Origin of the sequence: Rhizobium sp. BK529, from assembly GCF_014194105.1 — a bacterium.
GTDB lineage: Bacteria > Pseudomonadota > Alphaproteobacteria > Rhizobiales > Rhizobiaceae > Rhizobium.
Genome location: NZ_JACIAU010000005.1, coordinates 341,218 through 398,888, shown reverse-complemented (window position 1 = coordinate 398,888; position 57,671 = coordinate 341,218). Strand labels below are relative to the sequence as shown.

Sequence of the window (57,671 nt, the reverse complement as noted above, 5' to 3'; positions counted from 1 at the left end):
AAACTTGCCCCAGAAATGCAGCAAGTACTTTCCGAGTTGCACAGGCTTGGAGCACTTCCGCTCCCGCAGTTATCGGTACAGCGTGCGAGGGCTCAGCCCGGGCCGGCGGACGCGGCAAACTCTCTTGAGATTGCGTCTGGCATCAACCGGTCACCTGAGCTTTCGCTGCGCAGTCACGATGTGTTCGTTCCAGTTTCTGGCGACCGAATTCCCCTCCGAATATATAGCCCCGCAAACGGTGTAGGTCCCTACCCGGTCGTCCTCTATTTCCATAGCGGTGGATTTGTGATCGGGAGCATCGACGTCTACGACATGACTGCCCGCCGATTAGCGCTTCACGGAGAGGTTCTGGTGGTCGCCGTGGACTATCGCAAAGCTCCCGAATACCCGTTCCCTGCCGCCCATGAGGACGCATGGCATGCATACTTGTGGCTTATTGATCGCGCCAGCGGATTTGGTGGTGATCCCAGACGGATTATCCTGATGGGCGAAAGCGCGGGAGGAAATCTTGCGGCAAATGTTGCGCTTCGTGCGGCAGCCGAGAAGGCCTCTATGCCCGTCTCCCAAATCCTGGTCTACCCGCTTGCCGGTGGAAGCCTCGATACCCCATCTTATCATGCCAACGCAGAGAGCGTACCGCTGGGAAAGGCGACAATGGAGTGGTTCTTCCGGCATGCTTTTGCCGATCCGTCGGCAATGCGCGATCCGCGCATCAACCTGGTCGAATATCCACTGCAGGATCTCAGCCATATCCCGCCCGCCCTCATTATTACCGCCGATCTCGATCCGCTCCGCAGCGAGGGACAGATGTATCGTGAGCATCTCCGCAAAGCAGGTGTACCGGTCAACGCGCTCAACATTGAGGGCCTCGCACATGAGTTCTTCTGCATGAACGCGCTCGTTCCCGGCGCCAGGTTTGCAATGCAATCCGTTGTCGCAGCGATCAGACAGCAGCTGCAGGCGATCACTTCGAAATAAGAATCCGGAGTTGTCTCGACACCAAACCCGAAAATCAAAGCTAATTACCGTTGCCGGCTTCGCCGCGGCCGATTTGAGTATCGCTAGAAATGTCAGCGGGCTGAGGAGCGATCAGAGATCGGAGCGGGTCGCTTCCTACCTTCCGTGATCGGCGCAATCAACGAATTGGCTTCTCGGGAGCTTGCATAAATCTGCAAACACATGCGCCGTATTCCTGGTTTGTCGCCGGCTTGTTAACCTGATATCGCTCACCGAAAGGTACCGCCCAGGATGGCTCGTTGAGCGCGGGCAGTCGGCCTTCCGGTCTCAGAGAAAGCGCCCTGGTATATTGGTTCTTCGTAGAATAATGCTGACGACCGCGGCTACTAGGGTGCAGGCCCCTATTACGAAAAACGCATCAGCAAAAGCCATCACATACGCCTCGCGCTGCACAGTGCGAGCCAGCACTAAACTGGAGCGGACCAAACCATCATCGGTCGCCGCTCGAACCTGTAGGAGTGATGAAAGCTGATCAAGGCGTGTCTCCAGTCGCAGGTCACCGGCTTGGATGTGCTGGCCCACCAGATTTGAATGAAGCTGTTCACGGACGCGAACAAGCGTTCCGACGAAAGCCAGAGCAACCGCGGTACCGACGGTGCGCGTAATGTGGACCCATGACGCTGCCCATGGGATCTGCGCAAATTCTATGTCTTCTGTAAGGATGATCATCACCGGCACCGCGAGGCAAGAGCCGCCGATTGTCTGCAGCGCAAGTGGAAGCAGGAACTGTTCTGCGGTCCAGTTGCTCGTGACATTGACGCATAGAAATGTTCCAAAGCCGAAGGTTAAGGCGCCCGCGCAGACGAGGTTGCGCGGGTCGGTCCGATAGCTTACCCAAGCAATTGCCGGCGTCAAAAGAATCTGGAGAAGCGCTGCCGTCAGGAATAATGCGCCGCTTTCGAGAGCTCGATACCCTTGGACGCGAATGAGAAATTGTGGGATTGCGAAACTTGCCGACGTTAAAGCAAGACGCGTCAATAGCATGACGACGATGCCTAAACCGAAATTGTGATGGCGCAAGAGCTGTGGGCCGACCATGGGGGAAACTCGCGATATCGAGCTCATCACGAAAGCTGCCAGCAAGAGAGAGGCCGCGCCCAACAGGCCGACGATCAGCCCGGAATTGAACCAATCCAGTCGATTGCCTTGGTCGCATGCGGCAACGAGCGCCGCGATCCCGAGCGATAGCGTAAGCAGTCCGAAGAAATCGGGCCTGCGGAGCCGCATGTACCTGACGGGCTCCGGCTTGAGCCCGTACGCAGCGGCAAAAACCGTGATAGCAGCGGGCAGGACATTCAGCCAAAACAAATAGCGCCATGACAGGTAGTTGACGATCACGGCCTCAAGGTAGACGGAAAAGCTCGGCGTCACTCCTGACACCATCGCGTAAAGCGCCAGCCAGATGAGCCTCCATTGCTGCGGGACATAGCGCATGATGACGCCGTAGGTCATCGGTATGAGGATACCGGCGCTGAAACCCCTTAGCGCTTGAACGATGACCAATATCGACAGCGACGGGCTGAACGGTGCTATTAGCGAAAGCAGTGAAAACAGACCTGCTCCGAACATGATACAGCGTACCGGCGAAAGCAGCTGGCGCATCCAGATCGTTGCCGGCACCGCAGTCGCCTCTGCAACAACATACGCTGTGGTGATCCAAGAGGCCTCATCGAAGCTGATGCCGAGACTGCCCCTCAGGTCGGCAAGGCCAATATCGGTCAGGCGCGAATTTACAACCCCGGTAAAAGTTCCAATCAGCACCGAGGTGACGGCAACGAATGCCTTCGTGTCCGACAGCCCGAGGACAGCCGGCGTCCGGGGCGATCCGATGTTGGCGGAATTACCTGCCAAGGACTTGCCTCTCAATTCGCTAGCGAGACTTTTTCATCGGTGTGAATGGTTGGAACCACGGACATGCCGGGGCGTAGCAAATTGCCAAGCCCATCCGCATGATCGATTTCAATCCTCACCGCGATTCGCTGAGCCACTTTCGTGAAATTGCCCGTCGCGTTGTCTGGCGGCAGCAGGGCGAACTCCGAACCACTTGCCGGCGACAAGTCGACAACATGTCCCGTAAGCATGTGTCCTGGAAATGCATCGATGGTCAGCGTCGCCGTCTGTCCCGGCCGTATCCGTGACAACTGTGTTTCCTTGTAGTTCGCAAGTACATAAAGGTAAGGAAGGGGTACGACATCGATGACCCGGGTGCCTGCCGATACAAACTGGCCGATGCGCACTCGGCTGGCGCTTGCAAAGCCATTGATAGGCGACACTATCCTCGTTCGAGCCAAGTTGATGCGCGCGATTTCCAGATCGGCCTTTCGGCTGGCGAGCTCGGCTTCGGCTTGCTGCTTTTGCGTTTGAAGCACATCGATCTTGTGTCGCTGAGCATCGACGTCAGCCTGTTTCTCAATTAGCTGGGCTTCAAAGCGACGAAGGTCTGCAACGGCGTTTTCACGCTTCTGCGCTGTAGTCCATCCTTCACTCGACGCTGCTTGTTGACGATCGTATTCGGCTCTTGCCCGGTCCCGGTCGGCGACGACCTCGCCTACGACCGCTTCCGATTGCGCGATGATCTTTTGCTGCAGCACGATCTGGCTGTCGGCGTTTTGAATTTTGGCCTCGGCACTGCCAATGGCTGCCTTCGCCCGTGCGAGTTGCGCGGCATAGTCGCTATCATCGATCTGGACGAGCTCGTCGCCGGCCTTGACGGGTTCAAAATCGCCGACCAGAACTGCCTTCACCTGACCGCTGATCTGTGAGCTGATAGGCGAGGTGTCAGCCTTGAGATAGGCGTCGTCAGTCCGCTGATCTATTCTGCCGGCAACCCATTCACCCCACCCCATCGGTATGACCACTGCACAACATATTGCGACGAGGATAACAGCGACCCTGATGAGAGCGAGAGCGCCTCGCCTGATCGCTGGCCTTGACGCCGGAACAGCGGGTTTGACGAACGAAGTGGTTTGTGGCCCGGACTCTCCAGTTTTCCGGTCATCGGCCTGCGCCCTGGCCAAAGACTGGTTTGCTACCTCAGCTGCCGCCATCGCAATTATCCCTCGTAGGCTCAGCCCGACACAGGTACGGCAAGCAGCTTAATGCTGATGCCGTAGCGACCGTGTCGAAGCTGGGCGGAATACAAGTCTTCCATCTGCGACCCGTTTAAGGGTGGGCATAAGAGGGAAGCCAGCAGCATTTTTGCGAAACTAATCGTGCATCTTTGCCCCTCGGCGCTGTTGGTTCCGAGTGCCGCTATGAGCGGAAGCCAGCGAGTGGCTTTGACCCCTCCTCCCGCAGGTTCGCACTCGCGGCATGGATAATCTGACGAAGCCACGTATGGGCGGGATCTCGGTTTTGGCCGACATGCCATAATGAACTTACGTCCAGAACGGCCGTGGGAAACGGCATTTCATGCATTTCGGCCTGAGCGCTGCTCTTTAGAAACTGACCCAACTGACGGGGGACAATCGCTGCATAACCGTCAACGGCCAAAAGCGCTGGAAGTGCGAGGAAATGTGGCAAGACAAGACCCACCCTCGGAGCTTGGCCGAGGGAGGCGTAGGCTTTAGCGAGCGCAGCTTTGTCGAACATATCTGAGCGGCGGGCGAGACCTCGTTCTGACAAGTACCCGTCTTCCCCTTCTTCGCCGCTCCCAAAGGACACGACGCATAGCGTCATTCGCTGCAACTGGTCCAAGGTCATTGGAGCGCACACGCCTGCTGCCGTTATCAAAACGTCATCGTACGAGAAAAGCGGTTCCGACCTGAAGCGGCTGGCAGTCGTAGCAAACGTTCCGATCGCAACGTCGATCTTGCCAAGGTCGATCTGTTCGGCCAGATCGATCCGTGTCACGGGTCGAATGACAAGATCTATGTGGGGCGCCTGCTCCTTGAGCGATCGGAGGATCAGGGGCATGAGAACCATCGTCGTCAGATCATTTGCCGCAACCGTGAACGTGCGGCGGGTGGTTGCCGGATCGAATGAGCCTGCTTCGATTGCCACCTCGAGTGAGTAAAGCGAGTTTCGGACGATCGGCGCCAATTCGAGCGCGCGCTCCGTTGGCCGCATCCTGGAGCCCACACGAACGAAAATTTCATCCTCAAGCAGGTTCCGCAGACGAGCCAAGGAATGACTGACCGCCGATTGCGTAAGGTTGAGCTTGCGGCTGGCCTGCAGCACGCTCTCTTCTTCCATTAGCGTGTTGAAGACACGGAGCAGGTTGAGATCGAGGCGTTTAAACTTTTCGCTCATATGGCGCTCCGATGAGATTTGTGCAGCATCCATCTACACTATGAATTTCGCTCATATCACACCTGATGGAATTTCACTTCCACGCGGCGTCGTTGGACGTATGTTCGTCACACGTTCAATGCGGCCGGGATTGCCGGCTCTCGCAATGGAGCAACGTCGATGGGGAATAGAGACGAACTGATCGGCCTCCTGAAGATCGTAAAGGATATGCCCCCCGGTGCGGAGCTAGAACGCTGGCTTAACGAAACTTATGGTCCGTCCACGCCTCCCTACCAAGACCTCGCCGCGTGGCTGGACCGCCCCTGATTCCGGCAGCAAGCACTATCCGGAGGTCAAGGGGGGTGCGCTCATCGCCCTCTTCTATCTGCCTGCTGGCCGTATCTCCTATGACTTCGAACCACCTGCGGCAGCTTAATAGACGTTGGCTTAATCGTGATCCGCAATGATGTTCTCAATGGCTTGTCCTGGGACGACTTTCGCATCGTGAAGGCGATCGGCGATGCGGGAAGCTTAGCGTCTGCGGCCGCGATGATCAGCGTCAATACGTCGACCATTTCAAGGCGGCTCACGCAGATCGAAACCATCCTCGGGGCGGCCTTGTTTGAGCGGCGCAGAACGGGGTACGCTGCCACCGAACCCGGACGCGAGGTGATTGCCCTTGCCAAGCGCTTGGAACTCGATATCGTTAGTGTCTCGCATCGTATAAGCGGTCAACTTCAGCAATACACTGGTCGCGTAAAGGTAGCGACGAGTGATTCCCTGGCTTTTCACGTCCTGACGCCTGTCATTGCGGAATTCAGGAAATCTCATCCGGCAATCACGGTCGAGCTTCTCATTGGGAACGCCTCTCTCAATTTGGCCCGTGGTGAAGCTGACATCGCATTACGCGCTACCGATTCGCCGCCTGAAAGCCTGATCGGCAAGAAGATTTCTACAATCGGCTGGGCCTTATATGGCTGCAAGCGCATCTGGAGAGAGCGGAGGCTGCCTATCCATCAATGCCAGCCGGTCGACTGGATCGGCTTCGGTGGGGCGCTGTCTAGCCTAAAAGCGAACACATATGTTGACAGCCACGCGCCGCAGACAAAGGGAGCTTTTCGAGTTGATTCAATCGAAGCGGCCGCTGCGGCGATTTCGGCGAACATCGGCGTTGGTTACCTGCCGTGCATGTTAGGCGACCTCCATCCGGGTCTGACGCGTATTGGGGCCATTGAGCCATCGCTATCGTCAAATCTTTGGCTGCTGACACACCCAGATATCCGACGGACACCGCGCGTGAATGCGTTTATGACCCTGTGTGCTCGCTTCCTTGCAAAGCAGCGTGACTTGATCCAGGGAAAAGATCTTGATGAAAGTCGCCTCCCAGCCTCATCGGGGGCGGCTCGGTTCCAAGCTCGGAACGACCGATATGACTTGAATTGCGATACGCGGGACGAACAGGTTCGCGCCGAGCAATAAGCGTGAGGCGTGGGTAGGGTTAAGCCTGATTGGCGACTTGTCCAAGTAGCCGAATGTCGCTCATATTTCACGGGTCGGCTCCGCTCTCAAGGGTAACACCGCGATTACTTCCAATCGCCTCCTGGTGAACGCGGAGCCGGCACGAATGATGTTGGAGCGGTGGGTTGCGAATTGCTGCTCGAGCGCGCCCGAGAAATCCTCGAGCGCGTCGACCACACCGAACGCGAAGTCATGCGCATCGGGCAAGGCGTCGCCGGAAGACTTCAGATCGCGTTCGTCGCACGGCGACCTATGGGCTGCTGCCGAAGATCATCAGGGGTTTCGCGCCGCCAATCCCGATATCGAGCCCGCGGCGATGAACAATGCCGAGCTGAAAGCGCCCTGATCCGGCGCGAAATCGACATAGCGATCGCCAAACCGCGGGTCGAGGACGACGAACTGAAGTCCGAAATCCTGGTCAAGGAACCCCTGATACTGGCAGTGCCCGACACATTCCGCGAGCGCGAGTTGCGGTTGGCGGATCTCGAGGTCGAGACCTTCATCCTGTCTCCAGGCGGCCTCAGCCGAGTTTTGCCTTTTTCGTGCTGGACGTCTGCAGGATGAACGGCTTCATCCGACATCGCAGATCATGGTACAGGACTATCTGACGGCCATCAGTCTTGTCTCCGTCTGGGTCGTAATCTGTCTCGTCCCGCACTCGGTCTCACATACCCACAGGCCGGGCGTCGGATATAGCGACTATATTGGCAGCATCCGGGAACAGTGCTGTCGCTCAATTATCGGCGCGACAACCGCTCACCCCATGTTTTCTGCTTCGTGGGGCTGACGAGAAAGATGGGCAGGATGGGCTGGCCTGCCACCGCTGGCGCACGCAGCACCTGCCTATGCTGCCATACCGCTGATTTCCAGCATCGAAGAAGCTCGATGATGACGACGATCATCATAAAGATGAACAGCCAGCTCGACGACCTGTTGCCTTGGGCCTACGTCCACAAGCCAGAAACCAAATCAGTGGTCTGAGACACCGCTTACACATAACGGCGCGGTAGGCAGATGCAAATTCTATCGGGGAATCAGCCAAGAAGGCATCCATTTCGCAACCCGGTACATCGATCACTGGCTCATGCCGCACCTGTCGCAGTCCAAAAAGACGAAATTGGCAATATGACAACATATGCTTGGGAACATCCGTGGCGCTCCCGAGTTCCCGCGTGCATGGTCACCGACATAAAAGAGCTGATAAATCAACTGCGTGATCCTGCGCGGGTTTATCTTGTCCCTGGCGACGCCACGGCCGCGGAGAAGATTGCGGCACTTTTGGCGAATGCTGCCATTGTCGGAAAGGCACCCCTGAGCACCGTTGACGTTCTTAAGGACACGGCAACCAAATTGGTCGACAGATCTCAGCTTCTGAGCTGATACCATCGCCCATCATCATGTGGTTGAGCACAAGCCGATCGCCTTCGGTAGCTTTAGCCGGGGCAAAGCTACCAAACCGCCGCCGCTTTAGAGGGCGTGATCAGTGAACGCGACTCTTCGGTGTTATGCCTTGCACCGCTTCTCGATGCCGGCCAGGGAAATTTATAACGTTCGGCTGCATACCCGGCCTATCGAAGTTCCGGTAGAGAGCGTCAGCAAGTTGAGCCGGCTGCCGCAGGCCTTGGCGGAAGAGCCTGATTATAAGCTTGGCGGCAACATTGAGTTCACCCTTCGGGTTCCCCGAGATAGTGCCTGTATAGCCGCAGGCCGCGAGAACGCCGTCGAGCATTTTGAGGTCTTTGGCTTTCAGATTAGTCGTATCAATAGTGGAAGACATGTCAGTCCTCCTTTCGGTGAGGGCGAAGCGCATAGGCCTCAATCGGCAGCGCCCGTTAAATGAACTACCGAGAACTTCAACCTGCGCTCAATCGTGGATCATAGCAAGTGAATTCAAGGAGGATCAATCTCGTCCTCTCTCGAAAAGTGTGCGGGTCCGCCCCACAAAAAGCCATATGTATAACTCTGCCCATCATCAAATGCCGCCTACCAAGGAGCCTCTCCTTGGTCGGAGAGGCAGCGCCATGTCAGCGCCTGCCCGCGTTCCCAGTGCTTAATTTTTTGCAGGCCATGATTTCCGGTCATCAGGCCCTATATCTTCAATACCGGCGCAGACCACCGCACACCGGGCGCCCTCCCGGAAATGATGTCGCAATGGCATATGAAGCAGACATGGTGATAGTGTGGGATCAGGTCTCACGAGGAATAGCGGTGGTCTTTCGGGGCAAGCCGCACTATCTCGACGGGCCTTTCCCGGACAAAAAGACCGCGATCCATGCTGCAGAACGGTACTGCTTCCACTTGGGATGGCGTGACGCAATCGTCAAATAATTTTCCGGCATCTGTCCCGTCATCATTGGAGCGAGAACGAATACGCGCACGGTCTGCTCGCTTGCCAGGCGGAACGAGTCTGAGAAAAAGAGAAAATATAAACGTCACCGACCGAAGCCTTATCCGAAAATTCGATCGGTACCTTTCCGGGATGGGGCTGGATGTCTCTGACTGCTCCCTTCTGGAGCGTATAGTGACAGGAGGGGTCGATTGTTACCGAAAATAGCACTGTTCTCGATGCGCTTGTGGTGACCTTGTAGAAGCGACTGGTTCCCAATGCCTGACCGGCCACATCGATGCGGTCTTTGAGTTGAAAGGTTTCGAGCGGTTCGGCACGCGCGCTGATCGGCTGGGCGGCGACCAGCGCAAACAGCAGTGTTCGAATTGATTTCGACATGATGTCTCCCGAAAAGGCACCCTGCGCACACATTCAAACCAATAGCGAGGGACCCCAGCTCCAGCGCCATGGAGGTAGATCCGATGAGCTCCCTAGCGACAAGCCTTAACGCGCAACAGGTAATCCATAGCGCGACGTCTGCTGTCATAAATCCTCGCGAGGAGCGCGTTATCCGGTTCCGCTAGAAAACAGTTGACCCGATACGCCTCGACAATCGCCGTCTGACTGACGAGCTGCCGAGTTACTTTGTCGACCCTGTTTTCCGCGAACTTTAGATTTTTCTTTTGGGAACGATGATTTTTCATCTGCTTGATTGGCGAGAAAGCCATCTGGCTTCGGTCATTCATCTGAAAGACCTCCTCTTTTGTTTTTAAGGGTGTGAACTGGCGGTCAAGACGCTCAAGACGGACTGGGCACCATGTTCGGCAATATTGGCGAACGAACTCGGCTGATCCCTAAAGCCACCACGATCAGCACCGGCGTTAGCGGAGTTGCGAGATCCCGAGTTTGATGACCTTGATCAAATCCGCCATCCGCTGACCGCGGCTATTCTGGTATTCTTCCAAGGTAGGGGTGCTGAGGGTGGCATCGGCGAGCGCAGAAATCTGATTGTCTTGCACTGCCCTGGCGCCCAAAGCCCAGATCCGGTCAAAGAGGAGCCGGTCTAATTCTTGATCTAGCATATGATCCACTGGCTTGGTCATGAAGAGGGAATTTAATTTTCATCGAAGGCTCGGTCAAATCATAGGGATCGTCACCACAAGGATGCCGATTAGCGCAGCTGTAAGCACTGATGTTTCGATCAAAAAGATTGTGATTTGCCGTCCTGTCAGCCCGGGAAAAAACTGCTGCATAATTTTTGCCTCGTATTAAAAATTTATTCTACAATGGTACCGTATCATTGTTTTGCGCAAAATATTTTATTATTTTCGTAAATACTAAAGTTTTTAATGTGGTGTCTGCCTTACAGCTGCGCTCGGCTTCAGCCTTGATCATCTGAATAAACTCGGAGTTGGCCATGATCCGTCCCGAAAAGAGACGTGTTCGCTAATGGACATAACCGCCATCGGGAATAATCGATCTGCACTGATAACGCAGTCGACTTTCCCACATAAGTCTCTCATTGCAGTAGCCAAACGTAGCGATCCGTAGCCCCGACCGCTCCCTTGTTTGTCAATCACCCTTCGCGCCTCGTTGGTGATCAGATTCCTGAATCGTGACTGTCCCTCACAGTGTGAACGACGCCGTTCGCGTGGATGAAAATTAGCAGCCAATGCGTGCTGTCGAGCTGCAGAGTGGAACCAATTCATGGGCTGCCCCCTGGTCCCAACAGAAAAACAGGGTCCCGGCGGAAGGTCTAACCCTCAAATGTAAGGGGAAAAAGGAGCCCGCCGAAGCGGGCGAGTTCGGGCAGTTAGGACGGGTCGCCCGACTGCTGTGAAGGCTGGTGAGCTGAACTAACCTTCGTCGTGCGACCCAAGTGTCATACCTCGCGGCGTTACGAAAGTTCCCGGTGCCACCATTATTTTTGGCTGAAGGCAGAGGCCCGGTCCCTCGTGCTGACCGGGCCTCCCCTTTGCCACCTCGTCAGGGTGAGCGTGGCGGCGCCCAGTATCTCGAACGTCGTTGAACGTCAATCACCGGCCGCTCATCATTTGCGCGGCCTTCTGCATGCGGGATCGAATGCGCGCCGCCTTAAACTCTCGGATACTGAGAGAGCCCGCGATGCCGTTGAATTGTGGCGGGAGAGGTCCAGCTGGCGGTTGATGGGATTGGAATCGATAGTCAGGAAAATCGGCAGCTGCAAATATGTCCCGATAATCAGCTTTAGTTGACCTGGTGCGTGGTAAACGCTCATGGGGCTGCGTCGGTGCATCGAGCCGGGCAAGGTATTCAGCATGGATTTCCGGGCTTACCGTGAAGATAGTACGGTCGAGCAGCACCTCCCTCGGCTCGGCGCTCGGAAGCCGCCAACATGAAATCCGCTGGCTTTGCCCTCTTGTCCTAGGTGGCAAAGCTTACCAGCGTAAGGACAATCTGACCAAGCACTCGAGCCACGACCTCAAGGCTACGGGGCAGGATATGCCTCGAAGACTTCATTACGATCAGCTCGACAACCTGACGGCCAACCGTGGACTTTGATGGAATGCGCCGTCGCATTGGCAAACAACGGCGAGCGCTATTTATAAATCTAATGGTTCGACTAATGGGGAAACAAACTATCTGGGCGCTTTCAGCGTCGCGGCCTGCCGAATATATAGCAAAGCGGAAAATCTCAGTCATACGATCGTGCAGGGCTGCGGTACCTTATGGGATCCGTGTCTGTCAGAGCGATCTTGTCGTGGCCAGGGGCAAGGTCATATAAGGCGCGATGACGTATGATTCAAAGATTTTCGTCGGCCTCAAACCGACCCGAAAAAAGCCGGTTGAACATCGCGATTCAATTGGCCCGGGATGCCAATGGGATGGATGCGACAAACGAGGCGACCATCGCGCCCCAGTGGGAGCGGACGCTGAGGGGCTATACCTGCTTTTTTGTCGTAACCACGCCAAAGAATATAGCGAAGGCTACAATTACGTGACGAAACTGTCGAACCCTGTGACGGCCCGCTATCAGCGGGAAGCGGCAAGTGGCAGCCGCCCCAGTTGGGGCGTCAGAGTCAATCACACTTTTGAAACTCCCCTCCCCTCCTCAGGTCGCTCCGGAACCGCGAAGACTATTAATGCGCGAAAAAGCACTGCACAAAACCAAGCAGCTAAAGCGGCCCTTCAATCTCGCAAACTCAAAGTATTGGAAGCAAAAGCATTTGAAACGCTCGGCCTTTCGCCGAACGCTACGCCGGATGAAATCAGAAGCCGTTACAAGCAGAGGCTCAAGATGCACCACCCCGACGCAAACGACGGAGACCGTTCGGCCGAGGAGGCTCTTCGGGCGACGATCGACGCCCATAAAATCCTGAAGCTTAACGGCTTCTGTTAGGCGCGATACCCCTGGATGCTCTTGAAGGGATCTGAACCAGCGTCCCGAAGAAACGGCTTATGATCCGTGTTTGAAATCCTCTTCGCGGCAACAACCGCCTCCCGCTGCTCATCCATGAACTGATCATAGCCACGGCCGGCGACGTCCATGCCCGCTCCCACCTGCAGCAGCGAGATCTCCGGGCGCATGAGCTCCGGTATCCCGGGCGTCGTATGTGGATCAACCGCGTTCGCGACGAGGTCAGTACCGGCCTTGGTGATGCCCTGTCCCAGCAGAAAATCGCGCGCGGCATTCGCGCGTATATCGAGGCAATAGGCGCAATTGCTAATCTGCGAGGCGCGCACGTAGAAAAGGTCGACAAGCTCGCCCGGCAAGTCGCTTTGTATAATGGTACGCGTAGACGTCACCGAGAGCCTTGGCGCCATTTGGTGCGACCCGGTTAACCCAGCCTATTGGCCAGAGTCCTCATTTTAACGGGGTTGTAAGCGGCTTGTCAGCGGAATCGACGACGAAAACGGCAAGCAGTTTCGCCGGCGCGCTGTTGCTCGCATTGCGGCTGATCGAATGCACGGCGCCAGGAGCCTCCGACCAACTCTCGCCTGCCTTGAAGATGCGGGTTTCGCCGTCATCGACCTTCGACTGGATTTCGCCGGACAGCACATAGGCGTAGATGAAGGCCGACTTCGCGTGCGTGTGTATGGGCGAAGCTGCGCCAGGCGCATAATCAACTTCTACAGCTATGAGCGACTTGCCCGGCATGTTCGGGATCGACTGGCTGAACCTGGGCGTAACCGTTTCGGCTTGACCGGCGTGCGCGGACGCTGTGCCGGCAACGGAAGCCAGCGCGATCCAGGTCGCCGAGAGCATGGTGTGGATCTTCATAAGGGTTCTCCTTTTTGAGAACCTGAAGATGGTGGTTTTCTGGCTTATAGAAAAGGAGCAAGAACGCACAGAAATTGTGTACCATGGCGCGATGAAAAAGCCTCTGAATCTCGATATCGACCGGTCGGCTAAAACCTCGCTGTCGGACCAGATCCGCAAGGCAATGGCAAAGGCCATTGAAGGCGGCGTGCTGGAGTCCGGCGCCCGGCTGCCCTCATGGCAGGACCTTGCCGCCCAGCTCGCTTGTCGCGTGGAACGGTCCGGACAGCATATGAAAAACTTGCTGCGGCCCAGATGATCGAGGCTTCCCGATCGATGGGCACTCGGGTTGCGCCACGGCCTCGCGCCGTCACGCAGAAGGAAATGTTGCCAGACGCAGGCTCTTTCCTGGAGACCTACCTTGAAATGGTGAAAGGGCCGGCGTTCTTCCAAATGGGCGTGCCCGCGACCGAGACGTTTCCTGCAACCTTGCTCGCGCGAATTCGCGCGAATGCCACCCGTGCCGAAGCAAGCGCCCCGCCTCTTTATCCTGACCCACGTGGCGAGCTTGAACTGAGACGGGAGATCGCCGCCTATCTTGCGGTGGCAAGGGGGATAAACTGCTCTCCTTCTCAGGTCATCATCACCCGTGGATTTGGCGCAGGGCTCGGCCTGACACTTAACGTGCTTGGTTTAGGTGGGCATAAGGCTTGGGTTGAAAACCCATCCTTCCCATGGTCAACCAAGGGGCTCGAACTGGCGGGGCTTGCTGTTGCCCCGATCCCTGTCGACGCAGCGGGGATGGATGTCAATCATGGATTGCGTGACCATCCCGGCGCCAAGCTCGTCCTCGTCACTCCCGGGCAACAGGCGCCACTCGGGGCTACGCTGTCGCTCGAACGGCGCCTTCGCCTGCTTGATTGGGCTTCGTCGGAAAAAGTCTGGGTCATCGAGGATGATTACTTAAGCGAACTGCAGCTGGCGGGACGAGCAGCGCCGGCCCTCGCCTCGCTTGATCGTGCCGGGCGAGTGATCCACATCGGCTCATTCAGCAAGACGATCAGCCCGACCCTGCGGCTGGGCTTTGTCGTGGCGCCGGCTGCGCTCGCCTCCAGGTTCGCAGAGGTCGCAGCGTGTCTCATGCCGGCGCCCGGGCCGTCAGTACAACTCGCGACTGCTGAGTTCATGCATGAGGGCCACTATCTGCGCCATCTCCGGCGCACCAAACGCGCCTATGCAGCCAAACGACAGGCTCTGTTGGATTGTCTAGTGCCCCATGTCGGCGCGGACCGCCTTGCGGCGCCGGGATTAGCCGTGCTGCTCAAGTTGCCGAACGGAATACGGGACCTGTCCGTGGCGCGCCAAGCCATGATGTACGGCATGTCTCCGTCGCCGTTGTCCGCGTGGTACTTACCGCCCGGGAGGGCGGAGTCCGGGCTTCTGCTGGGTGTCGCAACGGCTCCGACCAAAAGCCTCCCTCGGGTGTGCGAACGGCTCTTGGAGATAATCCGACGAGCGGGTTGATCAATTGCCGGCAAGGGAGGGCGAGACTCGCCGAGCCGGCAGGACATGTTTCGTGCTCAACCGCTTTCCACGCTCAGAACGATCTTACCTATCGGGGCCTTCAGTTCTCCCTCAAGCATCTGATGAGCCTCGCGTGCATTCGCAAGAGAGAGTGTTGCCCCTACCCTTGTCCTCAGCGCGCCACTGTCAATCAGGCGGGTGATCTCTGCCAGATAGGGCGTTGTGACGTTCACGAGAAAGAACTGCGCTTCAACCTCGCGCCTTTTGGCAAGCTCTTGATCGGGATTGGACACAGCAGAAATCAGTTTACCGCCGGGCTTCAGGACCTCAAAGGAGCGCGTCTGCGCCTCGCCGCCGACCAGGTCTAGAACCACATCCACATCCCGAGCCGCGTCCTCGAAGCGCTCGGTACGGTAGTCGACCGATAGGTCGGCCCCGAGATCCCGCAGATACGCAAAATCTTGGCTGGCGGCCGTGACAACGGTCCGGATTCCTGCCCGTCGTGCCAGTTGCACGGCGTAGGCTCCCACATTGCCGGCCGCCCCATGAATGAGCACCGTCTGACCGGCTTCAAGCCGTGCCTGATCGAACAATCCCTGCCAGGCCGTCACGGCGATAACTGGAACCGAGGCGGCCTCAATATAGCTGAGGGAGGTTGGCTTGGCCGCCATCATTGCTGCAGATGCCAGAGCATACTCGGCATAGGCTCCGATGAACCTTGGATTCGTAACCCCGAAAACTTAGTCTCCTACGGAAAATCCCGACACATCTGTTCCGACAGCCTCGATTTCGCCTGACAGGTCGGAGCCAGGCGTTAGTGGAAGTGGTTGTGGCAAGGCACTCTTGCCTGCTCTGATCCACCCATCCCATGGGCCCACCCCGGCGGCGCGAACCTTGACGAGGACCTCTCCCGGGCCCGGCGTGGGCTTTGGCACTCGTTCGAGGCTCATCGTTTCCGGGGGCCCGAACTGGTGGACACGCCACGCCATCATCGAAAGACCCCTTTGATCAGGCTCGGCAGAAACCCTGTCGTTGGTCATGTGAATCTCCTTGCTAGACGCTCATGCGGCACGCCGCCGTCAGACTGTCGCGTGCGCTTCGATTATTTCGCTGTTTCCCAATGCGAATTCCGCATCAGCTTGCTGAAGTCCCTGCGAAGAAATTGCGGATCTTTATAGGCCATGACATTGGCCAGTCCTGTACCTGCGTCGTTTCTGGGCGGTGTTTGAGGCTGTCGTAAAGCGTTTGCATGAAATCTTCCGCAAACCGCCGCGGATGCGGATGAGCTATCTCGACCGCGTTGCGCTCCGCAGCAGTAAATTCGTCGTAGCCGGCACCGACAATGTCCATATTCGCACCCTCGGCGAGGAGTGCGGCCATCGGAAACAGGTTCGCGGAAATGCCATTTGTTGTGTGGAGTGCGATCGCAAGCCATACTTTCTCGCTATCGGCTTTCTGAAACGCCGTGGCCGCGCAAGAACTCGCGTGCGGCGTTTGCCCCGTCCACTTCGAAGCGCCGATGGCTCTCTCCATAGCCTTTGGTCAGCCCAAAATCATGGAACATGGCGGCTACGTAGAGAAGTTCGGGGTCGAAGGTGAGGCCTTCGCGCTTGCCCGTCATGACAGCCCAGTAATAAACGCGGGTGGAGTGTTGAAAAGAAATTCACCCTCCATATCGTGAACACGTTGAGCCGCGTCGTCGGGAATTTCCGTGCCCAAAATAGCCCCTCCAGCGTTTGGAACCGGCTGGACCGGAAGTGTCTCGGCGTGTCCGTTTGGAGCCAGGGCGAATACGCCAATCCCCAAGGCAATGGCAGCGTAAGTGGCAGTCAGGATCAGGTGCACCTTCATGGTCGTTCTCCGACGTTACTCGATGCGAATATGAAGACTTGAAAGGGCTCGAAGAAGTGCCAAAAACGAGTGGAAATCGTGCACCACGATGGCTAGAAGCGAAGTCCCTCCGTTCTGGTGTCGACGCTGCTGCGAGCAGGTACTGTTGGGACTACCACCTATTTGGGCCGGCGCTGCAACACTTAGCGTGAGGGTATAGCATTGGGCACGAGGCTCGGCATCGTTGGCGGGCGCTGACAACTCGAGCGTCGCGTGGAAATCGACCCTAAAGACACATGACGCCATTGTTCGCGAACTTAGACGTTGAGAGCTGACGGGCGATCGTCGCTTTCCGCCCGCGAAAAGAGCGACCAGGAGAGGCAGTTCGGACCAGTCCCCAATCTGCGTTTAGCTTTATAAACATTTATCGATACATCGATGCGGCCGTTATCGGATTCAACCGAATCAGGCACCTCCGTCGTTGGCGGTATCTGTCGGAGAATTCTAGGGTAGATCGATATGAAAGCCGAAATCTCAACATTTCCGCGTGCGGCCTGACGAACTGGCTCCTTCTCGTTGTGCGGTCCAGGTCGGGTGACATTGAAGTCTCGATCCGATTCTATGTTTAATGCGCTTCTGGCTGCGTCGAACCATCCGTCGACGCTTCAGAAATGGGTAACGTGAAGATGAAAACCGCACCATGCGGCTCGTTTTTCTCCACCCACAAACGGCCGCCGTGCGAGGTTACGATAGACCTGCATATCGCGAGGCCCATTCCCATCCCTTGCCCCTTCGTCGTATAAAAAGGATCGAATATCTTAGAGGGGTTTTCCACGCCTGGACCCGAGTCGCTGATGGCCACTTGAACAGCAGCACCTACATGCTTGACCCGAATGCCGAGCGTTTTGATATCGGAATTCGGGCCGATCGCCTCTATGCCGTTCCTCATGAGGTTAATCATCGCCTGCTGGATCTGAATCCGATCGAGCCGGAGGATTGGGATTGCTGGATCGATTTCAATTTCCAGCCGTACGCCGTGCCGCATGAGTTCTTCCGTAAGCAACTCGCGAGCTTCGAAAACAATCCGGCTGATGTCGCTCGGTTCGCGCACATCGGCTGACTGAGCAAACAGGGCTCGAATGCGACTGACAATACCGGTCGCCGCGTTTCCGCTTCGGATGATCCGCTGCAAGGCCTGCTGCGCTCGATCCAGGTTGGGAGGGTCGAGCGAAAGCCATCGTTGGCAGGCATCGGAGCTCGACAGCAACGCGGCCAGCGGCTGAGCAACTTCATGCGCGATCGAAGCCGATAACTCGGCGAGATTTGCCGCTTGGGTCGCTTTGGCTAGATCCTCGTGTGCGAGACGCAGTTCTTCCTGCGCGACAACCTGATCGTTGACGTCAAGTGACACAGCGTACCATTCGACGATGGTTCCGCTTACGTCTCGTATTGGCTCCGCGCGACTGTCCATCCATCGAAAAATGCCGTCGGCGCCGCGCACCCGATACCGTACGGCAATCCGATCCCCCCGTTCCACGCCGCTACGAAGAGCAGAGGTCACCCTCAAGGCATCATCGGGATGTATGGCACTTTGCATGGCTGCTAACGTCTCATCGGAATGGTCCGCGTATCGATCATCAAGCGCAAAATAATCGAGCGTGGCTTTGCTAAGGAACGTCGGTTTCCCGGCACCACTAAGCCGAATGATATGCACGGGGACCATATTAATGAGGTGGGAAAGCTCTTGTTCGCGGACACGCAAGGCGGCTTCCGTTTGTTTGTAGACGGTGATGTCAATCGACATTCCGTACCAGCCTGTGATTCGTCCAACTCGATCCCGCGTCGGCCTCATCGCAACCCGGTGCCAGCCAAATTCGCCGGTGGAAACTCTTCTCAGTCGATATTCGTTGTTCCAGTGCTCTCCAGCTTTAAGACTGTGGCGAAGGGATGCCGCTACTCGTTCGTACTCGTCCGGATGGAATATTTCCTTCCAACCGAGGTCTCCGCCGTCAAGAAAGTCGAGCTCGGTGAGCTGTTTGTTCATCTCCTCGAGGGTTTGACCAATTGTCGTCTGCGCATTGGGAGTCGCGTAAGTAAAACGACCTGTCGTGTCCATCGCCCATCCTGTTCCAAATATCGTTTCAAGAACAAGTGCGATTCTTGCGGCCTCTGCCGTCTCGCCGAGCGCGTCGGTTGTCGACCAAGGTAGTTCTTGGGCGGATATTTTGGCAGGTCTGTCGTCGGCGATCGTATAACCGGGCTCCGCCCTGAACTCGGTCCAGCTGTAACTGCCGTCGGATTGAAGCAGCCTGTATCTCACAATCTGCGGGAATCCGCTCCAAAAAGCACGGGATGATGCGTGGCTTGCGAGGTCTCTATCATCGGGATGAACCAAGCTCAGGAACTCTGGGGTGAGCACAGGCGGATGCCGGCCGCCGATAGCAGGCTCGATGGCGGCGACAGGCGTCGGGCGGCTCACGACGACAATGACGACGCATCCCAAGGCCACCGCAAAAAATGTCGCCCACGAGAATAAGACAACGCCCATCTCATCAGGGATGGCCCATGAAACGGCAATCGTACCGGCTAGCGCCAACACCAGCACCCCGCATGTCGCGAACAGAATCGTCCGATCGCAGCGATGCGCCACCGCGACGATCGGCAACAGCAGTCCCATCTGGCTCGCTGTTAACCAGCATAGGAGGCCGCCTGTCAGGAAAGACGCGACCAAGATGGCCATACGTGGGAAGGCAATTTTATCTGTCATCGCCGCGCCGTCGGTCTCGATTTCTCGATTTTGTCCATACAAGTGTCGACGGTCTTGCCGATGAAAGACCGGTCGTTCAGGGGTGGGATTGTTCAGTTTGTTATCGAAAATCGTCCAATGTGACCACTAGGGGGTGGACGAAATTCTAATATTGACTTGTCAGGAGGCGAGGGCTCGCGGGTCCCGCGATACGAACGTGAGGAGAAAAATGATCATAATCATCGCCAGCGAACCCCAAATTGGCGCGTCGCGATCAGCTTGATAAAGTACCGTTCCGAGTACCGGGCCTAGCGCAGAGCCCAATCCCCGCGCCGCCATATTGATCCCTCCAATCTTGCCCTGCGCCCCACGTCCGCTCAGAACACTCATGGCTCCTAAAACTGCGGGTGCCAAGAATCCGACAGCGAAGCCTATAACCGCCATCGACAAGCACATTCCCAGAATGTCGCGCGCAAAAAGAAGCGCAATCAACCCGATGAAAATGCCTGCGCTCCCAGCGCCTAGCATTCCGCGAGGACGCTTGAAATGCCACGAGGCAATCCAGACCTGTGCAATACAGACTGCCAATACGCCGACTGTAAGAACGAGGCCGGTTTGCACTGCCGCGGTGCCGCCGTCCATTCCATACTTATCCACAAGCCGGAGGGCGAAAATCGGCGGAACAGTTGTGTAGCATGTGAATCCCACCAAAGTTATCGCCAGATACTGCCAGATATCGGCGAGCGGCAGAGCGGTTTCCTCGCGTGGAAGCGCGGTCCGGGGGATCACGTCCTGTGGTAGGTATGCCAGCCCCATCAGGGACGCGAATAGGCCGAACACCGAGATTATGGCAAATCCTGCGGCAACTCCGAGGTGGCCTGTGAGCCACAGTAACACGGAGCCGCTGAGGGTTCCGAAGCTGATGGCGGCACTCAGGGCACCCATTCCGCGGAGACGTTGCGAAGGTTCAGTGAAATCCGCCATGTAGCCTTGTGCAACCGGTATCAGAGCTGCACCGAAGATTGCTTGCAACAAACGAGCGGCCCCGAGCACAATCCCCGAGATGGCTGCAGACAAAAGAATGAACCGTTCCATGACGACAGCCATCACTGCTGGTCCTAACGCAACCATCGGGACCGCCCAGAGCATCAGCTTGCGCCTGCTCCATATTTCAGCGGCGTAGCCCCAAGCGGGCGCGGCAACAACTCCAATCAAAGCTCCCAGGCCGAGGATCAGCCCGATCTCGACCTCGGTCAAACCGAGTTGCCGCCCCGCGACCCCGAGGCCTCCGGTCATGAAGCCGTTGGCAGAGGTGTATGTCATTACGCCGGACAACGCCGCCGCCAACTCAAGTTTGGATCGAGTCTGGGTTGGTACCGGTTTGGAGCATTCTGTAGTGGTCATGACTTTCGGATCAAAGTTGCAATAAGCGTTAATGCTGTCCGTACCGGAAGGCGTCTCCGCCATGAAGATTCGACAGGCGTGGCGACCCACGCGTAGGTGACGTTTGAGCAAATGCGGCTAAATTCGCTGATGCGCACCAAGCCTATAGCCTTGGATGCGCTCGGGGCGAATGCAGTTAGGCGCTAGTCAGAACATCACATTTGCGGCGGAGTCATTTGTGATTGCATGGAACCATCCCGCAAACGAGAGGGCAAGACATATTGCTTCTGGTGACTCTCGATTCATTCAGCCTGCAGCGAACCGCACCGCAAAACGATTTGCGATAATCGAATAAACCTAAAGGCTACCGCGCTATCGTTCGGCCCGGATCGACACGTCAAGCGACTGCAAGGCGCGGATGAGATCCGCCTGTCGAATCAGTTCCACGGCTGGAGAAGCGGCCAGCTTCAATCCGGCAGCGCGATCATAAACTGCAACGCATGCCGCCGCCGTGAGGCGGGAAGAGTAAAGCAAGCCGTCGACGGCGAAAGAGCCATAGACGACTTCGCTCAGCTTCCGTCCCTCGCGATGCTCCTTCGCCCGAGCCGCATCCGTGCTGACTCCCAACTTCAGCAGCCCGGTCGTGCGCAGGTCGAGAACAACAAGCGGATCGGTCGCCGTCACCTCGGCTACCGCCCAGTCTTCGATTTCGCTCTCGTCCAATACACGTTCCTGCGTCCCCTCAAAGCGGTCACGAACAATGGTCTCGGCGATGGCAGTGGCCAAATCACTCGCAATGTAGAGGAGCTTGAACGCCTGGCTCGGGCTGGAAAACCTGGTATTCCCGAAACCCATGCCAAGCGGCGTCGCCTTGTGCGCGACCGGCATGACACGGAGATATGACTGCGGCCGAAACGCGAGCGCGAGATCGGCAACGGTGCTGGAATCTAGCTTCACGGTTCAGCCGAAATCCCGCGCAGCGGCATCCACAACCTCGTCAAGATGGCCTTTCTTGAGCCTGTCGAGCGGCGTTCCTCCGATGCTTGGCTTCGTCTGGATCAACCACTGCCAGGCAACGCGCGGATTGGAAATGATCTTCGTGATCCGCGACATGCCCTCGACAGGTCGACCATCAACAAACTGGGCCAGGGGGAAGACATGTTTCCGCTCGCCCTTGAGCAGACCGATCACCGCCCCGCGTTTCTGCCAATCGTGTAGTGTCGACCGCTTCGTGCCAAACATCTTCTCTATGTCGCCGGGACCCGCAACAGGTCCCGCCCAGTCCTCAATCCGAGCCGGTGTTGCAAACTCGGCAAGGCGGCGACGCCCCTCTTCGATGTTCAAGGATTGTCCGAGGCCCTGCCCGGTGCTGACCTCCAAGGGCTCTCCGACCGGCACCTCCTCGAGATTGCGACCGGATTTTTCGGCCAAGCTAGCCACAACCGCCTCCACAGCCTGGGCCAGTTCCTTTTCGTCGGCGGCAATCCGTCGCTGCTGCTCAGCGGACAGCCGCGCGGTTGCGGCCGAGATCGCCGCCACGACCTTGCCTGTTGCTGCAAGGGCTGTTTTGGAGAGGCGGGGATTGTGCCGCGCTAAGACCTTAAGGACGTCGGCGACGACAGCCTTGTCGACCTCAATCCCACCGTTGTGCTGCGACTTTCGAGCGGTAGCGACCATGTTCGCCTCCTTCATCTATGCCGCAAAGATAGTAGATATTGTCCAGTTTGTCCAGATTGTCGGTCACATCCAATGGGGGAAGGGATATGAACCCCCGACGAGGTGTGCCGCCAAACATTACGACACTTCCGCCACACTGAGCGATGACCAGATCCGGGACCTGGTGCGGATCGGCACTTCAGCGCCCACCTCCTTCCACCTGCAGAACTGGCGCTTTATCGCAGTCCGGACGCCAGAGGAAAAGGCCCGCCTGCGTCCGATCGCCTGGAACCAGCCGGCGATTACCGAAGCCGCCGTCACCGCGCTACGGCACGGTTGGAGGCGCGGATATGGCCATGTATGAGGCGAATGCAGAAAGACATCGACGCTTCTTCGCGACGATTCCTTCTCCAGTGGTCAAATCCGATGCAGGTCGGCCCGCAAAAGTCAGAGCGGTGGCTGGCTGAGAACCGCCACCAACGCATTTGCCCATTGCCCTTGGTCGCTACGCTGCGCGTACCCTATCGCGCCCGCTCATCTTGGCTTCATAAAGTGCCTGATCGGCCCGTCGATAAAGATCTGATGCGCTGTCGGTTGGCACACAAGCGGTAATTCCGGCCGAACACGTGTAGCTGAAGTCCGGCGATTCCGGCAGCGGCCGGGAAAACCGGATAACGCTGAGCATGCGCTCGACAATAGCAATGGCGTCCTCTGCGCAGGTTCCCGGCATAACCAGGATGAACTCCTCTCCGCCGACCCGGCCAAAACAATCGCTGCGGCGAACGCTCTGATGGATGCGATGCGCAAAGTCGCGCAGAACCAGATCTCCGGCGTGGTGACCGAGCCGATCATTGATGTATTTGAAATTATCGATGTCGAAAACGGCAAGACAACCGTCGCTTCCCCCTTGGCTGGCGATCAGCATGTCCTCGATGCGTGCCATCACGAAGCGGCGGTTGGCGACGCCGGTCAATTCATCGGTCTGAGATGCCTTGATCGCCTGATCCCGATCTTGCCGGACATTCCTGCCTTTGGCTCGCAAACTCGTGATGTCACTGGCGATGCACAACATCCAACCGTTCGTCTGCACCGCCTCCGTCATCCAGAACCACCGTCCGTCGACAAGGTCCGTCTCGAAAGCCCGATAGCCGATCTTGCCGCGGCGCGACTGCGTCGATCGCAGCCATTCGTCGAAATTTGTGCCGCGGATGACCGTGCCCCGCCGAAGATCAAAATTGCGCCGCATGAGGTCCGGCCAAAGTGGGGCCTCATCGGGTTCGATGAAGTAGGCTGAGCGAAACGCGCCGTTGGCGTACCGCAGCCGGTCATCGGCATCGTAAATTGCCATGAGCGTCGAGGTGATCGCAGTAAGCTGCAGAAGCTGCTCGACTGTCTCGTCCATATCGAACCTCGCTTGGTTTGCCTCGGCACTACATGGCGCCCGAAGTCTATGAGGAAAGGGCAAGCGCCATCAGGCAGCGCCCCCATGGTGCTTACGGATCATCAACTGATGATGCGATCACACCCTGCTGCAACAACCGAGGCACACGTTGCTACTTGTTCCGCCGCAATCAGCATCCCGACGAGCAATCATCCGGGGATTACATCAGCAAATTCTAAAGAAATAGTATTTCAGGTCGGAAGCGTGATAGCATCGGTAAACTTCACCTTACCGGGTGCATTTTCCTCCTGTGTGACGACCTCCAATTGCCCCGCTTCGGCGGGGCCTTTGTCGTCGATCGGCCGCCCGCCTTCGTCTCATCCATGTCGTCGGGCAGGATGTGCATCTTCGATGCATGGGCTGCCTCGACGAAGGCTTTCCGAGCGATTTCCGGATCGAGATAAAGCTGCATGGCCTCCATGGCGGTCGCCAATGCGCGGTGAAATGTTCGAGTATCATTTTCCAGATGCGGCCATCGCTCACTTAGAAGGAAACCGGCAAGGTCCTCGACGCTGTAGGCCTGCCGATACTTCACCATGCCGTCGATCTCGACGTGAAGCGGGCGGATCGGTGTTGAGCTCTGAAGATCGTCCATGACGCGGTCCCTCTCGATATCTCGACAGAGTCACATGGGTCACCGGTCGAACGAGTCGAGTCGGAGATTGCGGAATCGGCAGAAGACGCAATCGGTCGGCTAGCTTCCCGTCCGAAATGGATCGTCAGGAAACACGGGGCGGCTGTCGAACCTTCAGGATTGCGTCCGTCAGACGGAAATGCAGGTGACCGCGCTCTGCGCCCTCGCCTGCCAGCTGCCTGGCGTAGACGTCACAGTCACGGGCTTTGCTTGCCTGCCATCAACGGTCGGTCTATGAGTCGCTCCTGAAAATCCAAACCGTGGAGAGTTTCGTGGCGAACGGCACAGTGAAGTTTTTCAATCAGGACAAGGGTTTCGGCTTCATCGCCCCGGATAATGGCGGCCCTGATGTCTTCGTTCATATCTCCGCAGTCCAAGGCGGCGGCTCGCTGCGCGATGGCCAGGCCGTCAGCTATGACCTGGGTCAGGATCGCAAGACTGGAAAATCCAGGGCCGAGAATGTCCGGCCTACCTGATTACCCGGACGAGGGCGACGTGTAAGCGAACGGCTCGCGCGCCTCTAGGGATGCTCCACCTTGAATTCGCGCCATCCGACCATGGAGGACCCGGCGAAGGCTCGTAATGGCTCGGATTCCGGCGTCGACCGCCGGGAAAACTAACTCAACTTTTTTGCTTGGCTGTGCCCACGACCACATTCGCACTGGTCGATCGGACCCGCTCGTCACTAGCCCTCATCTCAATCCTTCGCTCGTTCGGTGTTGCAATTCCGCACTCGACACTTGTCATTCCCGGTGGTTCAATTTTCACTGCTGGGAGAGGGAAGGCCGCGATGATGTACGAGTGGAACGAGGCGAAGGCCCGCAGGCAGTACCTGATCAAGTTTGCGACCATTTGGGTGGCTGCTGTTGCGCTGGCAAGTCTGCCGGTTTGGTGGTTGGTCCAGAAGACCACGTTCTAAGTTTCCAACCGCAATGATAGGAGCCAGGGCAACGGCGCTTACGCGCCGTCTCCTGAAGCCTGCCAGACCGGGATGCCGAGCCGCCGGGCCTTCTCCGTGAGATTGTCGGTGATGCCGTTGCCAGGAAAGACGATCAATCCTGCCGGCATGACGGAGAGCATGTCGTCGTTGCGGCGGAAGGGCGCCGCCTTGGCGTGTTTGTTCCAGTTCGGCTTGAAGGCGATCTGCGTCACCTTGCGCGCTTGCGCCCAGCAGGCGGCGATGCGTTCTGCCCCTTTCGGCGCGCCACCGTGCAACAGCACCATGTCGGCATATTTGGAGTGAGCCTGATCGAGCTTTTTCCAGATGCGATCATGATCGTTGTAGTCCATGCCGCCGGCAAAGGCGATCTTGGTGCCTTGCGGGATCATGACTTCGGTCTCGGCATGGCGGCGTGCAGCCAGGAAGTCTTTCGAGTCGATCATTGCCGCAGTCATGTTGGCGTGACTGACCTTCGATCCGGAGCGTGGCCGCCAGGCTGAACCCGTCTCAGTCTCGAAGAGATCGGCTGCGTAATCGCGCATGAACTCGAAACTGTTGCGGCGTTCGAGAAGCGTGATCCCCTCGGCAACGAGCCGCTCGAGCTCGACGCTCTTGACCTCCGAGCCATCCTGCTCGCGCTGGCCGTTGCGCTGCGCCTCCTCGTTGCGATCGAGCTCGCGCTGGATGCGCTCGGCGCTCCGGTGAAAGAGGTTGACGGTCGACCAGAGGAGGTCTTCGAGATCGGGCTCCAGCCTGGTGTCACCGAGCATGTCGGAGAGGGCATCGAAGATCGTGGTAAGCGAGGCTCGTACGATATGCTCTTCGGGCAAGGGGCGAGGATCGGGTTCGTCCTCGAAGGGCCTGTAGCCATGAAGCTGCATCTCATAGATAACGCGATCCGTCGGCGAGGATGGGTGGTGTTCTGCGGTGCCGTGAAGGGAGGACAAGCAGGTCATGGTGATCTCCGTGGTTGAAGCCGCGCCTCTCGCGGCCTGACGGCGATCCCTTCGCATGCCGGTTCCGGCCGGAACCGCGGCGCGACGTGCCGCGGCCAAGCGAAGCGCCGGGCGGCTGAGGGCAGGTTTCTTGATCCGCGAGGAGCGCGGGAACCGCGCGGGGAAGAAACCTGACCGACCCGCTGAAGGCCGCGACCGGCATGGTACGGGTCGCCTCCCGGCAGGCCCGCAGGCGCGGTCTTTACGGAGATCATCATGACCCGCTGACACCGCCGGCATCACCGCAGCGCCTCGGCGCCTTGCTCCTCACCGGCGGGTGACGATATCGGACAAGAAGGTGGCCGCATCATCCGCGAAAAGTTGCTGACGCAGGTTGTCCGCCATGCGCGAAGCGCCGAGGCGACGCAGATCCTCGTTGAAATCGCCGAGCTCCGGAGAGAGCACCAGCGGCAGCACGCCGAGGGCCTTGGCCGTCCGGCTCAACCCTTCGAGCCCATGGCGCCCCGCCGCATCGCCGTCGGCAGCGATATAGAGGCGCTGGCACGTCGCGGGCAAACGGAAGGCGGCGAGATGGTGGGCAGAGAGTGCCGCGACCATCGGCATGCCGCGAAGAATGCATGACAGGGACAGCACGGTCTCGATGCCCTCGCCTGCTACCAGGATCGGGATCTGCGCATGCGGCTGCATGTTGAAGCGAACGGCATTGCCGAGAAGGCGGCCGAGCGCCCGGCGGGGTTCCTCGACCTTCGCCTTGCCATCACCTTCCGGATGGAGAAAGGTGCGGTGGACGCCGGTGAGCCTGCCCTCGGCGTCCATGACCGCCGCGATCATCGCCGGCAGGCGCATGGTGTTGCCGGTTGTCAGATCGCGATAAAAACAGGATGGATGGAACCGCAATGCCTGATGGCCGGCTGCGCCGAGGATGCCGCGGCTTTGGAGATAGCGCTCGGCCAATGTGCCGGCAATCGGCCTGGCGCTTGCAAAGAGCAGCCCTGCCCGCTCCGTTGCCAATCGACTGCCAGGCGGATTGAGCTTCGATCCTCCTGCCGCAAGCGGCTCCAGACGCGGCAGGGCGAGAAACCTGCGCGCCTCCTGCGCGACATCGGCAAAGGTCAACAGAGCGCAGGTTTCGCGGATGAGATCGAGGAGATCGCCATATTGCCCGGTCGCCGCATCGCTCCAGCGGCCGGCCCGCGCACCAGTCAGGCGCACGTAGAGCGACCGACCCTTGTTGTTGGCCGTATCGCCGACGATCCAGTAGTTTCCGGATCGCCGTCCGGCCGAGAGATAATGACGGCAGACCGCCTCGGCGTGGCGCGCGAGACGGTCGGCAAGATCAGCCGCCGACAGCATCAGTGCCCCACGCTCTCGAGCAGTTTCCTGGCCTTGCCCTCAAGATCGAGGCGGACGTCCTGGTTGGTCCGGGTGCGCGCCAGTGCGGTGATGCCCTGGACGAAATCGAAGACCGTTTCCGGCGGACGGCCCTCTTCCGACAGTACCGTCTCGATGACCTTGCCGGTGTCGGTCTTCGAGAAGCCGCGCCGCCGCAGGAACGCCTCGCGATCCTCGTCATGCCGTGCAACGATCGTCTCGCGCGCCGCCTTGATGCCGGCAACGAAGGGCGCGGGCGACGAATTGGCAAAGCTCGTCAGCGCGGGCGATGCCTCATGGGCGAAGCGCTCGCTGGCGAATTTCGAGTGGCGGATGGTGATTTCCTCGAACTGCTCCGTGCCCCAGAGATTGCGGTTGGCGCAGACGGCACGGAGATAGAACGACGCAATGCCCAGCGTCTTGGAGCCGACCTCGGAGTTCCAGGCATAGAAGCCCCGGAAATAGAGATCGGGCTCGCCGTTCGCAAGTCGCCCGGCCTCGATCGGATGGGTGTCGTCGACGAGGAACAGGAAGACGTCGCGGTCGCTGGCATAGAGCGTCGTTGTATCCCTGGTGATGTCGACAAACGGATTGTGGGTCATGCTTGCCCAGTCGAGTTGACCAGGAACCTTCCACATCGTGTCGCCGGTGCCGTTGCCGGCGATCTTCATGACAGCTGCGACCAGTTCATGATCCCAGATGCGGCCATAGTCGGGACCGGTGACGGCGCGCAGTTCGAGGCGCCCGTCGTCCATCTCCAGTGTCTTGACCAGTTCGGCCCGGTGGCTGAGGAGCCCATGCTGCAGATTGATGGCGGCGAGCGGCGCCGGCAGCTGGCGCATGTAGTTTGCCGGCGCCCCGACCAGGCTGCAGAGCTGGCCATAGCTCCAATGGGTCGGGGCAATCGGCTGCTCCTCACGTATGCATCGGCTTCCTCGCTCGCCCGGCACGATGAGCTCGAGACGCTCGGCATTGTCGCGCGATGCCTCGACGCGGATGGCGCTCGTCTCGACGGTGCGGGCATGCGCCCGATCGGCCCGGGTGCGGACCGTGTCGTAGAGTTCGGAGAGCGACAGGAAGCGTTCGTCGTCTGGCCGGGAAAACCACTCCGACGAGACGCGGCCGATGCGCTGCCCTCGCGAGATGTCGACCTTGAAGCCGGCGGAAGACAAATGGCTGTTGAAGCTGGAATTGGTCATGGCAAGTCTCCTGAAACGAAAAGGCCCGGCGCTTGCGACCGGGCTCGAGGTGAAGGTTAAAGATTGAAACGCATGTGGCCCGGCGCCCTGCGGAACCGGGCCGTCCTCACGCAAAGGACGCTTATTCGGCTGCGATCGGATGGATCGGGGCTTTCTCGTCGATCTCGTCCGAAACGTCGGCCTTATCCTCCCGCGCCAAAGGCTCGGTGAGCTCGCCGTCCGGGAAAGACGGTTTTGAGACCGCCCCGGATTCCGCGATATCCTTGCCTGTCTCGTCCGTGCCGGTCTCGTGCGTGACCGCAGTGGGGTCGTCAGCCTCGACGGCTGCAAGGCGAAGCGGTTCAGGCAACCTGCCGGTGCGCGCCATCAGCCGCTCGGCCTCGCGGGCCATGTCGGCCTTCTTCAGATGGGCGATGGCTTCTGCCGTCTGATTGCCTTTCGCCTCGGTGACCGCCTGCAGGATGTGAGCCTTGGTGACACGGCCGAGATAGGCCTCGACCGTCGGCGCCCAGCCCGCTTCTACCATGTCGAATCCGATCGCTCGGGCGAGTTCGTCGGCATGGGCGATGGCCCGGGGGCGCCTGTTCCAGGGTTCGATGACCGCGTTGACCGACAGAGAAGCACAATGGGCAAAGAGCGCGTGCCGGCTGACGTCGTCGAGCGCGACCAGGAAGGCGAAGAGGCTGGTCGGATCCTTCGGGAGGTCCTGCCCCCAGGCTTCCTGCCGCTCGGCGATCTCCTTCGCAGCGATCGTGTCGGCCAGTCCCGGTGTCTCGCTGAAGCGGGCACTTTGCAGGGTGAGCTCCAGGCACGTGTCCGCGCCGTAGAGGTAGAAGGTCTTGAGCACGAAGGCATGCAGCACGGCGACGAAGGCGATCACCGGATCCTTGGCGAGCGCGTTGCGCAGTGCGACGGTGCGGGCTGCGGTGAGGTCGAGAACGAGACGATCGGCAAGCGGCTTGAGCGTCTCTTCGTCGTCGTCACCAACCCGCGGCTCATCGCACGAGGCAACGACCTCCGAGACGGTATCGCTCTCCTGCTCGACAGCGCAGGTCATCTCCACCTGCGGCTCGTCTTCGGGCCTGACGTAGCCGCGCTCGATCCTGAGCGTGCCATTTGCCTCGAGCGACACGAAGACGCCGGAGCGGGCGAGATCCTCCGGATCGTAGACGTAAGGCCGATCGTTCAGCCGGTCGAGTTCCGTGCCGAGTTCTTCGAGCCTCTGCTCGGTCTCCTCGGAATAGTCGCTTGCGGATGCGTATTCCGCATCGAGCCGGTCGTATTCCGCCTGGAGAGCATCGTGACGGGCGAGGTCCTCTTCGCTCCACTCCGCCTGCTGGCCAAAGACGCGGCGAAGACCTGTCGTGTGGCCGTAGGGAAAATCGAAGGCGGCCTCGACCCATTTCCACCCCTCCTCGTCCTGGATGGCCGCGGCATCCGATTTGAGCTGTTCCAGCACGAGCTGGTCCAGAAGCGCCGGGTCCTGCAGCCAGCCGCCTCGGTCCTCGTCGAAGAGATCGCGCATGACCACGCCGCCGGCCGCTTCATAGACATCGATGCCGACATAGACGGAGCGCCGGTCGGTCGCCCGGACGGCGGTCTCGGTCAAAAGGCGCCTGATGTAATAGGGCTCACGGCTGTAGGAGCGGGCAATCGCCTCCCAAACCTGCTCCTGACGGGCATGATCCTTGCTGATCGAAAACGCCATCAGCTGCTCGAGCGTGATGCCGTCTTCGGCGTAGAGATCGAGAAGCTTCGGCGAGACGGACGCCAGCCGCAGGCGCTGCCGGACAGTCGCCACCGGCACGAAAAACCGGGCGGCGATTTCCTCCTCGTCCATCCCCTGCCCGCGCAGGGTCTCGAAGGCCCGGAACTGGTCGAGCGGATGCAGGCTTTCGCGATGGACGTTCTCGGCAAGGGAATCCTCGGCCTCCGGCCTCTCGCCGCGGCTGATGACGCAGGGGATGCCCGCTGTCTTCGACAGACGTTTCTGGGATACGAGCAGTGCCAGCGCCCGATAGCGCCGGCCACCGGCCGGGATGCGGTACATGCCGGTTTCCTTGCCGTCGTCGTCGAGTTCGGGACGGACGCTGAGGCTGGTCAACAGACCGCGGCGCGCAATGTCTTGAGCGAGTTCCTCGATCGACACACCCGCCTTGATCTTGCGGACGTTTGCCTGGCTGAGCACAAGCTTGTTGAAGGGAATGTCACAGGCGGTTGCGAGCGTGATCTTCTCAGTCTTCTCAGTCATGTCGGTTTCTCCATGACGGACCGGGCGGAACCTCTCTCCAACCCTTCCAATCCGTCACAGCTTCCCCGTCCCTCCTCTCACTCTTATTCGCCCACCAACGCTCGCTTTCGCCTCCGACCGGAAATGGGTTCCGCGCGGCTGGCGGGTGCCCCGATCCGGCAGGATCGACCAGCAAACAAAGAAGCATATCGGAGCTTTCAGCATAGCGGCCGGACGGGACCGTCCGGGAAAGCGGGAATTCGCGTCACACGAGGTGCGATCAAGGGCAGCCGCAGGAGCGTCGGCGTCAGACGGCGCGGGACCGACTGCCCCGTGACCCGAGTGTTCCGCTGATCCGCCAGGTTCGCCATCCGTCGCGCTCGCCGAGACCGACGGCGGGCCCCCTTCCCCCAGTTCCGCGATCGCACTGCCGACGGCCGATACGGATGGGTTGTTCCGCGAGAGTTCGATCCCTCGGGTCCGCGCGACGCCGAGAGCGGCGGCAAAATAAAAGCGGCACTGTCCTGATTGACTCTCTTCGTCTCGATGCCGATCCGAGCTAGTGGCAACGGGTGCGATCCAGGCTGGTCACTCTCGGGCATTCGCTTGGGCGGCCAGAACGGGCGCTTCGCCTCCCGCTCTGGTCACTATACAAGTGGGTCCTCCTTTGGAACCAACGTTAATGCGATGCATTCTAGGGGCATGATGACAAGTAGATATGAGACGGCGCGGCGCGCCGCCGCGCGCGCATGCGCTAGACAAAAGGCCGAGACCTATTACTCCGCATTCGGGGCATACCTCGAGAAATGTGCTGAGTTCAGAAACCTGGCCGCGGTGGCTCCCCCGGTGACCGCCGCCCCAATCGCCACCGTCGCTCATCCATCAAACGGAACCGACCTTTAACGACTTGGCAATTCGGTGATCGAGAGTCTAGGGCGAGCCCGTCGACAAGGCTGTCGCCGCTGCCCGAGCTAACCGGAGCATCGACGGAGTCGGTGAATCGATCGAAATCCACCGACGACCAGAACACAGCGCCTGCGGAGTTACCGACCATTTCTGATCGATCATCAGGCAATTGCCAGCTTCCAGCGACAGGATTTAGCCGGTCCCGTCATTGCCGTCTGCGAGGCTACGGCTCGCCGTGCTGGAGCCCGGGTTGCTGTTGTCCCAGCGCACCTGCGACTGACCGTCGACGCAGACGCCGATACCGGAGGAGTGTGGCGGAATGCCCTAACGGTGGTGTCGATGGCGCCGAGACCGTAGATCAATCAGACGTCGGCGGGTCACCAACGAGGCTGCTGGTCTCAAATATGCCTTCGACGAACAAAACATAGATCGTAAACCTGCTTCCGTTTGTTCTAACTCCTAAATTTCGGATCCGGCCTCACACAAAGCCAGTCAGTATCGGTTTCACGCCAAGGACTGATGCGACCGACCACCGTCTTTCTTGACCCGTCGCGCAGGTGATATCTCGATCACCTACGGCGCAATATGGGTCAGAGGCAGTTTGCAAGGCTCCTCGAATACTCGGCCGCCAGTGTCGTCTGATTTTTTCGCGCCAAGATCGCCCTGTAGTGCGGCGCGGCGACGTCGCTGGTTCCAAGGGTGTTTGAGATAGCGCACGAACTTGACTTGAGCATGCCCTACATGTGCCGCCTCAATTTGGTCCTCTTATCGCCGACCTGGGCTTCTTTTTCGATGGAAGTTTCAGGTGGCCTCGAAATAGCCCCCGCCGTTCTATCGGTTCCATCACCGCCTCCGGGCCTTCCGGGTCGAGAATCTCGTTGTCCGCAAGCCATTGCTCCAAGCCTGATATTGCCGGTGTTTGATAAGGGATAAGGGTTGGTCTGTTTCCAGGTTGATCAACCGTCCGCTTTTCCCTCAGTTCCTCGATCGCTGCAATGATCGATTTCGTACGGCCAATCGTCCGTGTGACTTCATCGGTGTCGACGCCAAGGTGTTCGGCCAGAAGATTATCGCGGAGTTGAACGAGCTTACCAGAGAGCTGATCGTCTCGTCCGGCTTCGAAGACAACATCGCACTCGTTATCGAAACGCATCGATCGATTGTTGAAGTTCGAGGAGCCCACCCTTATGGCTTTATCGTCGACCATCATCAACTTCGAATGAACGTAAATCGGCACGCCGCCAGCGGTCACCGGGTGATACATTCGAAACCGGCCGTGGGGATCGTGCGAACGCAGGGCTTCCCTCAGCCGTGCCCGCGCTGTGTCCATCGCAATTTCGCCGAGCCAGTTGTCGGCTTTGACCGGGTTGATGAGAATGACTTCCGGGCCGTCGATTTCCGAAAGCCGCCTGGCGAGAGCCTGAGCGATAATCCGTGACGCGAAATACTGGCTTTCCGCATAAATCACACGCTTGGCCGACATGATCATGTCGACGTAGAGCCGCTCAATCTCCGCGACAGCTGCCTGGTTTGCATAGAGAGGAACGGTGCGCGAAATTCCGAGCGTGACCCGCCCGAATGAAATGGCGCCCTTGATGGAGGGCGATACATGTGGAAAATCAGTTGGCGCCAGTTGCTCGCCGCCTGCCGATTTCCATCTCGAGCGGCAAAGGTCGCCAAGTGCTTTGGCAGCCGGCCCCGCGCAGAAACTCGAAGCGTCATGCCAGGGCCCGTAGAGCACCCCGTTCGGCCGCCTGCGAAGCGGGTCGTTGTCCAGGTGCTTGCGCGTATCCCAGCGCCCTGCCGTGACGTCGATACCGCCACAGAAAGCGATCGCATCGTCGATGACCAGGATCTTTTGATGATGGGAACTGCCGACCGGATGGTTGCCGTCAAGAAGGACGGTAATCCGGGGATGGAGTTTCCACCGCAGGAGATAGGGAAGGTTTGACAGTTTCGTCCAGCTTGACAGGAAGCCCGGATTCCAGAGGAGAAGCCGGATCTCGAGGTTCGGGTTTTCCTCCGCTAGCCATAGTAGATAATCCCCGACGCGGCTCGGCTCTTCATACTGTTCGCCTGGACGTCCAAGAGTGATCGATGCATCGAAATCCCAACCGACGAGGAAAATCGACTTCCGTGCCGATCGCATCGCAGCCCTGGCAGCGGAGAAATAGTCGTCTGCGTCGATTATGATCGCAAACTCATCGGCTCGCTCGGCCCGCCATATATTCGACGACGGTTGAAGCAATCCCGACATTGAATTTTCCTGACTCGTTTCGCCGCTCGGGGCACCATGTCACCGTCTTTGAATTATGAAACCGCGGTGGCGTCAAGACTTTCAGTTTCGTTCCGCCTTTGCGGCCAAGCGGCTGACGGAGCTCGAAATCGGCAGCGCGACGGGTGCCGGCTACGGCGATAAGAACGCGATGCGGCTCGTCCGACGCAACGGCTACCGTGACCGGGACTGGGAGATCCGGGCTGGAACGGTCGAGCTTCGAGTCCCGAAGCTCAACGCCGCCGTCACCGGGGCATCGCGACAGCTGTTTTCGCGCCGACCTCGCCGAGTCAAAACCGTAGCGGGGCAACCAGGCCCTCCCAATCTCGGATTTTACCTTTCGAGGTGGCTTGCTCAAGTACGGCATCGACTTCATCATGGTGTGCATGAAGAGCCAACCGACGACATTTTGGAAGAAAAAGTGGTGGCGGCTTTCGGGAGGCCACTCCCGTCGGTCTTCCCATCCTACTCCGCCGCAATCCCATCAAGTCGGCTGACCAATTGAATCGTCTCCAGGTCGTGCAGCCGGACACCCGGGCAAACCTTCTTGGCAATCTCGGTCAGGTGCTGGTGATGCGTCAGGTAGATTACCTGCCCGTGCCCAGCCATCTCCGTAAACAATCGGAATGCCTCCTCTGCGCGGAGGTCATCGAAGGTTTCCATGATGTCGTCGGCGATGAAGGGAATCGGAGCGCGATTGGCGACGAACTCGTGATATCCGGCGACCCGTAGCGCGAGATATAGCTGAAAGCGTGCGCCTTTGGAGAGTTCGTCGGCGATCTTCGAACCGCCGGTCGCCGAGATCGCGATCAGTACTTCCCCGTCCTTGCCGGGCTGCGCGGCGACACCCGTGTAGGCTCCGCGGCTGATGGTTCTGAACGCCTGCGCCGCCCTTGTCATCATCCCGCTGCGATGGCGATCTCTATAGAGCTTCAGTGCCTGCTCCGCGGCGACTATGCCTGCGCGAAGCTCCAGGTAGCGACCCGCCCGCTCCTCGATTTCAAGCAGTACGGTGCGTCGCTGCTCCTCGATTTCGGCGACGACGGAATCGCCACCGATTGCATCGAGCGCTTTCTGCATTGTTAAACGCTCATGAAAAACGTCGTGACATTTCCTGTCCTGGTCTTCCAGGATTGGCGTCAGCAACGCGAGCTTGCCTTCCAGGTCTTCCCTATTCACCGACGCGAGCCTCTCCTCGACCTCGCCGATGTCGTTCGCTCCGTTGATCTCGATGAGCTCCTGCTCGACGTCGGAAATCGAAGTCCGTAACGCTTGCCGCTTCGAGGAAAGGTCTATGAAGGCTTCGACTTCATCGAGCTTGGTGCAGCCGAAGAACGCCGTCATCTGTCCTATCTGGGCCTCGAGTATATCCTTAGTGACAAGATACCCGCGTTCTTCTTCGCGCTTCTTTTCGAGATCGCGTCCAAGCTTCTCACGTTGCTCCTTGCCCCGCTGAGCAGCATTGACCCGGTCGGTGATCGTCCGAGTGAGCTCCGTGAGAGAAGCCGATTTCGGAATTTCAAGGATGTCGCACAATTCGAAGACCGAAGCTTCGAACAGAGCGCTGTCCTTTTCCATTTTCTGGATTCGATCGACGAGACCGTCTCTGGCTTCGATCGCGGATGCCAGCTTTTCAAGAACGTCGAGGATTTCGTTGACTGCATCGACGTCCGGAAGAGAGGGAGCCTCGCCGAACCAGCAGCCGTTGCAGAGGTCGGACCAATTGCTGTCCCATTCCTGCGCGGCTTTCAAAGCGTCGGTCATTGCACGGGCGCGCGCCTCGTGATCCGCCTTCAGCCTGACCAGACGGTCTGTCTGTTCCATCGCGAGGCTGAAGGTGTCGAGACCTTCCTCGGCGGCTGCGAACAACGTTGCGACATCTGCGTCATCGCTGGCGGACAGGCCGGCTGTTTTCATAGCGGCGAGCAACTGTTTCTTCGATTGCTGAGCCCTATCACGGATTTCGGCGACTTCCTGGTCGATGGCAAAGAGGTCATCACGAGCCCGCAGGGCGACAGCTCTTCTGCGCAGCCATTCTTCCAGCTCTGCCGGATCGGCGCCGAATTCCGCATCCGGCGAAATCGATGCTAACGTCGCCATCATTTCGGTTCTGAGTTCCGAGAGCGAACGCGCGGCCGCTTCAATGCGTTGGCGAGCTGTTTCGATATCGGAACCTGCGGACGCCCGGCTCACCATCAACTGCGCCAGTTTGCCGGCCTCCGCGAAATGCAGGAGCCGTTGTGAAACGAGTTGATCGTCCGCTCGCATGGCATGCTCAAACGCGTCGGCCGATTGCGCGTCCATGGCTTGGCGATGAGAAACCCATGCCCTCTCGCGGGCAGCCCTGCTGGCCGCGACCGAAAGCTCGTCGATCTCTCCTGCCCGCGCCCGCAAGACTTCGATCTCCGCGTCCATCCGCCGGGCTTCCGACTCCAGACGCTCGAGTTCCGCTCGTGCAGTCTTCGACCGTTCTCGGCCTTCCTGGTAGCGCGCTTTCCAATCGTTCAGCTTCGCGGCAGACGGTACACTCATTGCGGCCAGATCGGCCGGATTGCCTCTCCATGGAAGAAGCTGCGCAAGGCTTTCCGACAGCGCCCCATCCGCATTCACGCGCCGCCGCATTAAGGAAAGAAGCGCGACCTCGTCGTCGGATTTCGGAAGCGCTTTAACTGTCGCTGAAAGTACTTGGAAAGCCTTCATCCGCGCAGGATCGCGAAACTCCTCGAGGAGCGAAGTCTGACTGCCCTCATGCTGAAGAGCGCGCTCCGAACGGGCAAGCTCTTCGGCAGCGGACGTGCGGCGCGCATCGACACCGGACTTGGAGCTGATGAGCGATCTGAACTTGCCGACCGTAGCCGCATCCAGAACCAACCGCGCAGGCGTTTTCTCGTCGGGTTTGCCCAGTCGCAGAAGAAGCGCTTCTACCGAGAGTTCGGCGACCCGGCCAGTGAGCTTCGGTATATCGACCTGCGCCGTCAGGTATCTTGGTTCCATTGTCCTCGTAAGATCGGCCACGCGGGCCGCAAGACCAAGAGCGATGGCGTCATCGGCGATCCCGTTGATCTCGCTCTCGATCTCCGTGACGGTGCGGGCGACCTCATCCAGCTTGACGCGGATTTCGATTTCACCCTTGCGGATGTCCGGGAGCTCGATCTTCCACGATTCAGGTGGATCGGATACGGTTTCGAGGGCGTCGAGCTGGTCACGAAGCCCGGTAAGCCTCCGCATCGTGGGCAATGAGCGCAGAAGACGGTTGATCTCGTCGGCCTGCCGCTGGGTATTCGCACGGTCGGTCAGAGCCTGATTGTAGAGACCTTCCAGGCGCTGAAGTTCAGCCAACCTTTTACGATAGTCGTTGGCCTGGAGGTCGAGCTCGTCGCGTTTCTGCTTCAGCTCCGCCAACCTCGCCTTGAGCTCACTCAGTTGGGTGCTGCGTCCGCGAAATTTGTAGAAGTTGTCCGCATCGCCGCGGATCGCCAGGAGTTGACGGCTGAGGTCCGAAAGACCGGCGCTCGCGGAGAAAAGCAGCTCGCCGAGATCGCCCTTGCTTGCGAGTATGCTCTCGCCGCCTTTCTCGAGTGTGACATCGTCCAGCGAGAACATCGTCGAGAAGGCATCGCGGTCGATCCCGCCTAGATCGGCCCGTATCTCCGTATCGGCCACGCTGCGCTCTTCGCGATCAAGTAGACTGTTCTGCGGGCGTTTGATACGGAGGAAGTCCCTATTCTGGCCTGCCACATGGACGTTCGCCCCTATGCGCATCGTGTTATAGGGGTGCAGGAATCCGTACTTGGTCGTATTCCCGATCCCGAAGATGAGATCGAGAATGGCATCCAGAGTGGTCGATTTTCCAGCCTCGTTCGGACCGTAGATCACATGGAGGTCCGGAGACCCGGCAGGATGCGACCCAAAATCGATGACAGCGTCAGTGAACTTGCCATAGCGCGTCAGGTCGAGGCGATTGATGCGCATGCTATTCCCCCTCGCCGCCACGTAAGCGCGCCAAGACCTGCGACGCACCGTCCTTGGCGCATTGCGCAAGCAGATTTTCGAACGACGCCTCGTCCTTGCCGAAGATATCGCGCAGCTCGGCCGGAAGCTGGCCCCTCAGTTCGTCGGCGATCGAGCGCACCTCGTCGCGATACTCGGTCGAGCCGTGGATCTCGGCGTCGATGATCGACGCGAGTTCGTCCAGGGCACCCGGCCGCGCATCCAGGCCTGTGGGCGCAACCGGCGACGTGACGACTTTCTCGATCCAGACATTGCCGATGGCCGCGCCGTGCGTCTCGAGCTCGGTGCGCAGAAGGTCGACGTCTCGCCGGATGCGCCATGCGAGTTCGGTGGCCCCGCTTACTTCAATGCGGGCAACCAGATGCTCGGCGGACATCGCGGAAGAAAGCCGCTCCAATGAGCGTTTGGCCTCGAGGACCACATCTCTCCACTCAGTCACGCGGGAGATGTCGACGGCCAGCCGCTCGAACTGGGCGACCGCGGTCCGGCGTTCTTCGACGACGATGGAACGATCATCCCTTATCGTGACAAGCGAGACAGACTTGGGGCCATCCTCGTTTATGTCCCTCCCCTGAGGGATACCGGGCATTACGATCGCCGACAACGGGTCCTCGGCTGCCGACCTCTTGTGAATATGGCCCAGAGCCCAATACTGAAAACCCGCCTGACGCAGATCGGCGACGCTGCATGGGGCGTATAGATCGTGTCCCGCCGCGCCGCCAAGGCTGGTGTGCATGATGCCTATGTTTACGGCATCTGGAACAGGAACGGCGTAGTGTCGAAGCAGGCTTTCGGGTGCTTGCGGTTTGGCAAAGCTCAGGCCGTGGATTGCCACGGGGAACCCACCGGGAGCTCGGTCGATGGAGATAGTTTCCGCCACGGAACCGAACACTTTCACTGAATCCGGCATGACGAGCTCCGCGGTGATCTTCGAGAGCGCATCGTGGTTGCCGCGAATGATGAAGGCCCTGATGCCTGCCTCGTTCAAACGCCCAATCTGCTCGGCCAGGAACCGCGCGGTCTTCATCGACGTCTGGTCGCCGTCGTACAGGTCGCCGGCAATAATCAACGCGTCTACCTGCTCTTCAAGGCACAGGTCGATTATGCGGACAAACGAGCGTCGGGTTGCCAATCCGATCAACTCGGAAAGCTCTGCATTCCGCAGGGCCAGCGTTCGCAGCGGGGAGTCGAGATGAATGTCGGCGGTGTGGACGAATCGATAGACCAAAGCAGAGCCTCACCTGTTGGTCGACCTTCGTAACGCTCGCAATTCCGCCGCGCCAGCCCTGATTCTCGTTTTGTTCCGGAAATCCCCAAGAAGCTTTGACGCTCCAATGGATATCGGCAAGGTTTCTCTTACGCGTGAAAGCCATTGACCGGCGATCCCTATGGATCGTCCACCGCTTGGCTTCGGGCGGTGTTATTTAGATAACGCGTATCCAGCGCCGAACTCGGTCCGCAGACACAAGGCCCTCTCGCCAACGGCAACGCGGTCCGTCGCAGGCTTCGCTTGGCTTCCGTTGATGGAAAGCTCGCCGCCGCCATTCCGCGCAAAAGAGCGGCTCAGGTTCCGGAGATCTTCAATTCCACGACCGTGAGCGCCGGCTGTTGTCGGGGCACTTCGTCAGTCAATGCATAGACCGCGACTGGCTCGCTCATCCCCTTGAGTCATTCGTGCCACCGAAACTCGCCGACTGAACGCCCCGATCCACAGACCTCCCGGTCTGGCTCGGAGGACGACCTCTTAATGAGGTCTCAAGCCTGAACGGATGTCGCAGCATCAAAGCCCGTCATCCGGACAGCGGACCGGTTCAGAAAACGCGCGGAAGATTTTGCTACCGAAGGAACGTTGTTGGAAGTGCGTAACGGTAAATGCGGGGATACGGCTGCGGATACTTGGGTTGCCGGAGCAAATTGCTCATGGCAGAAGTCATCGGCAATCACCGAGGGTCATGACATAGTCACGGAGATAGATCTTGGCACAAAAGGTTGGACATCCCATCGATGCGATCGTCGGCGGTAACCTCGCACGTATCCGTAAAGCGAAGGGATTGAGCCTGTCCGCCGTCGCAGACGCCTTGGGCATTTCGTTCCAACAAGTCCAGAAATACGAGAAAGGCAAAAACCGCATCAGCGCCAGCGTGCTCTTCGAGCTCGGCCGGGCCCTCGCTGTTTCCGTAGACGAGTTTTTCCGAGGGGCCGAAACGTTCAGCCTTGATGATAAGGCGTTGGAGCCGTCTGGCCGCACATTTTCCACAGGTGGTCTCGAACATGTGAAAGATGTTAAAGTGCGGAGAGCACTGCTGAACCTGATCAAGACGGTGTCTGTTGATGTGGTCGAAGACTAGGGCGTGAACTCATAAAGCTCCGCAAACCGCCTACTTGGTGAACTCCAACACCGTAATTGCGCCGCTCTGCAGGTTTACGCCAACGCGGTAACAGCTCCATGTATTGGCAATAAGGTCTATGCCGTCCCAAGATATCCCGGTGAAGCAGTCCTGCATGCTTTTCATCGGAGGGGCGGAAGCAGGGTCCTTTTGCGGTTCCTGCTGAACAAAGCCAACGAGCGATATCAGAGGAATATCGATCCGATCAAATGATCACCGGCTAAATTACAGCTTGGCTTGTTCGAGGTCGCTGAAGCGGAGCGCTCTGCCATCTGCTGCGACTATCGCGTCCATCTCTTCTGCAAGCGCATCGCGATCATCGACTCCCCGCAGGAGACGGCCTGCAAGAGTATCGAAACGTCCGGCGGCGATATCAGCAATCAAGAGTGCAGCCCGCGACGGCTCGATGTTAACACCATCATCAAAAAGCTTCTGGATGCCGGGCAGGTACGTTTTCCCTGCCTGTGACGATAGCTGCAGTTCGGTCATCGCAGTCCGAACAAGACCGGGATCGACGGCAAAGGCGCGCACCTCGTTGCCGATGGTCGTGTCGTTCAGACACTCCGTGAGACGCATGATCGCGGCTTTGCTGGACGCGTAACCGGAGCCGTGAGGAAAGCTGTTGCCCGTTCCGCCACCAACGAGGTTCACGATCCGGCCGCTCCGCCGCGCCAACATTTGAGGTGACACCGTGCGGCAAGTGTTGAATGTACCTCGCAGGTTGATCTCGACATCCCGCCACCACACGAGGGGATCACAGTCCCAAATAGGACCAAAGCCGTGAAACGAGCCGTGGTTGTTGACGAGAATGTCGACCGGACCCAATTCGGTCGCAACGCGAGTAAGGGCTTTTTCAACAGCCGCAAGGTCAATGATATCCGCCGAAACAGCGATCGCTTGTCCGCCCTCTCCGTCGATGAGGGAGACCGTTTCTTCGATCTCCGACGCTGTTCGGGCAAGAACCGCGACCTTAGCCCCTTCCCTCGCCTGCTGCAGAGCGATCTCTCGACCTATCCCTCTGCCGCCACCAGTTACGACGGCGACCGTGTTCGAAAGACGAGCCATGCTAACTCCTTTAAATTTTGAAATTGGTCTGAATACAAACTATTGTGCGGCGGCCGCTGAAGGCAATGACGCGCCCCGACTTTCTGGATCCCCTGTGGCGACATTTTGCCCCGTCTATGTTCCGGTCAAGATCACGTCCCCAAGGCAGCGTCGCGTAGAAGCAATCGACGTAGAGCAGATCGGGTTTGCTCCTGTTTGCCTCGACCATGTCGACGACGAGTGGAATTCTCTCTTCAATCGAGAGCAGGGCATCCGAGCCACCCATCTCAGTGCGGACCCAGCGTGGAGCAACAGGGAGCAAGGTGTGGCGGTTCCCCGCATGCTGCGCAGCGTAGCCTTTCATCAGCATGGTGAGAGCCGCCTTGCCGGAAGAATAGAGTGGCCAAGATCCCTGGGATTTTGGATGCTGCCGAGTTAGGACCTCATGATGACGATTGTTCCTCCAGCCGGCACCAAGTTCCGAAGAAGCTCGCCTGCGCAAACGGGCGAGAACGCGTTCACGAGCATCGTGTACAAGAAATCGCACTCACCAGCACTTGCAGGGCTCTGCTCGATAGCGCGAGCAATACCGGCGTTGATGTAAAGGACCTCGAGTTGACGGCCCGCACGACGACTCTTCAGGGCTTTGACGCTCGCTGCAGTTTTTCAGGTCGAACGTTGGATTTCCAACCTGTCTGGATATCGAGCACCAAAACCTGTGAGCTCGTCGGAGGGAATATGCACGGTTGCTATCACTCGCCAACCGCGTTCAAGCCATTCTTGATCCGACGTCTGCCGAACCGGTCTGGTTGCCGCCGCCAAGCGTGAGTACACGTTCGCTGCCCGATGGCTTTCATGGTCGCATGCAGCGCCGCCTCGCCGAAGCGCTCACCTCCGTGACGCGCATTCGAAGCGCTGTTGAACACCCGACGCCAGTGGATCCATGACAAAATACTCAGCCGGCGCCTCCTCCTGGCGAGCTATTTTTTAGCTTTCTCGCCGATCAATTTAATCTTTGTCCACCAGCGTGCTTTGTGCCAGCCTGACTTCATTCCGGCCGTGGAGGAGCATCGTCGGAACATCGTGCCGACGACGGATCAATCTTCAACCCATAGAAATTCAGCCTGCATTTGTGCGGGGGTTCGCTCGTTTGCACGTCAGAGCAACATACGGGAGGAAAATCCATGCGACTGCTCGCAGCGCGAATGGCAGCAGCACTGCCATTGATCTTTTGCGCCACCATAGCTGTATCCGCCGATAGTGCCATCGACGTTTCTCTCGGCGACGTTTCGTTGAACAAGGTCGCCTTTCTGGTTGCCGCCGATAACGGCATCTACCAAAAAAACGGCCTGACAATCCATCAGTTCATAACCAAGGGAGCTGCCGCGCGCATCAGCCGTAGCGGTATCAACGTGCCCTCAGAATTCGTCGGAACGGATGACCAGGACGAGAGAGCGCCAATCTCGATCGGCGGCGGCAGCCCGTTGATCGTATCGATGACGACAGACGCCCGCTCCACCGATCGCGTTATCATTGCAACCACCGATAACCAGGCACGCTTCCACGTCATCAGCTCGAAGGCTTTGAATTCAGTCGATGATCTCAAGGGCAAGCGGCTCGGTTTTTCCAGCTACGGCTCCGTCAGCCATCTGATGGCGCTGGAATTGCTGCGACAGAAGGGCTGGAGCCAGGACGACGATATCTCGCTGATGGAAGAAGGCATGGCCTATTCGGCGCTGAAGGACGGCAAGGTCGACGCCTTCATCGGCAGCGAAATCTACTACACGATGGCGGACAAGAACGACGCCAAAGATCTCGTCAATCTGACCGACTACAATATTCCGCTCGCCGGATCCGGCATTAATGTCGAACGCAAATGGCTTGCCAATCATCATGACGAGGTCATGCGCTTCGTAAAATCGACGATCGAGGCCTATGCACTGATGAAATCAGACGAAAACGTCGTCAGGGCGGTGCTTGCCAAATGGTACGGCATCACCGACGCCAGGCAGCAAGACGACATGTACGCCCAGGTCGTCGCGTCACCGCAAAAGCCCTATCCCGCCGTCGATGGCATCAAGCTCGTCAAACAACTCTTCAGCTATCGCGAGCTCAAGCGGCGCGACGCCGATTATTTCTATGACAATAGTTTCGTCGCGGAATTGGACAAGAGCGGCTTCATCGACAAGGTTTATGCTGATCCCAAGGCGAATTGATCGGCGACATGGCCGAGGACTCGGCCGCTGCGTTCCTTCCGCGGGAGCCACAATCCACAGTTGCATTGGCGCGGCTTCTACAGGAACAGTCATGAAACAGCAGCACCGAACGGGAGGTTCACGATGATAGGTAAACCGCAGTTCGCCACGACCCCTATTGGCCGCTTTTACTGACCCTAATAAAGAGCGGTTCAGCGACAAGTTCTGCTGTCGGGCAAGCACCACAAGGCAGCGTCTGCCATTTTCCTCACCCGATTTGCCAAGGCGCCAAACATCGGCGCCTCCCCTTCCCTTTACCTTTCAATATGTCTGAGACGGAGGAATACATGTTTGCAATCCACAGGCTATGGGCTCTCGGCCTGACACTTGCCGCTGGCCTTGCGACGGGAGAGATGGCCCATGCCCAGAGCCATCCGGAATATGTCCAGTTTTCACCGAGCGCCACGAAAGGCGCACTCTACCGGCCTGACAGCGGTACGCCATCGCCCGTCGCCTTTCTGGCGATCCACCGCACCTCCAATTTCATGAGCATGATCGCCACCAAGGAACTTTCACAGCGTGGTTTCATGGTGCTCGGCATGAACCCGCGCTCGGACAACAACGAGGCAGCGGTCAGTTTCGAGGACATCGCGCTCGACATCAAACAGGGCGTCGAATTCCTGAAAAAACAGCCCGGCATCAAAGCGGTCGTTCTGATCGGTCACTCCGGTGGCGGGCCGAGCACCAGCTATTACGAAGCAGTCGCAGAAAAAGGCTCCTCCTATTGCAATGGGTCGGACAAGCTTTCCAAATGCTCCGACGAGGATGTCAAGGACCTGCCGAAAGCCGATGGCATTGTCTTCCTCGATGCCCATCCAGGCAATACGATCAACACGTTGCGCGGCTTGAACCCAGCGGTAAAAGACGAAAGTAAGCCAGACGACCTTGATCCGGCGCTCGATCCTTTCAATCCGGCTAACGGTTTCAACCCCAAAGGTGACTCACACTATTCCGCCGAATTCATCGAGCGCTATTCGAAAGCGCAATCGGTCCGCATGAACAAGCTGATCGACAAGGCACGGCAGATGGAGGCTGATCTGAAATCGGGTAAGGATCCGCGCGGCGACGACGAGCCCTTCATTGCCTATCGTGACCGCGCCCGCCTTTCCGACATCTCGACGGATATCTGGTGCTGCACCGAGCGACCGCAAAAGCTCCTGAAGAATGACGGCTCGATTTCGACCGAGGTCATCCACTCCGTTCGCGTTTCGACGCCAAAGAATGCCAAAGTCGATGGAAGCCTGAATGGCGGCGCTCTGTTCCTGACCGTCAAATCGTTCCTCAGCGCCAATGCGATCAGATCCAAGGACGCGCTGAACGACATCGATATCTGTTCGAGCAACAATTCGACGCTCTGCGCGGTGCAATCCATCACGATACCAACGCTGGTCATGTCGATGGGCGGTCACTACTTCGTTCGTGACGGAGAGATCATCTTCGATCTTTCCGCCAGCAAGGACAAGGACTTCATCGTCGTCGAGGGAGCCGTCCATGGCATGACGCCCTGCAAGCCCTGCTCGGAACAGACCGGCATCTCCTACGACAACGCAACGAAGAACCTCTACGACTATCTCGCCAATTGGGCGAACAATCGGTGGTCGCAAGACTGACATTGCGGTTCGAAACGGGCGGAGACCTTTCATGTGGGGCCTCCCCGAACAGCCACGTACCGCCGCGGAACGAGAACCGCTCGTATTCCTCATAACCCCGCAATCGCCAGATGGGCCGTGACCGGCCCACCATCGCGCTGCGGTTGGATTGCACACAGGCCGGGAGCTTCCTGACGAGAGCGACGGGCAATCGTCGAGATGCAAAAGTTGACGTCCTCGCCACTCCGCCAATAAACCTTCGCGGTCGCGTCCAGGTAAACATAACCACCTGCCGCCTTAATCTCCAAAAACTCGGCCAGGCTAAATTCATCATGCTCACGGTCGTTGCCCGATTGCTTGTAACCGCAGGAGGGGCAGCTGCACTCCACTCCGACTGGTTGATGTAAACCATGCCGACTGGGCTGGACCTGGTAATTTGAGTTCGGCTCGCGGCCGAGGAAAACGCAACGGCCGCCTTCTCGCGCGCCATAGGACAAGAAATTGAGTGCGCCGCGGTTGCTAATCTCTCACACGCGCGTGTGGCATTTTAGCATTCGGTAAAATTCATCAGTCATTAAGGGCAAGTCTACCTCATCAAAGTGCGACGGCGTAAAAAGCAGTTTCCAGAGATGGCCGAGCGCAATGTCATCTGGATGAAGGCGACCGATGCGGCGCGCCATGTCAGAGAGCCGGATTTGCGGACGCTCCTGTTGGCTGTTGCCCGGCGCTTTGGCGGAAACCACAAACTCTCACCTGCCTGATTGGCAGCGCTTCGAAGCGACGGGTCGAACCGATTAGCTCTGAGAACCTCAATCCGGAAACAATGCCGCGCAGCCTATCGAGTTTCGAGAGTATGTCGCAGCCGCATTGGAGTGTGCAATTTGCGTCATATCTTGAGCCTCCGATTTACGATGACGGAAAGCTACGCCACGCCTGCTAAGGGGTTGCCTGACGTTGATGACGAAGGCTCTATCTACGAGCTGGAACCGTGAGGCCTGCCGTGAGTTGGATCAGATCAACGGCGCGGGGAATGAAATGTCGAAGACAGACTGGCCAAAAGAGCCGATTACGGACGAGACCATGCAGACGCTCGACCGCATTCTCCGGGAATGGTGCGCTGAAGCAGGCGTCTCTCCGAACAGTGCCGAAGCGCAATCGAAAGCCAAGACACTCGTGGATTGGTTCGAGTTCGGCGTTCGAAGCGAGGATGAACTCGCCCGCGTCATCAGGGATGACATCAAGCTTGCGGACGCGTACGAGACGTCAACTGGACCAACCGGTAGGACAACATGAGCTTCCAGCGGAAATTGTTCGCCGCGTCTTCACTGGTCATCTTGGTCATGCTGGTTGCGATCAACCCGTTCGGCAGGAACCTCGTCGACATTCGGCCCATGCATTCAATGGTCGGGAACGTAGATTAATCGCACGTGTGCATGCGGCCTCACTACGCCATCGGTAACGGATGTTAAGTTAGAGGGGCCCGCCGCCGGAATGCCCTCGATCTGGGGATGCCGAAATGGTCGCCACGATAACCGACCTGCTTGCTTGCCGCGAGCGAAAGATGTCGAGGAGGTCCGATGGCGGCAAGTGGCCACCGTGCCATATCGAAGCTCAGTCGGTTTGGCCAAGCAACCGTTCAAGGTCGCGCCCGAAAACCAATGTTTTCGCTGCGAATTGCACTTGACTTGCCACCGTTCACGGTCTGATTGAACTGAGATTCATGGTCCCAATCGGCTTCGGCCTCTTCGGCCTCCTCTGGAGATAGTTGGACCACGATGATTTTGTCGAGCACGTCTGCCACGTCCTGGTCCATGTGGATCAAGTCCATGGACTTGCCCATGAACCCTCGCTTGCCGAACCTGTCGAAGCACATATCTGCGACCACACTTCGAAGATCGATGATTTTCTGAACCGCATCCTGTGAAAAGCGTGGCTCATTGGCGAAATCGAGCGCGTCGGACACTTCCTGTGCTCGAAATGACAGCGTCTCCGACCGAGACCTCAACCCATCGTCATCGAATACATCGTAGCAGTGAATGCCGACATATTCGGCGAAGACTGCCACCTTCATGACATCCTGCGATGAGATGTCCGGCTGGTTTCTATATTGGATCGTAGGCATGTGGAATCATCCTTGAATGGCTAGGATTATCGGGCACCGACGGATGTTCCTATTTTGTTCTTTCTCTCCGAGGAGTCAAGTACGCTTCTTTTTGAGGATCAACAGCGCGGCTTCGAGGTCGGCGTTAGCCGCGATCATGAGGGCGTGATTGTCAGCTACCTCGATCAATGCAGTGAGGACTTCATCGGGTCGCCAACCTGCCGTAACGGCTCGGTCAACCAAGCTTGCGAATGCGACATGAAGCGCGTCCTGACAGCGAATGAAGCGGTCAGGATCATCTCGGGGGACGTCTGGCGGCGATATCTCGTCCATGTGACAAAGATGATCTGACATCAAAAATGGGTCAATAGACCGCCGGGTATCCGGCCTACCGGGCGTACCGTGCGCAAGCTCATCTCCCCTGCCCGTTGGCAATTGAAACTCCAGGTCGCGATCAGCCAAACCCGTCAGGTCACCCGACAGGTCGAACAGCTGCTGGGCGACCAGGTGCACGACATCTCCCTCTCGTTGGATGCGGCCATTGATCGCCAGCATCGACGCTCCGAGCGCAACCCGCGTCGACCACTCGGACAGCTTGGACCAGATCACCACATTGGCGGCCCCGGTTTCGTCTTCGATGGTCATGAAAATCACGCCTTTTGCCGAGCCGGGCCTCTGTCGCACGGGAACCAGTCCGGCCGCCATCAGCCACCGCCCGTCACGAGCTGACATTGCGTAGGTGCAGGTGACGATGCGTTTTTCGGTCAGTTCACGACGTAGGAAGCTGACCGAATGTTCCCGCAAGGTCAGCCGGGTATGCCCGTAATCGAGAACGACGTTGTGGCCCTGTGTCATTTGACGCAGTTCGACTGTCGGTTCCTGTTGCTCGGCAATCGTTTCGGCTTCCCGTTCCGCAGCGGCCGCAAAGAGCGGCAAAGGCCCGCAATGCCTTGATCGCCCAGAGCGCATCACGACGCTAATTCAATGGAAGGTCGAAAGGCGTCCGCTTCGGCCAACTCCACCAGGGATGCGGCCGGAACGACCGGACCGTCGCCACATGTCGCCGACGCTGTCGAACGGCTGATCAGCGAGGGCGGCGACGATCCGGTGCCGCCCATTCAGCCGGCGAATGCGACTTCCACACTCTGACGGTCCTGAGCGACGATCTTACACCTAGTCTGGAACCCGTCACTTGGGATGGCGAGGACGAACTCTGGTGGAATACCGGTTGAACTGGAGACCGACAAGCCGGCGCCGTCTACTCCCAGGGTCCTGACCGTGCAGTCGATGGTCGAACGCCGGTCGTTGAAGATGATGGATCCTGCCTTCAGCACTCGCCGGCGCTGCGTGATCTGGTCCGCCCCACCGGCTTGTCCCCAGACAAGGCATCTGTTCCTGCCGGCCTGCTTGGCTTGATACATGGCAGCGTCCGCTTGAGCCAGAAGCGTCTCGATATCCTTCGCTACAATGGAAAGTGAGGCTATGCCAAAGCTCGCGCTGACCTGGAGCGCGCCTGCAGGGAGTTCAACTGAGAGCGACTGTACGAGATCTCTCAGCCTCTCCGCCGTCGCAAGCGCGCCTTGAAGGTCGACGTGAGGGAGTAGGATCGCGAACTCCTCGCCGCCCTGACGACTGAACAGGTCCCCTGCCCGCATCACCGTCCGACAAGCAGAGGCGACCGCCCTCAGGACCTCGTCGCCTGCGGCATGCCCATGATTGTCGTTAACCTGCTTGAAGTGGTCGACGTCGAACACGAGGCAAGAGATGTCGTGGCGGTGACGGACTGCGAGCGAGATTAGCCGGTCGGCTTCCTCCTTGAACGCCCGCCGCGTCATGGCTCCGGTCAGGCTGTCAGACGATGCGGTGCGAAGAAGCTCCACGCGATCCATCGCCGCACCGGCGAGCTCTTCGAGAATAGTCAGATCGCGACTGCTGAAGGACCGCGGACGGCGGTCAATAGCACACACGGTTCCCACAACGTGCCCGTCCGCTGTTCTAAGCGGCACTCCAGCATAGAAGCGGACATGAGCTTCGCCGGTCACCGCCGAGTTCTGCGAGAAGCGCTGATCCTTGGTGGCGTCCTGGACGACGATCGGATCTTCGGCCGCGACAACCTGCTGGCAGAAAGTGTCCTGACGGGGCATCTCGTCCGGCGTGAGCCCCAAGCAAGCCTTGTACCACTGCCGATGAGCGTCGATGAAGGAAACGATGCCGATGTCGACGTTGAAGATCTGCTTGATAAGGCGGACGAGGCGATCGAAGCCCGGATCTCTGGGCGTGTCCAGCATCTCGAGCTGCTGGAGTGCCGCAAGCCGCGCCTCTTCGCGAGCAATCATATCCTCAGATGATCTTCCGAATGTTCGCGATGCAGCCATGCCTCTTCCCCTGCTCGTCCATCTTACGATTCGGATCTTAAGGAAGAGCAACGCCCCTCTGCAACAGTGCGCTTACAGGACGAGTTCGCGGCCGTTCGTCACGGTTGGAACAGACGCCGGCCTCTCATGATCTAGCCGGCCGCACCAAAGAAGCTCGCCTCCGTCCAAACATCATTCGTTCGGACAATTAACGAAGCGCTTCATCAGATCCAATCGTTCATGAAGAATCGCCACGATGAGGGCGGGCTCATCTTCTCGAGGCAGACAAAAGACGTAGTGATGTTGGCATCGCGCCATTCGTAACGCCGGATAAAGCGCGTTCATATCCTTGAAGGACCTTCGCCCTCGGCAAGGTTTGCGATACCTCGCTCCAAAGCCGGGACGCGTTGTGCACGAGCAGAGGCAGATAGGGAGGATCGGCGTCTTCTTCGACATAGCAGATCTTTCCAGCGAACATTGGATAGAGGACCGGGGCGGCGGCCACATACCCACATAGGGGTTAATGTGGGTTTCCTCAGTTCAGGAGCACGCTAGACGAGCCGATTGACGATCGACATAACGGACCAACAACATCAAAGCCTAAAAGCGCTGGCCGCTTTGCAGGGCAGTTGCTTTTTTCAAGAACGGCCAGTCGCGCCACACGTCTGCATGCAGGCTGCTACAAATCCTCACCTTGCGTAGAGCGCGCGCGAGCGTTCGAGGTGCTTGAGGATCGCGGTTTCCGAGCCTTCGATATCATTGGCCTCCAGGCAGTCCACGATTTCCTCGTGTTCAGCCAAGGTGAACTTTTCCTTGCCGGTCCAGATCAGCATTTCCGTGTGATATTCCTTCAGCCAGGCAAGCATGGCCTCGCTGACAGCGACATAGATCGGATTGCCTGAGATCTGGGCGATGCGGGTGTGGAATTCCATATCGGCATTGATGAACTCTTCGGCGCGGCCGAGCGACGTGCGCTGGCGCTCGATGATGGCTCGGAGATCGCTGATGTCGTTTGTCGAGGCGCGCTGGGCAGCCTCGCGCGCCATCCCGCGCTCGAAGAAGATACGTGCACTTTTTAAATGTTCCAGCGAGTCCGCCGATTGCGACAGCATGATCTTGGCGGTGAGATCGACCTGGCGGAAGATTGACTTTGCCGTCAGCCGCAAGACCTTCGCCCGCTCGCCATGCGAAATGCTGACGAGCCCCTTGTTGGCGAGAGATTGCATCGCCTCCCGAATGGCAGGCCGGCCGACACCGAAGCGCTCCATTAGAACGCGTTCGGACGGCATCTCGTCGCCCGGTTGCAGCTCTCCGGAGGTGATCAGCCGTTCTAGCCGGTCAAAAACCTCGTCGGACAGTTTTCGACGGACAATAGGCTCGATGGCTGAGGTCATGGCGTCTCGCTGGCTCAAATCTTCTCTCTCCTTAGCATTTTCACCGATGGACGACAAAGCGCAGCACGCGAAATTCACACTTGTTAAAAATTTCCATTGCAGAAAATGGAATACTCATTATACCAGATCATGAGTTGACGCCATGACTCCTTGACGTGGCGAGAGGAGCAACCGGCAATTTCATGATGATAGTCCTGACCTACCGCATCGAGACGCCCGGCAGCGTCGAAGCGATGGCGAACAAGATCGCTTCGGATCAATCGACCGGCACCTTCGTTCCTGTTCCGCGCGAGACGGAGGAACTGAAGTCGCGTGTTGCAGCCCGCGTCCTCGCCATCCGCCCGCTGGAAGACGCAAGCCATCCATCATGGCCGGAAGCGCCCGGGGGCGTGAAGCTGCAGCGCGCCGACGTCGATATCGCCTTCCCGCTCGATGCGATCGGCACGGATCTTTCGGCCCTGATGACGATCGCCATCGGCGGACCTTTTTCCATCAAGGGCATGACCGGCCTGCGCGTCATCGACATGAAGCTGCCGGAGGCTTTCAGGGACGCCCATCCCGGCCCGCAATTTGGCATCCCCGGCAGCCGGCGCCTGACAGGCGTGGACGGCCGGCCGATCATCGGCACAATCGTCAAACCGGCGCTTGGCCTGCGGCCATCCGAGACCGCCGAGCTCATCGGCGAGCTGATCGAATCCGGCGTCGACTTCGTCAAGGATGATGAGAAGCTGATGAGCCCCGCCTATTCGCCGCTGAAGGAGCGGGTGGCGGCGATCATGCCCCGCATCCTCGATCACGAGCAGAAGACCGGCAAGAAAGTCATGTATGCGTTCGGCATCTCACATGCCGATCCCGACGAGATGATGCGCAACCATGACCTCGTGCTCGAGGCGGGCGGCAATTGCGCCGTCGTCAACATCAATTCGATCGGCTTCGGCGGCATGAGCTTCCTGCGCAAGCGCTCCGGCCTCGTACTGCATGCGCATCGCAACGGCTGGGACGTGCTGACGCGCCATCCCGGCATAGGCCTCGATTTCAAGGTCTATCAGCAGCTCTGGCGGCTGCTCGGCGTCGATCAGTTCCAGATCAACGGCATCCGCGTGAAATACTGGGAGCCCGACGAGAGCTTCGTCTCCTCCTTCAAGGCGATCAGCACGCCGCTCTTTGACGCTTCCGACTGCCCGCTTCCGGTCGCTGGTTCGGGCCAGTGGGGCGGCCAGGCGCCGGAGACCTATCAGCGCACAGGGCGCACCACCGATCTGCTCTATCTCTGCGGCGGCGGCATCGTCAGTCATCCGCAGGGACCGGCAGCCGGCGTGCGCGCCGTCCAGCAGGCCTGGCAGGCAGCAGTCGCCGACATTCCGCTCGGCGAATACGCCAGAGATCATCCCGAGCTTGCCGCTTCGATCGCCAAATTCGGCGACGGCAAGGCGGCGTGATCATGGGCGACCTGCTCGTCAGCTATTACGGCGACGATTTCACCGGCTCGACCGATGTGATGGAAGCGCTCGCGATCAACGGCATTGCCTCGGTGCTCTTCCTCGGCATTCCCGGCCAGGCCCTGCTCAATCGCTTCCGGAATTGCCGCGCCATCGGCATCGCCGGAACGAGCCGCAGCGAGACCCCCGCCTGGATGCAGCAGCATCTTTCGCCCGTCTTTGACTGGCTGAAGAGGCTCGATGCGAGCATCTGCCACTACAAGGTCTGCTCGACCTTCGATTCCGCACCAGAGGTCGGCAATATCGGCAAGGCGATCGAGATCGGCCGGGCCATCTTCGAACAGACGGTCGTGCCTGTCATCGTCGGTGCGCCGCAGCTGAAACGCTACACAGCCTTCGGCCATCTCTTTGCCGCCTATCAGGGCCGTGTCTTCCGCATCGACCGGCACCCGGTCATGAGCCGCCATCCTGTTACGCCGATGCATGAGGCAGATCTTGCGCTGCATCTCTGCAAGCAAACGGAACTTCCCGTCTCATTGGCCGATCTGGCACTGCTGTCGGCGCCGGATGCCGATGCGAAAATCGATCAGATGATTGCCGACCTCTCCGGCATCCTGCTCCTCGACGTCGATTCTGCCGAAAGCCAGGCCGCTGCCGGCCGGCAGCTGAAGCGGATCGCGGCTGCCAAGGGGAGCTTCGTCGCCGGTTCCTCCGGCATCGAATATGCGCTCATCAATGCCTGGCGCGACGAGGGCCTGATCGGCCCCAGCGTCGAATTCCAGTCTCCGGGCAAGGTCGAGCGGCTTGCCGTCGTCTCCGGCAGCGTTTCGCCAACGACCGAACGGCAGATCCGAACGGCGATTGCCAAAGGCTTTCACGATATTCCGCTCGATCCGCTCGCTTTGATCGGGGCCAATGCCGAGGCAACCCAGAACGTGGCGGTTGCCGCGGGTCTTGCCGCATTGAAAGCCGGCCGCAGCGTCATCCTTCACACTGCGCTCGGCCCTTCAGCCGATCGTGGCGCCGATATCGACCAGCTGCCCGGCGCCCGTCATCGGCTGGGGCAGGCGCTTGGCACCATCCTGCGCCGCCTTGTCGAAACCGAAAGGCTGTCACGTGCCGTGATTGCAGGCGGCGATACGTCCAGCCACGCGCTGAAGGAATTGCGCGTCGATGCGCTGACGACCCTCTTGCCGCTGCCGCAAACGCCCGGTTCGCCACTCTGCACCGCCCATGGCAGCTACGCCCCGACCGACGGGCTGCAGATCGCTCTGAAAGGCGGGCAGGTCGGGGCCGACGGCTATTTCGCGCAGATCCGGGATGGAAGGAAAGCCTGATGACCTATTGGGTAGGCACCAGCTTCAAGATGAACAAGACGCTCGCCGAGGCCATCCGCTTTGCGGAGCGCCTCGTCGAAACGGATCAGGCGCGCGATCCCCGCGTGCAGCGTTTCGTCATTCCGCCCTTCACCGCCGTGCGGGAGGTCAAGCAGAGGCTTTCGGGGACCTCCGTCAAGGTCGGTGCGCAGAACATGCACTGGGACGATGCCGGGGCGTGGACCGGCGAGATCTCGCCGATCATGCTGAGAGATTGCGGTCTCGATATCGTCGAGCTCGGCCATTCCGAGCGCCGCGAACATTTTGGTGAAACGGACGCAACGGTCGGCCTGAAGGTGGCTGCTGCCCTACGCCACGGGCTCACCCCCTTGGTCTGCATCGGAGAGACGCGGGCCGAGCGCGAGGCCGGCATGGCCGACCATGTGCTGGAACGACAGGTCAGGGGTGCGCTGGAACAGGTCGCCGACGCCGTAGGCCAGCCTCAGATCCTGCTGGCCTACGAGCCTGTCTGGGCGATCGGCGTGAATGGCATTCCGGCCACGGCCGATTATGCCGACGAGCGCCAGGCCGCAATCGGCGAGACCGCGCGCGCCGTCCTCGGCCGGTCGGTGCCGGTTCTCTACGGCGGCAGCGTCAATTCCGACAATTGCGACGAGCTGATCGCCTGCAAACACATCGATGGACTGTTCATCGGCCGCTCAGCCTGGGCGGTCGAAGGCTATCTCGACATCCTCGCCCGCGTCAGCCGGGCGATCTCATCCTGACCGCAGCAGAGCCGCAAAGATCGAAAGGAACTGCCATGAAAATAGCCATTGGAGCAGACAGCGCCGGCAAGCCGCTGCTGGACATTATTGCCTCGCATCTTGCCGGGCGCGCCGATCTCGAGGTTCACGATCTAAGCCAGTCCGGCTTTTATGCCGATCTTGCCCAGCGGCTTGGCCAGACAATCGTCGCCGGCGAACATGAGCGCGGTATTCTCTTCTGCGGCACGGGCATCGGCGTGTGCATTTCGGCGAACAAGGTGCCCGGCATCCGCGCTGCGCTGACCCACGATACCTATTCGGCCGAGCGCGCGGCCAAATCTAACAATGCCCAAATCATTACGATGGGCGCCCGCGTCATCGGGCCGGAGCTTGCGAAATCGATCGTCGACACCTGGCTCGCATCGGAATTCGATCCTCAAGGCCCCTCTGCCGACAACGTCCAAGCTATTGACCGGCTCGATGCGGTAAAGGTTTGACGACACTGGAATGGTGATTGACTCATTATACCAGTTACGATACCAATTCCCACAACGAAGGTGAGGAAACATGACTGCAATTGCCCTTTTTGGCGCCGGCGGAAAAATGGGATACCGGCTGGCCAAGAATCTCAAAGGTTCCCGTTTCGGTGTCCGCCACGTGGAAGTCAGCGATGCCGGCAAAGCCCGCTTGAAGAACGATCTCGGCATTGACTGCGTGTCGGCCGACACCGGCCTTGACGGTGCAGACGTCGTGATCCTCGCCGTGCCGGATACGGCGATCGGCAAAGTCGCCGCCGGCATCGTCGACAAGCTGAAGCCCGGCACGATGGTCGTCGCTCTCGATGCCGCCGCCCCCTTCGCCGGCCACCTGCCGGAGCGTAGCGATCTCACCTATTTCGTCACCCACCCCTGCCATCCGCCGATCTTCAACGACGAGACGGAGATGCAGGCGAAGAAGGATCATTTCGGCGGCCTCTTTGCCAAGCAGCACATCGTCTCGGCACTCATGCAGGGTCCAGAAAGCGCCTATAGCCTCGGCGAAGAGATCGCCAAAGTGATCTGGGCTCCGGTCATGCGCTCGCACCGCGTCACCGTCGAGCAGATGGCGATGCTCGAGCCTGGCCTTTCGGAAACTGTCTGCGCCTCTCTGCTCGTCATCATGCGACAGGCAATGGACGAATGTATTGCGCGCGGCGTTCCGGCGGAAGCTGCCCGCGACTTCCTGCTCGGCCACATGAACGTGCTCGGCGCCGTCATCTTCAAGGAGGTCGACGGCGTATTCTCGGATGCCTGCAACAAGGCGATCGAATTCGGCATTCCGGCCCTCATGCGCGACGACTGGAAGAAGGTCTTCGAACCTCAGGAGATCGCCGACAGCATCCGGCGCATCACCTGACAATGCCGCGACAAGGCTGCGGCCATGTCGCTCTACCGGCCCGCGTGGGGATTTTGACGGGCCGGTTTTCTTTTTCGCATGGATTTTAGCCGAACCGGGGTTGGTTCGACCATGCGTCAAACCTGGGAGGAGAAACCATGAAGCTTACCCGCAGACTGACCCTTGCCGCCTTCGCCAGCGCGCTTTCGCTTGGCGTCGCCATGCCGGCCTTTTCGGCTGACCTGATCGCCATCATCACGCCGGCTCACGACAACCCCTTCTTCAAGGCGGAAGCCGTCGGAGCTGAGGCCAAGGCCAAGGAACTCGGCTATGAAGCGCTCGTCATGACCCATGACGACGATGCCAACAAGCAGTCCGAAATGATCGATACCGCCATCGGCCGCGGCGCCAAGGCAATCATCCTCGACAATGCCGGTGCCGACGCTTCGGTTGCCGCCGTCAAAAAGGCCAAGGACGCCGGCATCCCCTCCTTCCTGATCGACCGCGAAATCAATGCGACCGGTGTGGCCGTCGCCCAGATCGTTTCCAACAACTATCAGGGCGCCCAGCTCGGCGCGCAGGAATTCGTCAAGCTCATGGGCGAGAAGGGCAATTATGTCGAATTGGTCGGCAAGGAGTCCGACACCAATGCCGGCATCCGCTCGCAGGGCTATCATGATGTCATCGACGACTATCCGGACCTGAAGTCGGTCGCCAAGCAGTCGGCCAATTGGAGCCAGACGGAAGCCTATGCCAAGATGGAAACCATCCTGCAGGCCAATCCCGACATCAAGGGCGTGATCTCCGGCAACGACACGATGGCCATGGGCGCAATCGCCGCTCTCCAGGCCGCCGGACGCAAGGATGTGATCGTCGTCGGCTTCGACGGCTCGAATGACGTGCGTGACTCCATCAAGGCTGGCGGCATCAAGGCAACCGTGCTGCAGCCGGCCTACGCACAGGCCCAGATGGCTGTCGAACAGGCTGACGCCTACATCAAGAACAAGACGGCGCCGAAGGAAGAAAAGCAGCTCATGGACTGCGTCCTCATCAATGCCGACAACGCCGGTAAGCTCGAGACTTTCGCACTGGCAAAATAAGGCGGACCGATTGGTGCAGGGAGCGCGGAAGACCGTGCTCCCTGCAACCTGTTCTCATAGATTTCGAGGTTGACAGCATGATGAGGATCAGGCTCGCCCTGATTGCCGCTCTCGTGGCGGC

50 protein-coding genes and 8 pseudogenes (2 of these 58 only partly in view) are annotated in these 57,671 nt (G+C 58.9%); 24 read left to right on the top strand and 34 right to left on the bottom strand.

What is annotated here, in order from left to right:
* On the top strand, positions 1-978 hold the 3' portion of the coding sequence (locus FHX08_RS27130; RefSeq protein ID WP_184327964.1) for an alpha/beta hydrolase. 30 nt of this gene lie to the left of the window's left edge; 978 of the gene's 1,008 nt are visible here — the last part of the coding sequence; its start codon lies off the left edge, out of view; it ends in the stop codon at positions 976-978.
* 306 nt (positions 979-1,284) lie between these two features.
* Here FHX08_RS27130 and FHX08_RS27125 read toward each other — a convergent pair whose 3' ends face one another.
* The 3 genes from FHX08_RS27125 to FHX08_RS27115 all read right to left on the bottom strand — a co-directional run bounded on the left by FHX08_RS27125 (position 1,285) and on the right by FHX08_RS27115 (position 5,268).
* The gene (locus FHX08_RS27125; RefSeq protein ID WP_184327963.1) at positions 1,285-2,868 is read right to left on the bottom strand and encodes a DHA2 family efflux MFS transporter permease subunit; all 1,584 of its coding nucleotides are present in this window, start codon (positions 2,866-2,868) and stop codon (positions 1,285-1,287) included.
* An 11-nt stretch (positions 2,869-2,879) separates the two neighbouring features.
* Entirely contained in the window at positions 2,880-3,863 is a 984-nt protein-coding gene (locus FHX08_RS27120; RefSeq protein WP_184327962.1) for an HlyD family secretion protein, read from the bottom strand.
* A gap of 406 nt (positions 3,864-4,269) precedes the next feature.
* Positions 4,270-5,268, bottom strand: coding sequence for a LysR substrate-binding domain-containing protein (locus tag FHX08_RS27115; protein ID WP_184327961.1), 999 nt, complete (start codon positions 5,266-5,268; stop codon positions 4,270-4,272).
* A gap of 159 nt (positions 5,269-5,427) precedes the next feature.
* Here FHX08_RS27115 and FHX08_RS31980 point away from each other — a divergent pair, with 159 nt between their 5' ends.
* From FHX08_RS31980 to FHX08_RS31740, 5 genes are all read left to right on the top strand, one after another.
* Positions 5,428-5,574 (top strand): DUF4863 family protein, encoded by a 147-nt coding sequence (locus FHX08_RS31980; RefSeq protein ID WP_312862201.1) that lies wholly within the window; start codon positions 5,428-5,430, stop codon positions 5,572-5,574.
* Positions 5,519-5,683 (top strand): DUF4863 family protein, encoded by a 165-nt coding sequence (locus tag FHX08_RS31750; protein ID WP_246698414.1) that lies wholly within the window; start codon positions 5,519-5,521, stop codon positions 5,681-5,683. Before FHX08_RS31980 ends, FHX08_RS31750 begins: the two co-directional genes overlap by 56 nt.
* A gap of 17 nt (positions 5,684-5,700) precedes the next feature.
* The gene (locus tag FHX08_RS27105) at positions 5,701-6,726 is read left to right on the top strand and encodes a LysR family transcriptional regulator (protein ID WP_184327960.1); all 1,026 of its coding nucleotides are present in this window, start codon (positions 5,701-5,703) and stop codon (positions 6,724-6,726) included.
* 171 nt (positions 6,727-6,897) lie between these two features.
* Positions 6,898-7,329 carry a LysR substrate-binding domain-containing protein gene (locus tag FHX08_RS31745; RefSeq protein WP_246698393.1) on the top strand — a complete coding sequence of 144 codons (432 nt, stop codon included), beginning with the start codon at positions 6,898-6,900 and terminating at the stop codon, positions 7,327-7,329.
* Positions 7,330-7,488: 159 nt separating this feature from the next.
* Positions 7,489-7,746: a hypothetical protein gene (locus tag FHX08_RS31740; RefSeq protein WP_246698392.1), complete on the top strand. Its 258-nt coding sequence runs from the start codon at positions 7,489-7,491 to the stop codon at positions 7,744-7,746.
* A gap of 499 nt (positions 7,747-8,245) precedes the next feature.
* On the opposite strand, the gene FHX08_RS27095 is transcribed toward FHX08_RS31740, so the two are convergent.
* The 5 genes and pseudogenes from FHX08_RS27095 to FHX08_RS31735 form a co-directional block, all read right to left on the bottom strand.
* Positions 8,246-8,542, bottom strand: coding sequence for a hypothetical protein (locus FHX08_RS27095; protein ID WP_184327959.1), 297 nt, complete (start codon positions 8,540-8,542; stop codon positions 8,246-8,248).
* Positions 8,543-9,115: 573 nt separating this feature from the next.
* A complete protein-coding gene (locus FHX08_RS27090; protein ID WP_184327958.1) occupies positions 9,116-9,490 on the bottom strand; it encodes a hypothetical protein in 375 nt (124 codons plus the stop codon).
* Positions 9,491-9,582: 92 nt separating this feature from the next.
* Positions 9,583-9,837 carry a hypothetical protein gene (locus FHX08_RS27085; protein WP_184327957.1) on the bottom strand — a complete coding sequence of 85 codons (255 nt, stop codon included), beginning with the start codon at positions 9,835-9,837 and terminating at the stop codon, positions 9,583-9,585.
* 135 nt (positions 9,838-9,972) lie between these two features.
* Positions 9,973-10,194 carry a hypothetical protein gene (locus FHX08_RS27080; protein ID WP_184327956.1) on the bottom strand — a complete coding sequence of 74 codons (222 nt, stop codon included), beginning with the start codon at positions 10,192-10,194 and terminating at the stop codon, positions 9,973-9,975.
* Positions 10,195-11,307: 1,113 nt separating this feature from the next.
* Positions 11,308-11,473 (bottom strand): annotated as a pseudogene (locus FHX08_RS31735) (DUF1778 domain-containing protein); the annotation flags it as partial.
* Positions 11,474-11,861: 388 nt separating this feature from the next.
* On the opposite strand from FHX08_RS31735, the gene FHX08_RS27075 reads away from it, so the two are divergent.
* Positions 11,862-12,470, top strand: a complete 609-nt coding sequence (locus FHX08_RS27075) for a J domain-containing protein (protein ID WP_184327955.1) — start codon at positions 11,862-11,864, stop codon at positions 12,468-12,470.
* Here FHX08_RS27075 and FHX08_RS32115 read toward each other — a convergent pair.
* Positions 12,467-12,844, bottom strand: coding sequence for a hypothetical protein (locus FHX08_RS32115; RefSeq protein ID WP_184327954.1), 378 nt, complete (start codon positions 12,842-12,844; stop codon positions 12,467-12,469). The genes FHX08_RS27075 and FHX08_RS32115 overlap by 4 nt on opposite strands.
* Before the next feature lie 91 nt (positions 12,845-12,935).
* Positions 12,936-13,352 (bottom strand): cupin domain-containing protein, encoded by a 417-nt coding sequence (locus FHX08_RS27065; RefSeq protein WP_184327953.1) that lies wholly within the window; start codon positions 13,350-13,352, stop codon positions 12,936-12,938.
* 91 nt (positions 13,353-13,443) lie between these two features.
* Between FHX08_RS27065 and FHX08_RS27060 the strand changes: the two are divergent.
* A pseudogene (locus FHX08_RS27060) lies at positions 13,444-14,855 on the top strand (PLP-dependent aminotransferase family protein).
* Between the two features lie 56 nt (positions 14,856-14,911).
* Here the strand turns inward: FHX08_RS27060 and FHX08_RS27055 are convergent.
* From FHX08_RS27055 to FHX08_RS27030, 8 genes and pseudogenes are all read right to left on the bottom strand, one after another.
* Positions 14,912-15,847, bottom strand: a pseudogene (locus tag FHX08_RS27055) (NADP-dependent oxidoreductase).
* Positions 15,848-15,989: 142 nt separating this feature from the next.
* Positions 15,990-16,235 (bottom strand): hypothetical protein, encoded by a 246-nt coding sequence (locus tag FHX08_RS31730; protein WP_246698391.1) that lies wholly within the window; start codon positions 16,233-16,235, stop codon positions 15,990-15,992.
* Positions 16,236-16,299: 64 nt separating this feature from the next.
* Entirely contained in the window at positions 16,300-16,476 is a 177-nt protein-coding gene (locus FHX08_RS31725) for an HD domain-containing protein (RefSeq protein ID WP_246698390.1), read from the bottom strand.
* Positions 16,473-16,706: a hypothetical protein gene (locus FHX08_RS31720; protein WP_246698389.1), complete on the bottom strand. Its 234-nt coding sequence runs from the start codon at positions 16,704-16,706 to the stop codon at positions 16,473-16,475. The genes FHX08_RS31725 and FHX08_RS31720 overlap by 4 nt, the downstream gene beginning before the upstream one ends.
* A gap of 604 nt (positions 16,707-17,310) precedes the next feature.
* Entirely contained in the window at positions 17,311-19,452 is a 2,142-nt protein-coding gene (locus tag FHX08_RS27045; protein ID WP_184327952.1) for a PAS domain-containing protein, read from the bottom strand.
* A 159-nt stretch (positions 19,453-19,611) separates the two neighbouring features.
* Positions 19,612-20,898, bottom strand: a complete 1,287-nt coding sequence (locus FHX08_RS27040) for an MFS transporter (RefSeq protein WP_246698388.1) — start codon at positions 20,896-20,898, stop codon at positions 19,612-19,614.
* 288 nt (positions 20,899-21,186) lie between these two features.
* The gene (locus FHX08_RS27035; RefSeq protein ID WP_184327951.1) at positions 21,187-21,771 is read right to left on the bottom strand and encodes an RES family NAD+ phosphorylase; all 585 of its coding nucleotides are present in this window, start codon (positions 21,769-21,771) and stop codon (positions 21,187-21,189) included.
* A 3-nt stretch (positions 21,772-21,774) separates the two neighbouring features.
* Positions 21,775-22,491: a hypothetical protein gene (locus tag FHX08_RS27030; protein ID WP_184327950.1), complete on the bottom strand. Its 717-nt coding sequence runs from the start codon at positions 22,489-22,491 to the stop codon at positions 21,775-21,777.
* Positions 22,492-22,546: 55 nt separating this feature from the next.
* On the opposite strand from FHX08_RS27030, the pseudogene FHX08_RS27025 reads away from it, so the two are divergent.
* Positions 22,547-22,792, top strand: a pseudogene (locus tag FHX08_RS27025) (nitroreductase family protein); the annotation flags it as partial.
* Between the two features lie 183 nt (positions 22,793-22,975).
* On the opposite strand, the gene FHX08_RS27020 reads toward FHX08_RS27025, so the two are convergent.
* Positions 22,976-23,872: a GGDEF domain-containing protein gene (locus FHX08_RS27020; protein ID WP_184327949.1), complete on the bottom strand. Its 897-nt coding sequence runs from the start codon at positions 23,870-23,872 to the stop codon at positions 22,976-22,978.
* 262 nt (positions 23,873-24,134) lie between these two features.
* The gene (locus tag FHX08_RS27015; protein WP_184327948.1) at positions 24,135-24,506 is read right to left on the bottom strand and encodes a DUF982 domain-containing protein; all 372 of its coding nucleotides are present in this window, start codon (positions 24,504-24,506) and stop codon (positions 24,135-24,137) included.
* 311 nt (positions 24,507-24,817) lie between these two features.
* On the opposite strand from FHX08_RS27015, the gene FHX08_RS27010 reads away from it, so the two are divergent.
* Entirely contained in the window at positions 24,818-25,021 is a 204-nt protein-coding gene (locus tag FHX08_RS27010; protein WP_132658610.1) for a cold-shock protein, read from the top strand.
* Between the two features lie 314 nt (positions 25,022-25,335).
* Positions 25,336-25,464, top strand: coding sequence for a hypothetical protein (locus FHX08_RS31895; RefSeq protein WP_281412391.1), 129 nt, complete (start codon positions 25,336-25,338; stop codon positions 25,462-25,464).
* 38 nt (positions 25,465-25,502) lie between these two features.
* On the opposite strand, the gene FHX08_RS27005 is transcribed toward FHX08_RS31895, so the two are convergent.
* The 5 genes from FHX08_RS27005 to FHX08_RS26985 all read right to left on the bottom strand — a co-directional run bounded on the left by FHX08_RS27005 (position 25,503) and on the right by FHX08_RS26985 (position 34,404).
* Entirely contained in the window at positions 25,503-26,441 is a 939-nt protein-coding gene (locus FHX08_RS27005; protein ID WP_184327947.1) for a DUF2493 domain-containing protein, read from the bottom strand.
* Between the two features lie 306 nt (positions 26,442-26,747).
* Positions 26,748-27,794: a toprim domain-containing protein gene (locus FHX08_RS27000; RefSeq protein WP_184327946.1), complete on the bottom strand. Its 1,047-nt coding sequence runs from the start codon at positions 27,792-27,794 to the stop codon at positions 26,748-26,750.
* Positions 27,794-29,011: a DUF932 domain-containing protein gene (locus tag FHX08_RS26995; RefSeq protein WP_184327945.1), complete on the bottom strand. Its 1,218-nt coding sequence runs from the start codon at positions 29,009-29,011 to the stop codon at positions 27,794-27,796. Before FHX08_RS26995 ends, FHX08_RS27000 begins: the two co-directional genes overlap by 1 nt.
* 121 nt (positions 29,012-29,132) lie before the next feature.
* Positions 29,133-31,262: a ParB/RepB/Spo0J family partition protein gene (locus FHX08_RS26990; RefSeq protein WP_184327944.1), complete on the bottom strand. Its 2,130-nt coding sequence runs from the start codon at positions 31,260-31,262 to the stop codon at positions 29,133-29,135.
* Positions 31,263-32,898: 1,636 nt separating this feature from the next.
* A complete protein-coding gene (locus FHX08_RS26985; protein ID WP_184327943.1) occupies positions 32,899-34,404 on the bottom strand; it encodes a phospholipase D-like domain-containing protein in 1,506 nt (501 codons plus the stop codon).
* A gap of 97 nt (positions 34,405-34,501) precedes the next feature.
* Here FHX08_RS26985 and FHX08_RS31715 point away from each other — a divergent pair.
* A pseudogene (locus FHX08_RS31715) lies at positions 34,502-34,927 on the top strand (transposase); the annotation flags it as partial.
* Here FHX08_RS31715 and FHX08_RS26975 read toward each other — a convergent pair.
* Positions 34,888-38,394 (bottom strand): AAA family ATPase, encoded by a 3,507-nt coding sequence (locus tag FHX08_RS26975; RefSeq protein WP_184327942.1) that lies wholly within the window; start codon positions 38,392-38,394, stop codon positions 34,888-34,890. The pseudogene FHX08_RS31715 and the gene FHX08_RS26975 sit on opposite strands and share 40 nt — an antisense overlap.
* Position 38,395: 1 nt before the next feature.
* The gene (locus FHX08_RS26970; RefSeq protein WP_184327941.1) at positions 38,396-39,661 is read right to left on the bottom strand and encodes an exonuclease SbcCD subunit D; all 1,266 of its coding nucleotides are present in this window, start codon (positions 39,659-39,661) and stop codon (positions 38,396-38,398) included.
* 748 nt (positions 39,662-40,409) lie between these two features.
* Between FHX08_RS26970 and FHX08_RS26965 the strand changes: the two genes are divergently transcribed.
* Positions 40,410-40,781 (top strand): helix-turn-helix domain-containing protein, encoded by a 372-nt coding sequence (locus tag FHX08_RS26965; RefSeq protein ID WP_210288401.1) that lies wholly within the window; start codon positions 40,410-40,412, stop codon positions 40,779-40,781.
* A 264-nt stretch (positions 40,782-41,045) separates the two neighbouring features.
* Here the strand turns inward: FHX08_RS26965 and FHX08_RS26960 are convergent, their stop codons facing one another.
* Both FHX08_RS26960 and FHX08_RS26955 read right to left on the bottom strand, forming a co-directional pair.
* Positions 41,046-41,885, bottom strand: a complete 840-nt coding sequence (locus tag FHX08_RS26960; protein ID WP_184327940.1) for an SDR family NAD(P)-dependent oxidoreductase — start codon at positions 41,883-41,885, stop codon at positions 41,046-41,048.
* A 10-nt stretch (positions 41,886-41,895) separates the two neighbouring features.
* Positions 41,896-42,234, bottom strand: a complete 339-nt coding sequence (locus tag FHX08_RS26955; protein WP_184327939.1) for a hypothetical protein — start codon at positions 42,232-42,234, stop codon at positions 41,896-41,898.
* Positions 42,235-43,048: 814 nt separating this feature from the next.
* Between FHX08_RS26955 and FHX08_RS26950 the strand changes: the two genes are divergently transcribed.
* The 3 genes from FHX08_RS26950 to FHX08_RS26940 all read left to right on the top strand — a co-directional run bounded on the left by FHX08_RS26950 (position 43,049) and on the right by FHX08_RS26940 (position 47,001).
* On the top strand, positions 43,049-44,080 hold the full coding sequence (locus FHX08_RS26950) for an ABC transporter substrate-binding protein (protein WP_184327938.1): 1,032 nt from the start codon (positions 43,049-43,051) through the stop codon (positions 44,078-44,080).
* A 326-nt stretch (positions 44,081-44,406) separates the two neighbouring features.
* Positions 44,407-45,729 carry an alpha/beta hydrolase family protein gene (locus FHX08_RS26945; protein ID WP_184327937.1) on the top strand — a complete coding sequence of 441 codons (1,323 nt, stop codon included), beginning with the start codon at positions 44,407-44,409 and terminating at the stop codon, positions 45,727-45,729.
* 1,014 nt (positions 45,730-46,743) lie between these two features.
* Positions 46,744-47,001 (top strand): hypothetical protein, encoded by a 258-nt coding sequence (locus FHX08_RS26940; RefSeq protein WP_132657291.1) that lies wholly within the window; start codon positions 46,744-46,746, stop codon positions 46,999-47,001.
* A gap of 343 nt (positions 47,002-47,344) precedes the next feature.
* Here FHX08_RS26940 and FHX08_RS26935 read toward each other — a convergent pair whose 3' ends face one another.
* The 4 genes and pseudogenes from FHX08_RS26935 to FHX08_RS31710 all read right to left on the bottom strand — a co-directional run.
* On the bottom strand, positions 47,345-47,779 hold the full coding sequence (locus tag FHX08_RS26935) for a hypothetical protein (RefSeq protein ID WP_184327936.1): 435 nt from the start codon (positions 47,777-47,779) through the stop codon (positions 47,345-47,347).
* A 405-nt stretch (positions 47,780-48,184) separates the two neighbouring features.
* A pseudogene (locus FHX08_RS26930) lies at positions 48,185-48,916 on the bottom strand (OB-fold nucleic acid binding domain-containing protein); the annotation flags it as partial.
* 11 nt (positions 48,917-48,927) lie between these two features.
* Positions 48,928-50,184, bottom strand: coding sequence for a sensor domain-containing diguanylate cyclase (locus tag FHX08_RS26925; RefSeq protein ID WP_184327935.1), 1,257 nt, complete (start codon positions 50,182-50,184; stop codon positions 48,928-48,930).
* Positions 50,185-50,355: 171 nt separating this feature from the next.
* Positions 50,356-50,567 (bottom strand): annotated as a pseudogene (locus FHX08_RS31710) (type II toxin-antitoxin system RelE/ParE family toxin); the annotation flags it as partial.
* 160 nt (positions 50,568-50,727) lie between these two features.
* Between FHX08_RS31710 and FHX08_RS31890 the strand changes: the two are divergent.
* Positions 50,728-50,805: pseudogene (locus tag FHX08_RS31890) on the top strand (antitoxin); the annotation flags it as partial.
* Between the two features lie 47 nt (positions 50,806-50,852).
* Here FHX08_RS31890 and FHX08_RS26915 read toward each other — a convergent pair.
* The gene (locus FHX08_RS26915) at positions 50,853-51,557 is read right to left on the bottom strand and encodes a transcriptional regulator NanR (RefSeq protein WP_184328048.1); all 705 of its coding nucleotides are present in this window, start codon (positions 51,555-51,557) and stop codon (positions 50,853-50,855) included.
* 182 nt (positions 51,558-51,739) lie between these two features.
* Between FHX08_RS26915 and oiaX the strand changes: the two genes are divergently transcribed.
* The 7 genes from oiaX to FHX08_RS26880 form a co-directional block, all read left to right on the top strand.
* Entirely contained in the window at positions 51,740-52,996 is a 1,257-nt protein-coding gene (oiaX, locus tag FHX08_RS26910) for a 3-oxo-isoapionate-4-phosphate decarboxylase OiaX (RefSeq protein WP_184327934.1), read from the top strand.
* Positions 52,997-52,998: 2 nt separating this feature from the next.
* Positions 52,999-54,333: a four-carbon acid sugar kinase family protein gene (locus tag FHX08_RS26905; protein WP_184327933.1), complete on the top strand. Its 1,335-nt coding sequence runs from the start codon at positions 52,999-53,001 to the stop codon at positions 54,331-54,333.
* Positions 54,333-55,097, top strand: a complete 765-nt coding sequence (locus FHX08_RS26900; RefSeq protein WP_184327932.1) for a triose-phosphate isomerase — start codon at positions 54,333-54,335, stop codon at positions 55,095-55,097. The genes FHX08_RS26905 and FHX08_RS26900 overlap by 1 nt, the downstream gene beginning before the upstream one ends.
* Positions 55,098-55,132: 35 nt before the next feature.
* Positions 55,133-55,573, top strand: coding sequence for an RpiB/LacA/LacB family sugar-phosphate isomerase (locus FHX08_RS26895; protein ID WP_132657301.1), 441 nt, complete (start codon positions 55,133-55,135; stop codon positions 55,571-55,573).
* 70 nt (positions 55,574-55,643) lie between these two features.
* Positions 55,644-56,471, top strand: coding sequence for a phosphogluconate dehydrogenase C-terminal domain-containing protein (locus FHX08_RS26890; RefSeq protein WP_184327931.1), 828 nt, complete (start codon positions 55,644-55,646; stop codon positions 56,469-56,471).
* Positions 56,472-56,608: 137 nt separating this feature from the next.
* Entirely contained in the window at positions 56,609-57,550 is a 942-nt protein-coding gene (locus tag FHX08_RS26885) for a D-ribose ABC transporter substrate-binding protein (protein WP_132657304.1), read from the top strand.
* Between the two features lie 77 nt (positions 57,551-57,627).
* Positions 57,628-57,671: the 5' portion of a DUF2291 family protein gene (locus FHX08_RS26880; RefSeq protein ID WP_184327930.1), read on the top strand. It continues 601 nt past the right edge of the window; the window shows 44 of its 645 coding nt (coding positions 1-44); the start codon lies at positions 57,628-57,630; its stop codon lies beyond the right edge, outside the window.

Coding starts and splice junctions, on each gene's coding strand:
- FHX08_RS27120 (WP_184327962.1), bottom strand. CDS start 3,863: ATGGGGTGGGGTGAATGGGTTGCCGGCAGAATAGATCAGCGGACTGAC.
- FHX08_RS27115 (WP_184327961.1), bottom strand. CDS start 5,268: ATGAGCGAAAAGTTTAAACGCCTCGATCTCAACCTGCTCCGTGTCTTC.
- FHX08_RS31980 (WP_312862201.1), top strand. CDS start 5,428: ATGGGGAATAGAGACGAACTGATCGGCCTCCTGAAGATCGTAAAGGAT.
- FHX08_RS31750 (WP_246698414.1), top strand. CDS start 5,519: ATGGTCCGTCCACGCCTCCCTACCAAGACCTCGCCGCGTGGCTGGACC.
- FHX08_RS27095 (WP_184327959.1), bottom strand. CDS start 8,542: ATGTCTTCCACTATTGATACGACTAATCTGAAAGCCAAAGACCTCAAA.
- FHX08_RS27090 (WP_184327958.1), bottom strand. CDS start 9,490: ATGTCGAAATCAATTCGAACACTGCTGTTTGCGCTGGTCGCCGCCCAG.
- FHX08_RS27085 (WP_184327957.1), bottom strand. CDS start 9,837: ATGAATGACCGAAGCCAGATGGCTTTCTCGCCAATCAAGCAGATGAAA.
- FHX08_RS27080 (WP_184327956.1), bottom strand. CDS start 10,194: ATGACCAAGCCAGTGGATCATATGCTAGATCAAGAATTAGACCGGCTC.
- FHX08_RS27075 (WP_184327955.1), top strand. CDS start 11,862: ATGACGTATGATTCAAAGATTTTCGTCGGCCTCAAACCGACCCGAAAA.
- FHX08_RS27065 (WP_184327953.1), bottom strand. CDS start 13,352: ATGAAGATCCACACCATGCTCTCGGCGACCTGGATCGCGCTGGCTTCC.
- FHX08_RS31730 (WP_246698391.1), bottom strand. CDS start 16,235: ATGGCCGCACTCCTCGCCGAGGGTGCGAATATGGACATTGTCGGTGCC.
- FHX08_RS31725 (WP_246698390.1), bottom strand. CDS start 16,476: ATGACGGGCAAGCGCGAAGGCCTCACCTTCGACCCCGAACTTCTCTAC.
- FHX08_RS31720 (WP_246698389.1), bottom strand. CDS start 16,706: ATGAAGGTGCACCTGATCCTGACTGCCACTTACGCTGCCATTGCCTTG.
- FHX08_RS27045 (WP_184327952.1), bottom strand. CDS start 19,452: ATGACAGATAAAATTGCCTTCCCACGTATGGCCATCTTGGTCGCGTCT.
- FHX08_RS27040 (WP_246698388.1), bottom strand. CDS start 20,898: ATGGCGGAGACGCCTTCCGGTACGGACAGCATTAACGCTTATTGCAAC.
- FHX08_RS27030 (WP_184327950.1), bottom strand. CDS start 22,491: ATGGTCGCTACCGCTCGAAAGTCGCAGCACAACGGTGGGATTGAGGTC.
- FHX08_RS27020 (WP_184327949.1), bottom strand. CDS start 23,872: ATGGACGAGACAGTCGAGCAGCTTCTGCAGCTTACTGCGATCACCTCG.
- FHX08_RS27015 (WP_184327948.1), bottom strand. CDS start 24,506: ATGGACGATCTTCAGAGCTCAACACCGATCCGCCCGCTTCACGTCGAG.
- FHX08_RS31895 (WP_281412391.1), top strand. CDS start 25,336: ATGATGTACGAGTGGAACGAGGCGAAGGCCCGCAGGCAGTACCTGATC.
- FHX08_RS27005 (WP_184327947.1), bottom strand. CDS start 26,441: ATGACCTGCTTGTCCTCCCTTCACGGCACCGCAGAACACCACCCATCC.
- FHX08_RS27000 (WP_184327946.1), bottom strand. CDS start 27,794: ATGCTGTCGGCGGCTGATCTTGCCGACCGTCTCGCGCGCCACGCCGAG.
- FHX08_RS26995 (WP_184327945.1), bottom strand. CDS start 29,011: ATGACCAATTCCAGCTTCAACAGCCATTTGTCTTCCGCCGGCTTCAAG.
- FHX08_RS26990 (WP_184327944.1), bottom strand. CDS start 31,262: ATGACTGAGAAGACTGAGAAGATCACGCTCGCAACCGCCTGTGACATT.
- FHX08_RS26985 (WP_184327943.1), bottom strand. CDS start 34,404: ATGTCGGGATTGCTTCAACCGTCGTCGAATATATGGCGGGCCGAGCGA.
- FHX08_RS26975 (WP_184327942.1), bottom strand. CDS start 38,394: ATGCGCATCAATCGCCTCGACCTGACGCGCTATGGCAAGTTCACTGAC.
- FHX08_RS26960 (WP_184327940.1), bottom strand. CDS start 41,885: ATGGCTCGTCTTTCGAACACGGTCGCCGTCGTAACTGGTGGCGGCAGA.
- FHX08_RS26955 (WP_184327939.1), bottom strand. CDS start 42,234: ATGCTGATGAAAGGCTACGCTGCGCAGCATGCGGGGAACCGCCACACC.
- FHX08_RS26950 (WP_184327938.1), top strand. CDS start 43,049: ATGCGACTGCTCGCAGCGCGAATGGCAGCAGCACTGCCATTGATCTTT.
- FHX08_RS26945 (WP_184327937.1), top strand. CDS start 44,407: ATGTTTGCAATCCACAGGCTATGGGCTCTCGGCCTGACACTTGCCGCT.
- FHX08_RS26940 (WP_132657291.1), top strand. CDS start 46,744: ATGTCGAAGACAGACTGGCCAAAAGAGCCGATTACGGACGAGACCATG.
- FHX08_RS26935 (WP_184327936.1), bottom strand. CDS start 47,779: ATGAAGGTGGCAGTCTTCGCCGAATATGTCGGCATTCACTGCTACGAT.
- FHX08_RS26925 (WP_184327935.1), bottom strand. CDS start 50,184: ATGGCTGCATCGCGAACATTCGGAAGATCATCTGAGGATATGATTGCT.
- FHX08_RS26915 (WP_184328048.1), bottom strand. CDS start 51,557: ATGACCTCAGCCATCGAGCCTATTGTCCGTCGAAAACTGTCCGACGAG.
- oiaX (WP_184327934.1), top strand. CDS start 51,740: ATGATGATAGTCCTGACCTACCGCATCGAGACGCCCGGCAGCGTCGAA.
- FHX08_RS26905 (WP_184327933.1), top strand. CDS start 52,999: ATGGGCGACCTGCTCGTCAGCTATTACGGCGACGATTTCACCGGCTCG.
- FHX08_RS26900 (WP_184327932.1), top strand. CDS start 54,333: ATGACCTATTGGGTAGGCACCAGCTTCAAGATGAACAAGACGCTCGCC.
- FHX08_RS26895 (WP_132657301.1), top strand. CDS start 55,133: ATGAAAATAGCCATTGGAGCAGACAGCGCCGGCAAGCCGCTGCTGGAC.
- FHX08_RS26890 (WP_184327931.1), top strand. CDS start 55,644: ATGACTGCAATTGCCCTTTTTGGCGCCGGCGGAAAAATGGGATACCGG.
- FHX08_RS26885 (WP_132657304.1), top strand. CDS start 56,609: ATGAAGCTTACCCGCAGACTGACCCTTGCCGCCTTCGCCAGCGCGCTT.